Raw genomic sequence first — 57,671 nt, forward strand, 5'->3', positions numbered from 1 at the left:
AGTTATATAGGAGAATATTTATTTTCCTTTAATAGTACTATTATTTTTGCTGGTTCATTTGCTATATCTTTCATCGGTGTTTTCATAATGAAAATATTAATTTTAAAACCAATTGCTGAAGCAGAACAAAACACGGTGCAACGTATGGATGAATTCATTGGTTGCAAGGGAGAAGTCATTACGACAATTCCTACAGAAGGATTTGGTGAAGTATTAATCTCCTCTAAATTTGGAAGTAATGCAATACCAGCTAAAACAATTGGAAAGAAAGATATTTCACAAGGAACGGAAGTTATTATCGAGGGAGTTCAAGATGGTGTTTTGCTTGTACAAAACATCGCTTATTCTTTAAAAAAACCAAAATTATAAGGGGGAATTTACATGACGATTCCATTAATTATCGGTGGAGTTTTACTCGCAATTTTACTTCTACTCATTTTAGTATTCATTACGAAGTATCGTACAGTTGGTCCAGATGAAGCATTAATTGTAACAGGGAACTGGCTTGGTAGTGGAAAGAATGTTGTTACCACTGATGATGGAAAGAAGATTAAGATTATCCGCGGTGGTGGTACTTTCGTTGTGCCAATTATGCAACGAGCAGAACTTCTTAGCTTATTAAACTACAAATTAGAAGTTGGAACACGTGATACGTATACGAAACAAGGTGTACCGATTACAGTAAACGGTGTTTCTATTATTAAAGTAGGATCGACAATTGAAGAAGTTTCTACAGCAGCTGAACAATATTTAGGAAAAGAAACGGAAGAGTTAAAAGTAGAAGCAAAAGAAGTTTTAGAAGGGCATCTACGTGCTATTTTATCTTCTATGACAGTAGAAGATGCTTATAGTAATAGAGAGCAATTCGCACAAAAGGTGCATGAAGTAGCTTCGACTGATTTGAAGAAGATGGGACTTCGCATCGTTTCCTTTACAATTAAAGAAATAATGGATAAAAACGGTTACTTAGATGCACTTGGTCAGCCGCAAATTGCAATGGTTAAGCGTGATGCAACAGTTGCAAATGCAGAGCGTGAAAAAGAGGCGAGAATTGAAAAAGCTCGTGCTGAGAAAGAAGCAAAAGAAGCAGAATATCAACGTGATGCACAAATCGCTGAAGCTGAAAAACATAAAGAATTAAAAGTACAATCTTATAAGAGAGACCAAGAACAAGCTCGCGCAGATGCAGATCTTTCTTATGAATTACAACAAGCGAAAGCACAACAAGGTGTTACAGAAGAGCAAATGCGAGTTAAAATCATTGAGCGTGAAAAGCAAATTGAGTTAGAAGAAAAAGAGATTGCGCGTCGTGAAAAGCAATACGATGCAGAAGTAAAGAAAAAGGCAGATGCAGATCGCTATGCTGTTGAACAATCAGCTGAAGCGGAAAAAGTAAAACAAATGAAAAAAGCAGATGCGGATCAATATAAAATTGAAGCAGAAGCAAGAGCACGTGCAGAAGAAGTTCGTGTAGAAGGTTTAGCAAAAGCAGAAATTGAAAAAGCACAAGGTCAGGCAAAGGCAGAAGTACAAAAGGCACAAGGTACAGCGGAGGCAGATGTTATTAGGTTAAAAGGTTTAGCAGAAGCAGAAGCGAAACAAAAAATTGCAGAAGCATTTGAATTATATGGGCAAGCCGCGATTATGGATATGGTTCTTAAAATGCTTCCAAGTTATGCGAAAGAAATTGCGAGTCCACTTAGCAATATTGATAAAATTACAGTTGTCGATACAGGCGGCGGTGGAAAGAATAGCGGCGCCGGAAAAGTTGCAGGTTATGCGACAGATTTAATGGCAACAATGCAAGAAACTTTAAAAGCCTCTTCTGGTATTGATTTAAAAGAATTACTAGAAGGATTCGCTGGAAAAGGTGCCGTGCAGCAACTATCAAACGATAAACCTGTCGTATCTGTAGTAGAAGATGAGAAAAAAGAAGTAGAGAAAGATAAGGAATAGTAAGGTGAAAAGCCCCTCTAGTAAATAGATACTAGAGGGGCTTTTGTGTGTTTATAGGACTCTCTGCTAACACTAAGGCAGAGTAGTGAATAATGATATAAAAGTAAAGAAATAAATGTGGTATGATTAAGTCGAAAAGTCTGTATATTCTTTTAATTATATCTTCAGTAATGTTAGGGGAATGATTTTGAAATTGAAGAAATTGAAACTACAACCGAGAATTACATTAACTATTAGTACACTTATTCTTGTTGTACTGCTGTTAACGAGTTATTTATTTTACTATATATTATCTGAAACAGTAGAAGAGCAAATTGGAAAAAGGGCGTTGCATGTTGCGAAAACAGTTGCTGCTATACCGGAAATCGGGGAAGCTTTTCAAAAAGAAAATCCAGCTTCTATTATTCAGCCAATTGCAGAAAAAATTCGAATCGAAACAGATGCTGACTTTATTGTAGTTGGAAATAAAGATGGTATTCGTTATGCACATCCTAAGCGAGAGAAAATAGGAGAAGCTATGGTGGGCGGAGATAATAAAGGGGTCCTATTAGAAGGGAAATCTTACGTTTCGAAAGCAACAGGATCATTAGGGCCTTCATTACGCGGAAAAGTCCCAATTCGTAATCAGGATAATGAAATTATTGGTGTAGTATCTGTTGGTTTTTCAATGGATGATATTCATGGAGCGATAGACGTGTATGGAAAGCGTGTGTTTTGGATTACAATAACAGGTCTGTTAATTGGGATAATTGGCTCTGTATATTTAGCAAAAAGTATTAAGCGGATGATGTTTGGAATGGAGCCAGAAGAAATTTCATCTTTATACGAGGAGCATAGTACAGTTATTCAATCTGTACGTGAAGGGATTGTAGTAATCGATAAAAATGGAATGGTTAGTTTAGTAAATCAAGCGGCATACGATATCCTTTCTTTAGATAAACAACAAAATATAATGGGAGAATTTATTTTAGATGTTATTCCTAATTCATCGATACTGGATGTACTTCAAACCGGAGAAGAACAATTTGATCGCCAATTAAATATAAAGGGACAGGATGTTATTGCCAATCGTCTACCTATTAAAGTTAATCATAAAGTAACTGGTGTAGTATCCAGCTTACGCCTGAAATCTGAAATGGATCAATTAACAGCAGAATTGTCTCAAACGCGGCAATATACAGAGGCATTGCGGGCACAAACGCATGAATATAATAATTTATTATATACGCTTTCAGGTCTTATCCAATTAGAGTCGTATGAAGATGCTTTAGAGCTTATTCATAAGGAAACAGCAGTATATCAAGAATTCGTTCAATTTATTATGAAACGAATTCAAAATCCGTGGTTAGGCGGGATTTTAATTGGATTTTATAATAGGGCGCGAGAGTTGAAGATTGATTTTATGTTAGATCGGGAAAGTAGTTTAGAAAAGTTAAGTCCGCATATTGAGAGTAATTACGTTGTTTCTATTTTAGGGAATTTGATCACGAATGCATTTGAAGCAATTGAAAGAAATCACGAGCATGATAAGAAAGTAAGAATGTTTATAACAGACATTGGAGAAGAAATATTAATTGAAGTGGAAGATTCAGGACAAGGTGTTCATGATGAAATAATTACAAGCATATTCTATAAAGGTTTTTCGACGAAAGCGGGCGAAAAACGTGGATATGGGTTAGCAAAAGTGAAAGAGTTAGTGGAAGATTTAAATGGAAGTATTGCGATTGAAAAAGGGGATTTAGGTGGTGCTTTATTTATCATTGCATTACCGAAAGAGAGAGGCGAATTGTAATGAATGAGGGGATTGAAGTATTGATTGTAGAAGATGATATTCGGATTGCGGAAATTCATCGTCGTTTTACTGAAAAAATTGAGGGGTTTAAAGTAATTGGAACAGCAACGACTGGGGAACAGGCAAAGGAATGGTTAGAGTTTGTAAAGCCGCAACTCGTTTTATTAGATGTATATTTACCTGACATGCAAGGGACTGAACTCGTCACATATATTAGGCATAATTTGCATGATACAGATATTATTATGATTACAGCCGCATCAGAGACGGATGTAGTGCGGCATGCTTTACGAGGCGGAGTAACAGATTATATCGTAAAGCCACTTACATTTGATCGGTTTAAAACAAGTTTAGAAAGTTATCAAAAGAAGATTACGAAGTTAAAGAAAAATGCTCAATTATCTTCAGAACAGATTGAACATCTATGGTCCCAAAGAGGGGTGCAGGCAAATCAAATAGAATATGCACCAAAAGGAATCGATCCTTTAACGTTAGCAAAAATAAAAAAGCATATGTTAACTGTTAATGAGGAGGGAATTACTGCAGAGATGCTAAGTTCAATGGTAGGTGTAAGCCGATCGACTTCGAGGCGCTATTTAGAGTATTTGATCTCTGGAAAGAAAGTGCATGCGGAGCTTATATATGGAAGTGTGGGGAGGCCAGAAAGAAGGTATTTCCGCGTTTCTTCATAGGGGACTTTCACAACAATAAAAACAGTAGAGGATTACATTTCCTCTACTGTTTTTTCTAGTTTCATCTTATATTGGAATAATTCCAATTGCAATTCCAGTAATCAACATAACCATTGTCGTTCCAACAGCCCAAAGTAAAGTAAATCGTTGGTGTTCACCAAAATCAACCTTTGCCATACCGACTAATAAATAAGTGGAAGCAACGAGGGGACTCAGTAAGTGAACAGGTTGACCGAGTAACGAAGCACGTCCCATTTCTGCTGCACTAATTCCGTAAGCTGCAGCAGCTTTCGTTAAAATAGGTAATACACCGAAGTAAAAAGCATCATTAGACATAAAAAATGTGAACGGCATACTTAGTAAAGCTGTAATAATTGGAAGCTGGGGGCCAAGTGCATCTGGTATAAGAATAACAACACTTTGAGCCATCGCATCTACCATTTTTGTTCCAGATAGAATACCTGTGAAAATTCCAGCAGCAAAGACGAGAGAAACAACCGCTAATACGTTTCCAGCGTGAGACGCAATACGCTCTTTTTGTTGTTCTAAGTTAGGGTAGTTAATCATAACAGCAATAGCGAAAGCGACTGTAAATAAAACAGGTAACGGCATAACTTCTAGTATGAGACAAACGAGGAGGGAAGCAGTTAATAAAAAGTTAATCCATAGCAGTTTCGGGCGTTTATGTATTTCAGCTTCAACTGTCGCAGCTTGCTCATCCATTGTTTGCATGTGTTTTAAGTATTGCACATCCATAATTCCTAAACGTTTTCTTTCTTTTTTTCCAAGATAGTAGGCAACGAAAACTACCCAAATTGCACCAGCAATCATTCCTGGTATAAGTGGTGTGAAGAGTTCTGATGCATCAAGTCCAAGAGCACTCATAACCCGAGCTGTTGGTCCACCCCAAGGTGTAAGATTTGTCACACCTGCTCCTAACATAACAACCCCAGCTAATATAAGTGGATTCATCCCAAGACGTTTATATAGTGGATACATTGCGGAAACTGTAATCATATATGTTGTTGTTCCGTCCCCATCTAATGAAACGATAATAGTAAGGATAGCCGTACCAACAACAATTTTTAAAGGATCACCTTTTACAAATTTCAAAATTTTACTAATGACAGGATCAAATAAACCACTATCAATCATAATCCCAAAATATAAAATGGCGAACATAAGCATAATACCAGTAGGTGCTAACTTTTTAATACCGTCTAACATCATAGGACCCATATTTGCATAAAATCCACCAATTAATGCGAAAATAATTGGAATTAATATTAATGCTACTAATGCTGACATACGTTTAGTCATAATCAAAAACATAAAGACAAATACCATTGCAAATCCAAGTAATGCTAACATGTAATCTCCCCCTCAAAAAAATGATTGCGCTTTCAATATAAAACGAAAATTCAGATAAAAGGTTTTTTATTTATAATAAAAGGTTCAATTCGAATGGTAAATAATTAAAGAAATAACATCATTAGAAACATAATCTTTATTTTGATCATTTTGTTCACGAGGTAATTTTGAATTTTTAAAAAGATAAATGCTTTCGTACAAGAATGGTAGAATAAGGTGAAAAAGAGAAGCGCGTGAAGTAGGGAGTAGATTTTGAATGGAAACAAGAATAGAAGAAATTTATAGTTCATGTACAGGAATAGTAGAAGAGATTTTTATTAATGAATCCTCTTACGTATATGAATGGGAAAAATTAATGATGATCCGAAAGCATGATGGTGAGCTTGAAAAAATTGGGGTTGGGATCAGTGGAAATATAAGATTAGTAAATGTAGAAGTTGGACAGGAAATTAGTGCGGATACATTATTAGTTAAGATAGAAGATGATTTGTTAATTACTGGTTGTGAATGATGAGAGATGTGTAGAAATAACTGCACATCTCTTTTTTGTTCCATATATTACAAAAAGAACAATGTTTTTTCACAAATCTCACACAACTTTTTGATATTCTCCTAGTTGAGTACAATGAATAAATTTTTAGGAGTAATGTATTGTCATTAATGGGGAGGAAATAGGGATGAGAGTAAAGTATGCTGTGCTTGTTATATGTTTATGCTTCGTATTTACAATAGTAGGATGTGGGAAAAAGGACATAGAAGCTATTGCGGTTGATGAAAAAAATGATAAGTGTGATATTTGTCAAATAGGGGTAATGGATAATCAATTCGCAACAGAAATTATTTTAGATAATGGAAAAGCCTTAAAGTTTGATGATATTGGCTGTATGTATAAATGGATGGATAACAATAAAAATGAGAAGACGAAAGAAAAGTTTGTACGAGACTATAATACGAAAGATTGGGTTCCATTACAGGACGCAACTTATGTATATGATAAAACAATAACAACACCTATGGCTTATAACGTGATCTCGTTTAAAGATAAAAAAGATGCGGAAAGTTTTGTATCTAAATATAAGGGGAAGGTCCTTTCCGACAAAGAATTATCAGAGCATAAGTGGGAAATGAATAAAGAGATGATGGGGAAACCGAAAAATGGGAATAGCGGAGGACATTCTCATTAATACGAAAAAGTAGCTAGAGTAAGGACAACCACCCCAAGGTTGTCTTTTTCTATTGTTAGTGAGATGCAAATAGAAAGATAAAAGGTGTAAAATGGTTAGAAGAACAGTTACAATATAAAATAGTGACATCTTTAGGGGAATTAAGGGTAACAAAGATGTACAAGTATCGCTGAAACATGCTAAACTAATTGCTCCATAATATTAATGATGGAGCTGGGTGGCATATCATTCCAAACATGAATTATATGTTGAGAAAACATGAGCATAAGTATACTATGACAATTGAAGAAGGAATATAAGGTACTTATGGATAAATCTATTGAAGAAGAGTTATTGCATGTGATGGAGGAATGGTTAAGAAAACATTATCTTTCATAGGAGCTGTAGTTGTGAGAAAACAAAAAATTTTATTATGTACATTATTAGGACTTTTAATGATGGTAGTGGCTTGTGATAAGCAAGAAGAACCTGAATCGAAACCGGTTCACGTGAAAAACGAAAAAAACGAAAAAAAGCAAGAAAAGCATAAAGAAAAGGAAAAAGATAAAGAAGAGACTGGTATAAGTTTAATGGATAAGCAATTATTGCTTTCTGCGACCCTAGGTGATACAGAAACGACTATGAAATTAATAAAAGACGGGGCAAATATAAACGTAGAGGGCGATAATGGAGAAACACCTATCTTGGCAGCGGTGTATCAAAATCATATAGAGACAGTTAAAGCGTTAATTGATGCAGGAGCCGATATTGAAATCCAAGATGAAAAACAAAGCAATCCATTTCTTTATGCTAGCAGAGAGGGCTATACAGACATCGTAAAACTACTAATTAATGCAGGTGCTAATACGAAAGAAACTACTAGGTCGGGTGGAACAGCATTAATTTCTGCATCAGAGCGTGGTCATGTAGAGGTCGTAAAAGAATTATTAGAACATACGGATATTGATGTGAATTATAAAAATAATCGTGGTGGGACAGCATTATTAGAAACGATTGTGTTAGGAAATGGTAGTGACAGCCATAAAAGGGTAATTCAAATGCTTATTGAGCATGGAGCGGATGTAAATATGGCTAACAATGAAGGGAATACGCCATTGCAACATGCTGAAAAAAGAGGTTTTAAAGATATTGCGAATATGTTGAGGGTAGCTGGAGCGAATGAAGTTATGCAACAGCAACCTATAGGGTAACTGTAAGTAAATGAGTATTAGATAAAGCAACAAATAGAGCGAGTAGTATTTCAGCTCGTACGAGTCAAAAATAAAAGAAAGCCGTATCCATAAGAGGGATGCGGCTTTCTTTTATTAAGGCAAAGTTAAGAAATGGACTTTATAATAAATCTTCAAAAGTATATCCAATCTAAACTATTAGATGTAAATAATTAAAAAAGCCAATGTATAATGTGACTGCTTTCTGTCGCTATTATGAGAAGTGATGTAATAATAAGAGAAAAAGAGAATTGAAATATATTGTGGAAGGTGAGAAAGGCCGATGCGCTTACTTGTAGTAGAAGATAATGCTTCTTTATTGGAGTCCATAGTACAAATTTTACGTGATGAATTTGAAGTGGATACGGCAATGAATGGGGAAGATGGTTTATTTTTAGCATTACAAAATATATATGATGCGATATTACTTGATGTCATGATGCCAGAAATGGATGGGTTTGAAGTTATCCAAAAAATACGAGATGAAAAGATTGAAACGCCAGTTTTATTTTTAACAGCGAAAGATTCTTTGGAGGATCGAGTTAAAGGCTTAGATTTTGGCGGGGATGATTATCTCGTTAAGCCGTTTCAAGCACCGGAACTAAAAGCGAGAATTCGTGCTCTATTAAGACGAAGTGGTAGTTTAACAACAAAGCAGACAATTCGTTATAAAGGAATCGAATTGTTTGGAAAAGACAAAGGCGCGCAAGTCGATGGGCAAGCAATTAAGTTGACCTTAAAACAGTATGAACTTCTAGAGTACCTCATTCAAAATAGCGGTAAAATTTTAATGCGTGAACAAATTTTTGATCGTGTTTGGGGATTTGATTCAGATACAACAGTAGCTATCGTAGAAGTGTATGTTCATCACTTACGTAAAAAATTAGAGCCATTCGGTTATCAGAAAGATATTCAAACTGTTCGTGGTATTGGATATATATTAAAAGAACAATGAAAAAGGGAAGTATGTTTCAAAAAACACGTATTCGTCTGACTATAGTAAACTCATTAGTATTTATCCTATTAATAGGAGTATTAGGGAGTATTATTTATTCATACACATATAAGCGCATTTATAATGAAGTAGATACATCCATAGAAAAAATGGTTCAGCATAGAGAGATTTCAGATGATAAAAAACTACCTAAAAAAATAAGGGGATATTTTCCAATTGGGGATCCGAGGATAGTAGAGTTAACTTGGAGTGGAAACAGAGTGGAGATAGGTGGCGAAAACGGCAAACGCCGTTTTATCTTTGAAGACAATTTGGAAAAGTTTTCTCCAAAAAAATTAGGATCTTTGCAAGATATTGAAGTGCAAGGGCTATATTTTAGAACGTTCGCGTTTCAAAAAGATGGAAAAATAGTTCAAATCGTACGCGATATAACAGCTGAAGAAGAAATGCTAAATACTTTATTTTTAATTCTTGTTATAGGCTGTAGTGTAGGGAGTGTATGTGCAATAGGAATCGGCTTTTTCTTAGCTGGGAGGGCACTTGTACCCATTCAAAATTCATGGGAGAAACAGCAGCAGTTCGTTTCTGATGCATCACATGAATTAAGGACACCACTTGCGGTTATTCAATCAAAAACAGATATATTATTCCAGTCACCATCTGCGACGATAGAAGAAAAAGCGATGGATATTTCTACGATTTCAAAGGAGTGTAGACGGTTATCGAAGCTCGTAGCTAATTTATTATTGTTAGCACGTTCGGATTCTAATCAAATCGAGATGGATAAGAAAACATTTGAGATGGGTAAATTGTTAGAAGAAATAGTAGATCCATATAAAGAAATTGCTTCTTATCAAGAAAAAGCGATGATATTAAAAGTAGAACGTGACATATCGTTTATTGGCGATAGAGAGAGAATCCATCAATTGATGGTCATATTGCTAGATAATGCGATGAAGTATACGAATGAAGGTGGACATATTCAAATTAATTGTATGCAAACGAGTAGTTCAATTCGCATACAAGTGAAAGATAACGGGATAGGAGTTAAAGAAGGGGATATTCCAAAGTTATTTGATCGTTTTTATCAAGGAGATAAAGCGAGAAGTCCATCAGAAGGAGCGGGATTAGGTCTTTCAATCGCTAATTGGATTGTAGAAAAGCATTATGGGAAAATATCGGTAGAGAGCAAATGGGGAGAAGGAACTTGTTTTGAAGTGATTTTCCCAAAAAATCAAAGATTATAAGTGAGAAGACGACCTTGTTTTTACAAGGTCGTCTTTTTTAAGGGAAAGTTAAGGAATAACTTGTAGCATGTATTACATAATGGAAACTTGTGATAGAAAGAAAAGCTGTAAGGTTTTTTGAATGAACTGGATAAATCAAAAGGTTATTTCTAACAGAGAGGAAGTTTATGTATAGTATAAAAAAAATTATGGGAAAGCTGGAAAAAGAAAGCGTGCGAGGGAGGAAGAAGTCTTGAAAAAGAAAATGATGACGGTATTTACTATTGGAGTAATGAGTTTAAGTATATTAGGGGGTGCCTCTCCTTCTGGAATGACAAAAGGAAAGACAGATTACACGCAGCGTAGTAAAGAACAATTAAATGATGGAAAAATACATGCAATGCATACGGAAGAAAAAGCGGAAAAGTTAGGCATTGAAACGGATGGGAAAGAACAAATTACGTTAGAAAAAGAAATTCATGAGACGGAAGTAGGAAGAGAAGCTGATCAATTAGGTATCTCGGCAGAAGGAAAAGATGTTGGAATTCTTTCAGAAGAAATTTATGAAACAAAAGTGAGGCAAGAAGCGTTGAAACTAGGAATATCTATAGAGAATACGTCGATTGTAAGTTTAATTGATCAAATTAATAAGATTAAAATTAATAATGAAGCAGAAAAGCTTGGTGTTTCAACTGAAGGAAAGGAAATAGAAGAAATTGAGGAAGAAATCTACGGCACGAAAGTTAAAGAAGAGGCAGAAAAGCTAGATATTGCTCAACAAGGAAAAGAGATGGAAGAGTTAGCACAAGAAGTGTACGAACAAAAAGTACAGGAAGAAGCAAAAAAATATCATATTGATTTATATGGCAAAGATATATATCAAGTATTAAGAGAAATAAATGAGCAAAAGGTAATAGAGATAGCAGAGGAGCTTAATATGGATAGAACGACTATGGGCATTCAAGAGCTAGCGGAAAAAATAAAACGAGAACAACCTGAAAAAGGAAACGAACTAAAATTTATACCAATGATTCAAACAGATGCAGATGCGTTTTATTCGTATTTAACGAATTAAAAAGGGCGTGAGAGTGATACGGAAATGGAAGTGGTATATATGTATTACCGTACTATGTATAGGAATATGGTGGGCATATACAAATGGGATTACAACGTATGTGGAGAAAGTAAAGGGGTTACTATTATCAAGTATACAAAGTCAAAAACGAATAGAGTTTAGTAATAACGATGAAACAGTCATGTTATCAAATGTGCCCTTAATTCAGCAGTTACCAGAGCTAGAGAGAGGCTGCGAAGTAACAAGTTTAGCGATGATGTTACAATACGCGGGTGTTTCTGTAGATAAGATGAAATTGGCGAGTGAAATAAAAAAAGTTAATTTTTTAGACGATGGTGTAAGAGGAAATCCGAATGAAGGATTTGTTGGGAACATTTATACGTTTTCTGAATCGGGATACGGTGTATATCATGGACCACTTTTTCAATTAGCGAAAAAGTATTTACCGAATGAAGCTGTTGATTTAACAGGGAAGGGTATAGAAGAAATTTATAAGAGTGTAAATAATGGACAACCGGTAGTCATGATTACGAATGCAACATATGCACCGCTAGATGAGGATGAATTCACTATATGGGAAACAAACGGTGGAGATGTTTCTATTACTTATAATGAACATTGTGTTGTTCTTGTTGGATATGATAAGGAATATGTATATATTCGCGATCCTCTTAATGAGAGCTTGGATGTAAAGGTGCCAAGAGGAAGTTTTGAACAGGCATGGGTGCAGATGGGGAGTCAGGCAATTAGCTATATAAATAACTCCAAATAAATTAGGAAGGAGAGCATGAACTATATAACTATAAGGTGAAGGATAAAGATTTAAGGAATTGTAAGAGAAGTTTTGCAGGTTTTTTTTGAAGAGAAGCTGTTAAGAAATAAGAGAACTTTAGCTTATTATATATGCTAAAGTTCTCTTATTTTTTATGATTAAAATGTTTAGGAGAATTGGATATGTAAAAATGCATAATTGAAGAAAAAAATTACATGTTATCATTATATATTGTTTTATACATGTTGATTGTATAAAATTACACAAGTGTTCTATTACATAAAGGAGGCTTATTATGCAAAATATATTCAATTGGGTTAAAAGTATGAGTATCAAGAAAAAATTAATCATTTCATTTTTTATTATTTTAACTATACCGGGACTTATTATCGGTGGTGTTTCATATCAAACTGCCAAAACAAATTTTGAACAACAAATTACAGGTAAAGCAAAGGAAAACATTTCAGTTTTAAATACTGTTATTTCTCAAAATATAGAAGAGAAATTTGTTGATGCGACGTACTTTGCAGACATCTTAACAGAGGATACATATCCAAATGGACAAGAAGAGCTAGTAAGAACGAAGTTAGCGCAATATATAAAGCTTCATCCAGAAGTAGAAGGTATTTATATTGGAACGCAGACGGGAAAGTTTATAAGAGAACCATTTATTCAAATGTCTGATGGGTATAATCCAACAGATAGATCGTGGTATAAAGAAGCGCATGAAAATAAAGGAAAAGTAATTGTTACTACACCGTATCAATCAGCATCTACAAAAAATATGGTAGTGACAATTGCTAAAGAAGTAAAAGATGGTAAAGGTGTTATAGGCATTAACTTGAATTTGGATAACATCCTAAAGGTTTCAAAAATGATTAACATTGGTGAAAAAGGCTATGCGGTTATTTTAGATCAAAATAAGCAAATTGTTAGTCATCCATCTAGAAAACCAGGTTCAAAGGTTACTGAGCCTTGGATTAAACCAATTTATGAAGACAAACAAGGAAATGTATCTTATACAGAACAAGATGATAAAAAGAATTTAATCTTTGCAACAAATGAGAAAACGGGATGGAAAGTAGTTGGAGTTATGTTTGACGAAGAAATTATTCAAGCTGCGAATCCAGTTTTTTATAAGACTTTGGTTGTCATAGCCATCGCTATTGTATTTGGTAGTGTATTAATTTATTTCATTATAAATTCTATTACAAGACCATTACGAAAAATAGCTGACTCGGCATATAAGATTAGTAAGGGGGATTTAACAGAGGAAATTACTATTTATTCCAAGGATGACATAGGAAAATTAGGGAATTCATTTAATGAAATGTCTGCTTCTTTACAAGACGTGATTACCCAAATTAGCTTTTCAGCAGAACATGTCGCAGCATCGGCAGAAGAGTTAACAGCGAGCGTACAGCAAGCGAATGATGCGACAGATCAAATTACAATTGCAATGGAACAAGTATCAGGTGGGGCTGAATCACAAAGCCAAGGTGTTGAAGAAGGCGCGGCTACATTACAACAAGTAAATACAGCAATTCAAGATGTAACTGGAAGTGCGGAGGAAATTTCCATCTCCTCACTACATGCGAGAGGAAGAGCTGTAGAGGGAGAAGAATTGGTTGAACAAACCGCAAAACAAATGCAGTCTATTTCTAGGTCGGTATCCCAGTCAGACGCTATTATTAAACTTCTTGATGAGAAATCAAAGCAAGTAGGGGCTATTTCTGAAGCAATTCAAAACATTGCTACTCAAACGAACTTATTAGCTTTAAATGCAGCTATTGAAGCAGCAAGAGCAGGTGAACAGGGACGAGGATTTGCTATTGTAGCAGATGAAGTTAGAAAATTAGCAGAGCAATCAGGAGAATCATCTGGAGAGATTGCAAATTTAATTGCAGAAATTAAGGCTGATATTGAACATACTGTTAAGGCGATGGATAATGTGAGTGTGGAAGTTCAACAGGGCTTAGAAGTTGTAACCAAAACGAAAGTAAGTTTTGCAGAAATTTCAAGTTCTACTACTCATATTGTTTCTCAAGTTAATCAAATGGTAGAAACAACGAAGAAAATCGCTGGAGATGCAAATGAAGTGACAAATGCTATTGATGAAATTGCAGCGGCGGCAGAAGAAAATACAGCTAGTATGCAAAGTGTTGCGGCTTCAACAGAAGAACAAGTGAATTCGATGGAAGAAATTAGTTCGGCTTCGCAAAACTTAGCTGAGATGGCAGAAGAACTACAAGCAATGACTAGTAAATTTAAAGTATAATAACAGCAAATAAGTAAGGTGAAAATGATACCACCTTACTTATTTTTCTATTTAATAACTAGGGGAGCTATTGAAGGAATGAGAAAAAGAAAAAAACTATGGAATTTATGGAAAACGATTACATTATTAGTGTGTACAGTTGTAATTTTTTCTTTACTCGTAACAGATATTTTAATTAGCCATAATGTTGAACGAACGACAGAAGAAAGCCAAGCAGAGAAGGCAAAAACGATTGCACATATTGTAGCGAATGATTCGGTGGTAATCGATGGTTTAATTGGGAAAGCAGATACTTCCGCCATCCAAACGTATACAAATAGGATATTAAAAAATACAGGTGTTCAATTTATTGTCGTTATGGACATGGATGGAATAAGAAAATCTCATCCAAATCCCCAAAAAATAGGTCATCATTTCGTTGGAGGGGATGAAGGAACGGTATTGAAGGGAAAGGAACATGTATCTTTAGCAGAAGGAACTTTAGGGATTTCAATGCGAGTATTCGTTCCTGTTTTTGCTGACACAGGTGAACAGCTTGGTGCGGTTGCTGTTGGTATTTCAGCTGATAATGTAAAAGAGAGAGTTAAGGAAAGTAGACATATTATTTATATAGGTGTCGGAGTTGGATTGTTAGTTGGCATTATAGGAGCGATATTGCTAGCTAGGCATATAAAGAAAAGTTTATTTGGTCTTGAGCCGCATAGGATAGCGAAAATTCTTGAAGAAAGAAATACGATGTTACAATCGGTCAAAGAAGGTATTATTGCTGTGGATAAAGAAGCGAAAGTAACGTTAATTAATAATGAAGCAAAACGGCTATTTAAGAAAAGTGGACTTGAAGAAGACTTTATTGGTAAAGATGTTGAATTGTATATGCCGAATTCACGTATAAAAGAAGTGTTACAAACTGGAGAGGTACAATTAAATGAAGAACAAAATATTTATGGAATTACGATTGTTACGAATCGTGTTCCTTTATATGTAAAAGGTGAAATAGTTGGTGCGATTGCAACATTTCGTGATAAAACAGAAATCAGAAAATTGGCAGAAGAACTAACTGGTATTAGGCTATATGCGGAAGCATTACGGGCTCAATCTCATGAATTTATGAATAAAATGCATGTCGTATTAGGGCTAACACATATGAAACAGTATGAAGAATTGCAGAAATATGTAAGTAGTATGGTATCAGAGCATCAATATGAAATTGGGGGGATTATGAAAAAAATTCAAAGCCCAGTATTTGCTGGGTTTTTACTAGGTAAACTTAGTTATGCTAGAGAGAAAAATATAAAGTTAATTATAAAAGAAGATTCTTACTTACCAGAAATATATGATGAACGTATCATTCATGAACTGATCACCATTGTCGGAAATTTAATTAATAATGCATTAGACGCGGTGACGAATTGTGAGAAGAAGCAGGTTGAAGTTGGAATACAATATGGGGATACATTAATCATTACAGTACAAGATACGGGGAAAGGCATAAAAGAAGATGAAATTGATGCATTATTTATAAAAGGTTATTCCACAAAGGGTGATAATCGGGGGTATGGTTTGCATCTTGTAAAGGAAAGCATACAGCGAATAAATGGGAGAATTTATGTTCATTCATTGTTAGGAACGGGAACGACAATAACGATTGAAATACCTAAAAGTAGGGATGAGAGATAAGATGATCAAAGTTTTGATTGTAGAAGATGATCCGATGGTTGCGATGTTAAATACGCATTATTTAGAGCAAGTTGGAGGGTTTGAACTGGTCCATGCAGTTAACTCAGTTAAATCGGCGATAGAAGTGTTAGAGAAGTCACGAGTAGACTTCATATTACTTGATATTTTTATGCCTGAGGAGACTGGATTTGAGCTTTTAATGTATATTCGAAATCAAGAAAAAGAAATTGATATTATGATGATTTCAGCTGTACATGATATGGGAAGTATAAAAAAAGCATTACAATATGGAGTTGTAGACTATCTAATTAAACCATTTACATTTGAACGCTTTAAGGAAGCATTAACTGTGTATCGAGAAAAATTTACTTTCATGAAAGAACAACAAAAAATTAGTCAATCGGAATTAGATACGCTAATTTTACAAAAAGAAAAAAGAGAGTCCTTTGACTATAAAGAGCTTCCGAAAGGATTAACAAAGCAAACATTGCAACTAATTTGGCAGCAAATCAAATCGCTTCACGGACAAGCATTTACAACAGATGAAATGGCGAAATTAGTAGGGGTTTCAAGAGTTTCTATTCGAAAGTATGTAATGTTTTTGACTGAAATTGGAGTTTTAGAGAATGAAATGGTGTATCAACATGTGGGAAGGCCGGTAAGTAAATTAAGGTGTATTGACCAAAACAAAATAGACTTTTACGTATAAGCGACTTATTATAGGTCGCTTATACTTTTTTTAATTACAAAAGTAGTTACAAAACTTACAAAAACTATTTTTACTATTGAAAGCGTTTTAATATTGTTATTAAGAAAACAAGGGGGTGCCATATGGGAATTCAAAAGAATGTGGAAGCGGTATCATTTTCTGAGGGAAATGAGGTACAAAGAGAATCGTTCGCTTCTAAAATTATGAATGTAAAAATCGGTGTAATACCTTTACCGTTATATGTAGTATTGGCTGCTATTATTTATGGGGCATCTGTATATAATAAATTACCAGCAGATATGATTGGTGGATTTGCAGTTATTATGATTATGGGTATTTTCTTAGGTGACATTGGGATGAGAATTCCAATTCTAAAAAACATCGGTGGTCCAGCAATTCTTTCATTATTTATTCCATCGTTACTTGTATTTTTCAACTGGATGAATCCAGCTTCAATGGAAGCTGCGACTATGTTAATGAAAAAATCGAACTTTTTATATTTATATATTTCTTGTTTAGTAGTAGGAAGTATTTTGGGAATGAATCGTAAAGTGTTAGTACAAGGTTTCGTTCGCATGTTTATTCCTTTAGTAGTAGGAACGTTAGCTTCTATAGCAGTAGGCTTATTAGTAGGTTCACTATTTGGATTTGAAATGAAGCAGACATTCTTCTTTATCATCGTACCAATTGTGAGTGGTGGTATTGGGGAAGGGATTTTACCGCTATCACTAGCTTACGGTGATATTTTAAATGAATCATCAGCAACATTTGTATCACAGCTTATTCCTGCAGCTATTATCGGAAATATGTTTGCAATTGTGAGCGCAGGCTATATGAAGCGTTTAGGTGAGAAGAGACCTGAGCTTAGTGGGAATGGTGTATTAGTAAAAACAGATAATCAAGCAGAGTTATTAAAAGAGCAAAATACAGAAAAACCAATTGATTTCTCATTAATGGGAGCAGGGTTATTGATTGCATGTACATTCTTTATTTTCGGAGGATTCGCTTCTAAGTTTATCGGTATTCCTGGGGCAATCATTATGATTTTCTCAGCAGCACTTGTGAAATACTTTAAATTAATGCCAGCAAAAATGGAGCAAGGAGCATTCCATTTATATAAATTTATTTCAAAGAATTTAACTTGGCCGTTAATGGTCGGTTTAGGATTGCTATACATTCCGTTAAAAGACGTAGCAGCAGTTCTTTCTGTAGGATATGTTGTTGTTTGTGCATCAGTTGTTCTTACAATGGTAGCATCAGGTTTTCTTGTAGGGAAAGTGATGAAAATGTATCCAGTTGAATCAGCAATTGTAACTGGATGTCATAGTGGTTTAGGTGGAACTGGAGATGTTGCTATTCTATCAGCTTCAAATCGTATGGAATTAATGCCGTTTGCGCAAATTTCAACGCGTTTAGGCGGGGCTGCAGTGGTCGTAACAGCAACAATTTTATTGAAAATGTTTTCATGATCAAAACAAGCTAGCTATATTCGTATAGCTAGCTTGTCAAATTAAGGGGAGATTATAAGTATGTTAGAAAATCAAATTAATGAAAGATCATTGTTATTGCATAAAGAGTTAGTAGGGAAAATTGAAATTACAAGTAAAGTAGAAGTGAATACAGCGGATGATTTAAGTTTGACTTATACACCGGGGGTAGCAGAGTCTTGTAAAGCAATTGCAGCAGATGAGGAAACAGCGTATGACTATACAGCAAGAGGGAATATGGTTGCAGTTGTTTCAGATGGAACAGCAGTACTTGGTTTAGGGAATATTGGACCGAAAGCGGCTATGCCTGTTATGGAAGGGAAAAGTATTTTATTTAAGAAGTTCGCGAATGTAGATGCTTTCCCGCTATGTTTAGGGACGACTGATGTGGATGAAATCGTTACCCTTGTGAAAAATCTAGAGCCTACATTTGCAGGTATTAATTTAGAGGATATTGCAGCACCACGCTGTTTTGAAATTGAAAAACGATTAAAAGAAGAAACGAATATTCCTGTATTTCATGATGATCAGCATGGGACGGCTATTGTCGTTTTAGCAGCTGTTATTAATGCATTAAAAGTTGTAAGTAAACAAATGGATGATGTGAAAATTGTTATTAACGGTGCGGGTTCGGCAGGAATTGCAATTGGAAAATTATTATTAAAAGCTGGCGCAAAACACATTACGTTAGTTAGTTTAGAAGGTATTGTTTGTGAAGGTGAAACATGGATGAACGAAGCGCAAATCGAAGTTTCACAGAAGACAAATCGAGAATATGTACGTGGAACATTAAAGGAAGCGATTCATCAAGCTGATATTTTCATCGGTGTATCTGCTCCAAACGTATTAACGAAAGAACTTATACAGACGATGAACGAGAAACCAATTGTGTTTGCAATGGCGAATCCAATTCCAGAAATATTCCCAGAGGACGCATTAGAAGCTGGGGCAGCTGTAGTAGGAACTGGGCGTTCTGATTATTCGAATCAAGTAAATAATGTATTGGCGTTCCCTGGAATATTCCGCGGTGCGTTAGATGTACGTGCGACTGATATTACAGAAGAGATGAAATTAGCGGCAGCATATGGGATCGCTAACATAATTACAGACGAAGAGCGTAATGCGAATTATGTAATTCCAAATCCATTAGATAAAAGAGTTGTTCCAAGTGTTGCAGAAGTAGTAGCGAAAGCAGCCATTGATTCAGGGGTGGCGCAAATTACGAAAATGCCAAGTTATAGATAGTCAAAAGCAGTGCCTTAAAAAGGCACTGCTTTTTTTGAGATAAGAAATCAAAATAATGAAGAAGGGTAGAATTATTTATGTCCCTTCATTATTTATTTAATTCCATTGCAACTTGTTTACCATTTACTAAAACCTCAGTTACTGCTACGATCACTTCTATCATTTTTTTCATCTCTCATCTCTCCTCGCTTCATTTCTTACTTTAAGTATAAGAGAAGAGAGAGAATCCAACTATTGAAGTACGTGACGTAGAAATTACATTGTTGTAAGGAAGTGTTCCAGTTTTGTCACTTTATTCGGCAGTGATTACAAATTGATCATAATATCTTTCATTCACATATATGTTTAATACCCATAATCCAGATGAAGGTAGTGACATTACGAGAGGGAGTTCTTTTATTGTAGTATCGATTGTATTTGAAGTAGTCCAATTTGGTTCGGAAGTTTCTTTTGGAACGATTATTGGTGTTGGAAGGATAGAGCCTTGTTTTAAAGCAATAATAGATAGTTTTCCAGTTGGCATTTCAGGATCTAGGAAGAACCACATTATTTCATTTTGTTCATTTGCGATAATAGAGCTATCAGCCATGGCGATTTTTCCTTCGATGCCTTTTAACGGTATTTTTCCTTCTACGAATGATGGAGCTTCTTCCCAATTTACATCTTTTAAAACACTAAGATGAAAAAAAGAAGGTGCGTTAATTTGAGAAGATGACGTTTCTAGTACTTCTTTTTTAGGTACATTTGAATCTGGCTGCACTTGCGCGCAGCCAGTAATGAGGAAGGAGAAAAGTAGCATAGTTCCGATTTTTTTCATGGTGCCACACTCCTAATTTTTATTGTTAGTGTAATTGTATTTGCTAGCAGGCGGGACAATTCCTTTAAATCATAAAAAGAGGTCGTAAGTTTTGTACGACCTCTTTTGACATTTTCTATATTTGTTCAGTTGAAAAGGTTGGTTCTCTCTCTTTTTGAGGCATTGTTAAGAAAATAACAGAAAGAACGATACATACTCCGCCTAATAATTGATATGCTCCAAAAGATTCATTAAGCCAAGCAATTGAAACGATGGCAGCTACAAGTGGTTCAATGCTAGATAAAATACTTGTTTCTGTTGCTGCTAAATATTTAAGACTCCCGATATAAAGAAGGAAAGAAAGAGTGCCACTTGTAATGATAAGAATAAGCATAGAAAAAGTTTGAAGTGTGAACGTTTGCGAAATCTGATTCCATCCAAAAGAACGATTACAAATAAGCAGTGCAATCCCTCCAATTAACATCCCCCAGCCAATTACTATAGTTGTTCCACAGTCTTTAATAAGAGAAGCCGGATGAAGGGTATAAAAAGCAAAACCAATCGCTGTTAATAGGCCGAAAGTAATAGCTGCTTTAGATAAAACAATATTTTCAATTGAACCGTTTGTAATAATAAAGTATGTCCCTGTTAGAGCAGTTATAATTGCGAGTATTTGCATAGAAGCAGGGAATTTTTTTTGCTCAAACGCAACGTAAATGGTAATAAGAACAGGACCTAGAAATTGAAATAGTGTTGCCGTTACGGCATTACTAATATGAACTGTTTCGATAAAAGCGTACTGCGCACCAAGCATGCCAAGAATAGAGAAAATTATAAGTTGTATAAAGTGTTTAGGATGTTTCCAAATGTGAAATATGTTTTGTTTTTTAATAAGCAAGAAAGCCAAAATGAATATTCCTGCGAGTAACAGGCGAATTGTTAAAAAATCAATTGATGATACGTTCGTATGTTGAAATAGCCACTGAATCATGGGACCAGATAATCCCCACAGGGTAGCTCCTGTAATAATCATCATAAGTCCGATGCGTCTACCATTGTTCATTATCATGCATCTCCTCTCTAGTATTTGATTATTAATGTGTTACATGATAAAAGGAATTATATAGAACTTCTGGTACTGCAAAAAGTATCAGTTATGTATTTTTGGGAGGGGTCAGATGTTGTGTTAGAACTAACGCCTAATTTGAGTGCAAATAGTAAGACAGCATTGTATGTACAATTATATGAGTATATAAAAAAAGAGATTAAAGATGGAACGATTCCGGCCTTTACGAAATTACCGGCTAAGAGGAAGCTGGCGACATATTTACAAGTGAGTAAAAATACAGTTGAAGCTGCTTATGAGCAACTTCTTGCTGAAGGATATATTGAGTCGATTTCTAGAAAAGGTTATTTTGTATGTGAAATCGAGCAAATGATTCATGTGGAAGGCAGCGAAGAGGTAATAGGAGAAGCGCCTTTTCAAGATAAGGAGTATAAATTTGATTTCACTCAAACGGGTGTGGATACTAATACTTTTCCGTTTCATGTATATCGAAAAATTACGAACGAGGTATGGCAATTTGAAAATAAAGATTTACTTTTTATTGGACATCCGCAAGGGGAGGTAAGTTTACGAGAAGCAATCGCGAGCTATTTGTATGAATCTAGAGGTGTACGATGCGTAGCTAGTCAAATTGTAATAGGAGCGGGTACGCAAATATTAGTAAAAATGTTATTTCAGTTGTTAAAGGGAAGTCGTTATGCGGTTGAGAACCCTGGGTACCATCGGAAAATGGTTGTTTTCGAGCAAGGGGAACAAAATGTACAAATGTTATCTTTAGATAGAGATGGAATTCGTATGTCACAGTTAGCGGATAGCCATGCAAATGTTGTATTTGTTACACCTTCGCATCAGTTTCCTTGCGGGATGATTATGCCAATTACGAGAAGAATACAGCTTTTGCAATGGGCGAAAAAAGAAGAAGGAAGATATATTATTGAAGATGATTATGATAGTGAATTCCGCTATTCAGGAAAGCCAATTCCAGCGCTGCAAGGGTTAGATAGAGATGGGAAAGTAATTTATATGGGGACGCTGTCTAAAGCGCTATTGCCATCATTACGGATGAGTTATATGGTGTTGCCAAAACCCCTCATTAAGCAGTATCAGGAGCAATATTTATTTTACACACAAAGCGTTTCAAGAATAGATCAAGAGATCATTAAGAAATTTTTAAATGACGGGCATTGGGAAAAACATATTCATAAAATGCGTGTTGTGTACCGAAAGAAGAGAGACCGTCTTGTTTCGGTAATAGAAAAATATTTTTCTAATCGCATTGAAGTAATAGGGGAAGATTCCGGCCTACATATTTTATTAAAAGTGCATAACGGGATGGAAGAGAAAGAATTAATGGAAGCTGCAGCTGAAAGGAGTATTAAAGTGTACCCTGTTTCGATGTATTATAGGGAAGGGACTTCTCCCAAAAGTACAGTATTGCTTGGATTTGCGACTTTATTAGAGGAAGAAATTGAAGAGGCCATTCAATTATTATATACAGCATGGTTTACAAGAAAGTAAAAAACATCCTCATAAATGGAGGATGTTTTTTTATTATTTTTCTTCATCTAGGAAAAGAACCATATGCTCTTCATCCCAATATTGTCCGTTATATTTTAATGAGCGTTCTTGCACACCAAATGTTTTAAATCCTAATGACTCATAAAGTTTTTTTGCACCATCGTTTCCGACAACAACATCAAGCATAACTTGCTCTACTTCTAAAGATTTAGCAAGCTCAAGACATTCTTTAATAAGTGCTTTTCCCGCTCCAAGTCCGCGTGCTTTTGGAGACACGTATACTGAACCAATTTTCGCTTTATGTTCTTGTTTTACATATGGTTTCGTTTCCAGTGTTGCAACTCCGATTAATTCTCCATCTTTAAATGCACCTAGTGTATAGTTCTCATCTTGTGCTAATTTTTGGGCTTTATATTCAATAGCACACTCTTTATTAATAATATCTTCATAAGAAGAGCTGAAAGCTTCCGGGTTTTGTTTTAACCCTTCTACTCGAAGTTCTAAGTAAATTTCTGCTTCGTCTTTTGTTAATACATGGATATCCAATTATATCACCCTCCAAATCTTTGACAGTTATACCTATATTTTATATTGAAATAAGAATAATTTCAAAAGCTTAGCTTATATGAGCTGGTTTTATAAATAAAATAGCACCAGTAGTGTTCTGCTACTGGTGATTTCACGCATATATTATTCAAATGGTAATTCAATTATAAATTCTGTTCCGACTTCTAATTCGCTTTTAACTTCGATAGAACCATCATGAAGTTCTACAATTTCCTTTGCAACAGCTAGTCCGATACCTTTTCCTCCCGTAGCTCGTGTTCTAGATTTATCGACACGGTAAAAGCGATCGAAAATGTGTGGGATATCTTCTTTTGGAATACCTTCACCTTCATCTTGTATACTTATTGTAAAGGTATTTGCACTGGTTAGTACACGTATTGTTATAGAAGTGTTTTCTAGCGAATGTTGATAAGCATTATGCAATAAATTTAACATCACTTGTTCCATACGCCTTTCATCTATACAAACTTCTAAATCATTTTTACAGTATACATGAATTTCTATTTGTTTGTTGGTTAATGTTGTTTTTGTTTTTTCAACCATGCGTTCTAAAAATGGTCTCAGGAGCATTTTTTGTTTTTTAATAACGAATTGATGTTGCTCTAATTGTACGAGCATAAATAAATCTTGTACGAGATCAGTTACACTATCGGTTTCATCCTCGATGATTTGTAAATACTCTTCACGTTCTTCCTTCGTTAAAGAATTCCTCTTTGCCACTTTCGCATAACCTTTCATATAAGTTAGTGGAGTTAGTAACTCGTGCGCTACACTGGCAAGAAATTCGTTTCGCTCTTTTTTCATATACGTCAGTTCACTAGACAGTTCCTCAATGGTTGTGGCTAAACTTCCAAGTTCGTCATTTCGTTTAATCCCTAATTGAATTGGTTTGTTTAATTTTGACATTTTTTCTGTTGCTCTCTTCATCTTTATAAGAGGATCTGTAATAACTCGAGAAAAAACAAAGACAGAAATAGTTGTTAAAATAAGTGTCAAAATACTCACGATAATGAATTGATTCATGAGTCTAAGTAGCATATCTTCTAAGAAGGATGTTTTTAAGAACATGTGTAATTTACCTTGAAAGTCTTTTGTGTCAATTGGTGTTACTGTTGAGATGAATTTTGATTCTTTCCAATTCTTTTCTACTATTAATCCCCCCTTTTTAACTGGGGGGATTTTACAATGAAGTTGTTTTTGCATATCTTTTGTTACTGTTTCTGAGGCCGAAGTGATTTTTCCATTACTGTCAGTTATAACAATGGCTATATCAGAATTAGTAAGTGCTTCTGTTTCCATTAAGTCTTCAGCGGCATCTTCAATAGAGAAGCCAGAAGAGGCAGGGCGGTTGAGATGTTCAGCATGTTTTTTTTGCTCAGCGTATTTGCCGTATTTGCTCCATTTTGCACGTCGTTCAATCGTATCACGATAGCGGTTTCCCTTCTCTAAAAGAGCAATGGTTTCCTCTTCAACACGCATTTTTGAAAGACTTTTATAAAAAGATACGAAAGCGATTGTCTCAATACATAAAGCTAATATTAAAAAGTATGTCCCAACTTTAAGGGAAAGTCTGCTCATTTTCTCACCATACCTTATTTCATATAAAGGGTCAGTGGTCTACCATTGTCCACTGATCAAATTAATTATTCGCTTTTCCATTTATATCCAACTTTATAGACAGTTTCTAAGTAATCTTCAACTGGAAATCCTTTTTTGCGTAACTTATCCCGTATATTACGAATATGTGAATCGATAGTTCTGTATTCGATATCTGTTTGATAGCCCCAAATCTTCTCGATTAAATCGTCTCGGCTGTAGGCACGGTTTGTATTTTGTAAAAATAGTCCGAGTAACGAAAATTCAATAGGAGTTAGTGAGATTTTTTCATTATAAACTGTAACAGTATGTTTCGTTTTATCCCACTCAATACCATTGAAGCTAACAAAGCTATCTTTCTTTGTACGACGTAATATAGCCTCGATTCGCGCGACTAATACATGTTCATCGAATGGTTTTGTAATATAGTCATCTGCTCCCATGGTCAGGCCTTTGACCATATCATAATTTTGGTTGCGAGCTGTTAGCATAATAATTGGAACGTTGGAAATTTGACGGATTTGATAGCAAGTATCCCACCCATCCATATTTGGCATCATAACATCTAATAAAATAATATCGAAGTCCTTTTGTTCGATTAATTCTAGCGCTTCAAGGCCAGAGGTAGCTTTCATACAAAAATAGCCACGAGGGCTTAAGAACAGATCTAATAATCGTAACATACGTTCTTCATCGTCTACTAATAAAATTTTCACCATAATCTTGTGCACCCCAAACTCTTCATTCTACTTGTATAGTTTACATGAAAATAATAAAAAACTCTTTTTATGTGATTGAATGGATGGCTGATTTTTTCAATCAGGGCAATTGACATAAAAAATGCACTAGTTTTGCACAACTATTTTTTATAATAGAAAACGTAGCGACACAAATACCCTATGTTGCGACATAACGTCATGTCATTTTATTTATAAAATGACAATTCCATTCTATTGTGTATGTGAGATAGAGAGGGTTTTCGTATTCACCTCGCATCGGATAAGAAAAATTTCCTATCTCACACTTTTTTTAATATAAAGGGGATTGTACACATGAGTAAAAAAGTAGAACATTTACAAAAAGAAAAGCAAGATCGTAATGCGATTGTAATGTGTGTTGCGGTATCTATGCTTATTATGATAAGTTGTGTAAATAAATTTTTCGGGATTTTATAATATAAAAAAAGCTTATTGCTTCTTAAGAAGCAATAAGCTTTTTTAATGTTTTCTATATAATAAACCAAGGTAGAATTGCCAGTCCAGAAGTTACAATTGCTGTAGCAAATATTAAAAAGATAGCTTGTTTGTTTTGTTTCATGTTACATTCTCCTCTACATATCAATTGCATGCTATACGTTCATGAAATAATCAGCGGGAGATGGATCATCCCCACTGATTAAAGTCTCACTTTATATTTTTAGTATAACGAATGGAAAGGATTGGAACGATTGATAAAGGTGACATGAAGATTACATTGTTGTAATGAAAAAAGCATCTTAATTAATAAGAAGATGCTTTTGAAAAATTATATTAAAATGTTAATTATTTAAGAATAAAACCATATGCTCTTCGTCCCAATATTGGCCATTATGTTTTAAGGACCGTTCTTGCACACCGTAAGTTTGGAAGCCGAGGGACTCATATAATTTTTTTGCAGCAGTGTTATCAGCAACAACATCAAGCATGAGCTGTTCTACATGTAATTTATCGGCATTTTCAATAATCGCTTTAATTAAAGCTCGTCCTGCACCGAGACCACGCGCTTTTGGAGAAACAAAAACGGATCCGATTTTTGCTTTATGCTCTTGCTTAATAAATGGCTTTGTTTCTAGAGTAGCAATACCGACTAAATCATTATCTTTGAAGACACCTAGAGTATACTTATCCGGATTGCTTAATCGCTTTGCCATAGCAGCGACAGGGTTTTCATGTTTAAGAACATCTTCATAAGAAGAGCTAAAAGCCTCAGGGTTTTTCGTTAAACCTTCCATACAAACTTTCAAATAAATTTCTGCGTCCTCTGTTGTTAATAAGCGAATTTCCATAGTTGTAACCTCCTAGATTGATTCAAATTTAATTCATTAACTTTGTAAGATTAAGTTTAGTTAAATGTATTCTGTGACTATTCTTTCTTAATTTGTAAAAGAATGAAGAGATTATGCTACTATGTTTTTATTTTATTTATGTAATGAAATTATATATTAACTTCATTAACTATTCAAGGATTTAATATATTACATTTTTATAACTAAAATTTCCGCTTTGTAAAGGAGTCATTTTTATCCCACTATTCGTGGGAGTCGGGTTGCCCGTAAAAGCCCGATTGGTTTGGGCTAATAATCAGTGGGGAGGGAAAAACCCTCCACTGATTAAATTTTCACTTTCTTTTACATAGTCAATCGTTTATTTTGTAGCCATCGATTCGTTCTGGATGTGTATAAATATTGCAAGATCCATTTCGAATAAATCCTACTACGGTAATACCTAAATCATGGGCGAGTTGTAGAGCTAGTTTAGTTGGAGCTGATTTAGATAGAACAATTTCGCAACCTATTTTTGAAACCTTTAACAAAATTTCAGATGAGATGCGTCCGCTAAACGCAATGATTTTCCCTTGAACGGATATATTGTTTCGTAAACAATGACCGTATATTTTATCTAGCGCATTATGTCTTCCGATATCCATTCGTGCTAAAAGAATGTTTTTTCGATCACATAGAGCGGTATTATGCACACCACCCGTTTGGCGAAATGTAGTTGAAGATTGTTGTAAGGAAGTCATTAGGTGAAAACATTCTTCCGGAGTAATAGTTATATGTATATCATGTAACTTCTTTGCTTTTGCTGCATCGTTGACGAAAACAAAACCTTGTCTACTTTTTCCGCAACAAGAAGTTACGTACCGTTTATTATATAAAGTTTGATAGAGCGGATTAATTTTTGATGATTTTACATGAACAATACCGTTTTCTTTTTGGATCCATAATTCTTCAATATCTTTATAAGAAGAAATAATTCCTTCAGAAATTAAAAAACCGATTACCATATCTTCAATGTAATTAGGAGTGCATACAACTGTTACGTATTCTTCGCTATTTAATTTAATTGTAATAGGAGATTCCGTAACAACCTCATCGGTTTGTTTTGAAAATGTACCAGATTGATAGCGTACAATCGTATATGTTTCTTGAGTAGGCCCCATATTAAATTCCCCTTTATATATATTTTTCTCCATATTTATCATAAAACATCGAAAAAACAAAAGCATCTACTAGTAAGAAGATAGCAGATTATTTTGGTTATTATTGTATATGTACGATATAATAGATTTGTAGAATAGCGACATTTTCAAGCTTTCGTAGTTATACCTTATAACATCTAGAATCGACTTCCAAAGGAAAGTATTTCAACAGGGCGTTTCAAAAATATGTACAGCAACGCATTTTTGAAAACGGATTCAAAAATGTGTTGTACAGTTAGTTGTAAGGAGAGGGGAAACTATGACAGAACAGACAGTCCGTGTAACCGTTGATGGTAAAGAATTTTTCGCATCAGGTGAAAAGACGATACTCCAATTATTTAAAGAAAGTAATTTAGAACATCCTCAAATTTGTCATGTACCAGAGGTAGATCCTATTCAAACTTGTGATACATGTATTGTAGAAGTAGATGGAAAGTTAATGCGTGCTTGTTCAACAAAGTTGGAAGATGGCATGCATATTGAGAGGCAATCGGAACGTGCGAAGGAAGCACAAACTGAAGCGATGGATCGAATATTAGAGAATCATTTATTGTACTGTACGGTATGTGATAATAATAATGGTAACTGTAAAGTCCACAATACAGTAGATATGATGGGAATTGAAGAACAGAAATATCCATATGAACCGAAAGTAAGTGCATGCGAAGTGGATACGTCGCATCCATTCTATCGATACGACCCAAATCAATGTATTGCTTGTGGGCAGTGTGTAGAAGTATGCCAAAATTTACAAGTGAATGAAACTTTATCGATTGATTGGAGTTTAGACCGCCCACGTGTTATTTGGGACAATGGTGTGAATATAAATGACTCGTCTTGTGTTAGCTGTGGGCAATGTGTAACAGTTTGTCCTTGTAATGCATTAATGGAAAAAACGATGCTAGGAGAAGCTGGATTTATGACTGGTTTAAAACCAGATGTGCTAAATCCAATGATTGATTTTGTAAAAGATGTAGAGCCTGGATATAGCAGTATTTTAGCAGTTTCAGAAGTAGAGTCCGCGATGCGTAAGACGAAAATTAATAAGACAAAAACAGTGTGTACATTTTGTGGTGTAGGTTGTTCATTTGAAGTCTGGACGAAAGATCGTCAAATTTTAAAAGTGCAACCTGTTTCAGATGCACCGGTTAATGGTATTTCCACATGTGTAAAAGGCAAATTCGGATGGGACTTTGTGAACAGTGAAGAGCGTATTACAAAGCCGTTAATTCGCCAAGGAGATATGTTTGTTGAGGCTTCATGGGAAGAGGCTCTTGAAGTTGTTGCATCTAATATGCAACATATTAAATCAGAATATGGTAGCGATGCGTTTGGGTTTATTTCTTCTTCGAAAGTAACAAATGAAGAAAACTATCTTATGCAAAAACTAGCTCGTCAAATATATGGAACAAATAATGTAGATAACTGTTCCCGTTATTGCCAATCTCCAGCAACAGACGGTTTATTTAAAACTGTCGGTATGGGCGGAGATGCTGGAACAGTGAAAGATATTGCTGAGGCAGGTCTTGTTATTATTGTTGGTGCAAATCCAACAGAAGGACATCCTGTACTTGCAACTAGAGTGAAACGTGCTCATAAATTACATGAACAAAAACTAATTGTCGCAGACCTTCGTAAACATGAAATGGCGGAGCGTGCTGATATATTTGTTCACCCGAGTCAAGGGACGGATTATGTATGGCTTGCTGGGATAACGAAATACATTATCGATCAAGATTGGCACGATAAAAAGTTCATAGCTGAAAATGTAAAGAATTTTGATGAATATAGCAAAATACTAGAGAAATATACGCTTGATTATACTGAGAAAATTACAGGGATTTCTAAAGCTCAGTTAAAAGAAATGGCTCGTATGGTATATGAAGCAGATGGTACTTGTATACTTTGGGGAATGGGTGTAACTCAAAATACAGGAGGAAGTACAACGTCGGCAGCAATTTCAAATTTACTTCTCGTTACAGGTAACTACCGTCGTCCTGGTGCCGGTGCGTATCCGTTACGCGGGCATAATAACGTACAAGGTGCTTGTGATATGGCGACATTACCGAACTGGCTTCCGGGTTACCAAGCAGTTTCAGATGATGTGCATCGTGCGAAATTTGAAAAAGCATACGGTACTACCATTCCGAAAGAACCGGGATTAAATAATATCGCAATGTTACTTGCGGCCGAAGAAGGAAAACTGCGTGGTATGTATGTTATGGGAGAAGAAATGGCTTTAGTAGATTCAAATGCCAACCATGTACAACATATTTTAGCGAATTTAGACTTCCTTGTTGTTCAAGATATGTTCTTATCGAAAACAGCTCGTTTTGCCGATGTTATTTTACCGGCAGCACCAAGCTTAGAAAAGGAAGGAACATTTACAAATACAGAGCGCCGTATTCAAAGATTGTATGAAGTATTGAAGCCACTTGGTGATTCTAAACCAGATTGGTGGATTTTACAAAAAGTAGCTCGTGCACTGGGCGGAGACTGGAATTATGGAAGTCCAAGTGAAATTATGGATGAAATTGCATCGCTTGCCCCGTTATATTCACAAGCAACGTATGACCGTTTAGAAGGCTGGAATAGTTTATGTTGGGGTAGCCATGATGGTAGTGATACACCGTTATTATATGTAGATGGATTTAACTTCCCAGACAAACTAGCACGATTATCACTAGATGAATGGGTTCCGCCAGTTGTAGCACCAGATGAGTATGATTTACTATTAAATAATGGCCGTATACTAGAGCATTTCCATGAAGGAAATATGACGAATAAGTCGGCTGGAATTTTATCTAAAGTGTCTGAAGTATTTGTTGAAATTTCACCTGAACTTGCTAAAGAACGCAATGTGAAAGATGGTGGTCTTGTAGAGTTAGCATCACCATTTGGAAAGATTAAAGTACAAGCGCTTGTTACAGATCGTGTAACTGGAAATGAGTTATATTTGCCGATGCATGCGACAGTAAATGAAGAGGCAATCAATATTTTAACAGGAACAGCAACAGACATTTATACGTGTACACCAGCTTATAAACAAACAATGGTGAAACTGCGCGTATTACGTGAAAAAGGAAATCGTCCGTTACCATCTTCAAACCCGAGAGATAAAAAACGTCATCCGCAAAATGGTGTTGAAATCGAGAAAAAGTGGCAAAGAAAACAATACGGATCACTTGTGGACCAGAATTAGGGGGCGGAGATAGTGGCAAAAGAGATTACTTTAATTAAAAAGAAGATTGTAACAGAAGAAGAAAAAAAACAGCAAGTAACAGATGAGTTGTTAAATGATCTAGCTGAAAATAGAGAAGCAGTAGAAGAGACGATGCAGCTATTAGCGCAGTTGCACAAAGCTGGAATTTTAGATGCAGCAATTAGTTTACTTGTTGCAAAAGAAGATGTTTCCAAAATAGCTGTTGAACAATTGAATCGTGAACCAGTAAAAAACGCATTAAACAATATGATGGGGGCAGGAGAGGCATTATCTTCAGTGGACCCAGAAATAACGAAACAAATAACATCTAGTTTAGTCACTGGATTACAATTTGCAACGGATGAGCTGAAAAATGGAAAGAAAACAAAAGTGATGGATTTCTTTAAGGTATTAAAAGATCCAGATATCAACAGGGCGATTACATTCGGTTTTAGTTTCTTAAAAGCATTTGGACAAGGATTAGAGAAAAAATAGAGTGAGTGAAAAAAAGTGATGGGATTAGCCATCACTTTTTTCATTATATGTATAAGAGTGTTCATGTTAAGCGGAATATATTATTATTAAAAAGATGGATTGGAACTGGAAATGTGGAATCCATCTCAAATACCGTTTTAGAATTTGGAGGAATATATGCAACACCGTAAAAAACTATCTATACCAGGAGTAATGGGACATTCCTTTCAAACAGTTAGATTTGCTTTTTGGAATGTATTAACCTTTCAACTTGTTTATAAATTATTAGCAGCGATTGTATTTGTCCCGCTATTTGGGATCATTTTTAATAAGTTATTGTATTTTGGTGGTTATGCAAATGCAACGAACGATGAATTATTAGCGTTTTTAAAGACACCATACGGCATCTTGGCAATCGTAATTTTGTCATTGTTAGCACTGTTTCTTATTTTTACGGAATTTGCGGTACTTATTATTATTTCGTATTTTGCTCATAAAAGACAAAAGGTGAAATTACGTCCGATTTTATATAAAACGGTAACGTATTTACCTACTCTTTTCACATATTGCTTACCAGGATTTATTTTATATGCTGTCGTATTATTACCTCTTTTAAATATGGGATATGAAACGGCATTAATTCCGCAAATTCAAATTCCTAACTTTATTACAGGAGAACTCTTCAAGACAACGATGGGACAAGTTGGTTATTACACGTTCTTTGCTGTAGTCGCGTATTTGAACCTTCGCTGGATTTTTGTTCTACCTATTGTCGTTTTAGAGCAAAAAACATTTCGCGTGGCAGCACGCAAAAGTGCAGCTTTAGTAAAAGAAAGCTTTTTTAAAGTACTATTCTTTTTAGTAGGTTTTTTCATTTCAATAGGGATTGTGTATATTGTATTTTGGGGAATATATTTATTGTGCCTATGGGGTGTGTATGAATTTACAAACCCGAAAGGAACATTCGCATTGTTAGCTGAATCAACAATGTCTGTATTCCTAACAAGTACATTGTATTTATTTAGCTTTATCGTGACACCATTTTATATTATGGCGATTACGCGATTGTATTTGCAAAAGGTTCCGGTTGAAGATGTTTTACTAGAAGAAGGATTAGACTATTCAAAATCGAAAGCAGATAAATGTTTCTTCCAAAAACATCGTTGGAAATTTATTGGTGTATATATTGTGGGAATTATTACTGCTGGAATGGTCGTTGCCTTCATTGTGACCTTTATTTCAAACACATATAAAGAACCAATTATTATGGCGCACCGTGGATATATATCAAAAGGTGTAGAGAATACGAAAGAAGCAGTGCAAGGTGCCATTGATGCAAAAGCAGACTATGCTGAAATAGATGTCTTGCAAACAAAAGATGGCGAACTAGCAGTCATACATGATTTGAAGTTGAAACGTCTTGCGAATGCGAATGTGCATGTATCAGATTTGACGATGGATGAGCTAAGGGAGCTTACTCTTAGTCAAGATGGGCTCACAGGAGAAATTAGTACATTAGATGAGATTATTAAGCTTTCAAAAAATAAAATAAAACTCAATATAGAAGTGAAGCTTCACGGTAATGAGAAGGACTTCGTAAATAAAGTATTAAAAGCAATTAAAGATAATGACTTTGAGAAACAGTGCGTTATTCAAACGTTACATTATCCGCTCATTAAAGAGTTTAAGCGTGCAAATCCAGATATAAAAGTAGGATATATACTGTATGCAAGTAGAGCTAACTTAAAGAATGTGAAGGCTGATTTTTATGTAGCAGAAGAATACATGTTAAATAAAAAATTAGTAAAAGAAGCAAGGAAGTTAAATAAGCCAATTTACGTATGGACAGTAAATGATATGGAAAGTTTAAAGGCATATTATAAGTTAAACGTAGATGGTATCATTACCGATTATCCTGAAGACGCACGTGAAACAATTAAGATGTTAAAAGAACAAGAAGCTGAAGAAAGCGATATATTTGATAAAATTACAGAAACGACAGAAGACTTGTTTTCAAAATTATTTATAAGTTACCCAGCTGCTGGCTAAATGCTAGTAGCTGTTTTTTTATGAAAAGAATATATTTCTAAAGTATTGTACAAAGTAATAAGTGTATATGTATACGTAACTACTTAGTTTTTTTACATTGTTACGTTATTGTCAAATAATAAATAATAACTATGCATTTTGAATGGATATAATAGAAATAGAGTGATAGATGATGAAGTGGTACGCAGAACTCAATAGAATCAATGTTTTATATATTTACACTATTCTAAATATATAAACTTTAAAAAAATAGTATGTTAGCGTTTTCATAACTTTTAAGTTATGCTAGAATAAGGACATAAGTTATTAATTATTTAAAAAAGAAAAAAGAATTCCTTTTTTCTGTTAATTATAAGGGGGCATTTCATTATGCGTATTGGGGTACCAGCAGAAATTAAAAACAACGAAAACCGTGTGGCAATGACACCAGCAGGTGTTGTACATTTAGTTCGTAACAATCACGAAGTATTCATTCAAAAGGATGCAGGTGTAGGATCTGGTTTCACAGATGCTCAGTATGTTGAAGCGGGAGCAAAAATTGTTGATACAGCTGAAGAAGCTTGGAACATGGAAATGGTTATGAAAGTTAAGGAACCAGTTGAAAGCGAATACAAACACTTCAGTGAAGGTTTAATCTTATTCACATACTTACACTTAGCTCCAGAACCAGAATTAACAAAAGCGTTAATTGAAAAGAAAGTTGTTGCTATCGCATATGAAACAGTACAATTAGAAAACCGTTCATTACCATTACTTGCACCTATGAGTGAAGTAGCTGGTCGTATGGCTGCACAAATCGGTGCGCAATTCCTTGAGAAAAACAAAGGCGGTAAAGGTATCTTACTTGCAGGTGTTCCAGGAGTTAAACGCGGTAAAGTAACAATTATCGGTGGTGGACAAGCTGGTACAAATGCTGCTAAAATTGCAGTTGGACTAGGTGCGGATGTAACAATCATCGACTTAAGTGCAGAACGTCTTCGTCAATTAGATGACATTTTCGGAAACCAAGTAAAAACTTTAATGTCTAATCCTTACAATATTGCAGAAGCTGTAAAAGAATCTGATCTTGTAATCGGTGCAGTATTAATCCCAGGTGCAAAAGCGCCAAAACTTGTAACAGAAGAAATGATTCAATCAATGGAACAAGGTTCTGTTGTTGTAGATATCGCGATTGACCAAGGTGGTATTTTCGAAACAACTGACCGTATTACAACTCATGATAACCCAACTTATGAAAAACACGGCGTTGTTCACTATGCAGTTGCAAATATGCCAGGTGCAGTTCCACGTACATCAACTCTTGCATTAACAAACGTAACAGTACCATATGCAGTACAAATTGCTAACAAAGGCTACAAAGAAGCTTGCCTAGGCAACTCTGCATTATTAAAAGGTATTAACACATTAGAAGGCTACGTAACATTCGAAGCAGTTGCAGAAGCTCACGGTGTAGAGTACAAAGGTGCTAAAGAATTATTAGAAGCAGAAACAGTATCTTGCTAATAGAAGCATTATACAAAACAAAATCGAACAATATATAAAACAACATGATAAGAGCTAAGAGATAATACCTCTTAGCTCTTCTTGGTAAAAGGGGGCATTCATCGTGGCCAACCTATTCAAAAAGAAATCCGTTACGCAATTGTTAGGGGAAAGTAAAAGTAAAACTTTGACGAAAACGCTAGGGGCATTTGACCTAACAATGCTAGGGATTGGTGCGATAATTGGTACAGGAGTTCTAGTATTAACGGGATTAGTAGCAGCAAGAGATGCTGGTCCAGCAGTTATTTTTTCATTCATGATTGCAGCAATTGTTTGTGGATTTGCAGCTTTATGTTATGCAGAGGTTGCATCTGCACTTCCTGTTTCAGGTAGTGTGTACACATATTCATATGCAACAATTGGTGAGTTTGTTGCCCATTTAATGGGGTGGACATTGCTATCCGTATATGTCGTAACGACTGCCGCAGTAGCTGGTGGATGGACGGGTTATTTCAATAACTTAGTGAGTGGATTAGGAATTGAAATTCCAAAAGCATTGTTAACGATTCCATCGCAAGGTGGTATGGTGAACTTACCAGCAGTTATCGTTACGTTGGTGATAACTTGGTTATTATCACGAGGTACAAAGGAAAGTAAGCGTGTAAATAACATAATGGTATTAATTAAAATTGGTATTGTTGTTTTATTCATTGCAGTTGGTGTATTCTACGTGAAACCAGAAAACTGGATACCATTTGCACCGTACGGCTTAAGTGGAGTCTTCGCCGGAGGAGCAGCAGTATTCTTCGCTTTCTTAGGATTTGATGCATTAGCAACTTCTGCTGAAGAAGTGAAAAATCCACAACGTGATTTGCCGATTGGTATTATTGCTTCATTAGTCATTTGTACAATCATTTATGTTGTAGTGTGTCTCGTTATGACAGGTATGGTTTCTTACAAGGAATTAGATGTACCTGAAGCGATGGCCTATGTACTAGAAGTTGTAGGACAAGATAAAGTGGCTGGTGTAATTGCTATTGGAGCTGTAATTGGTATTATGGCTGTAATTTTCGCATACATCTACGCTACGACACGTGTATTCTTCGCGATGAGCCGTGACGGTTTATTGCCAAAATCTTTCGCGAAAATTAACAAGAAGACAGAAGCACCAACATTTTCAGTTTGGTTAACAGGAATTGGTAGTGCTGTAATTGCTGGATTTATCGATTTAAAAGAATTGTCGAATTTAGCGAATATTGGAGCGTTATTAACATTCGCGATGGTTGGTGTAACTGTCATCATTCTTCGTAAAACGCATCCGAAATTACAACGTGGATTTATGGTACCACTTGTACCAATCTTACCGATTATTTCAGTTGCATGCTGTCTATTCTTAATGGTAAATCTACCGTTAAAAACATGGATATACTTCGGTGTTTGGTTGGCAATTGGAGTAGTTGTATACTTTGTATATTCGAAAAAACATAGTCATCTAAAAGAAGATGAAAGTTCGCAGGATAATTTAGAAGAAGCTAATTAAAGGGATATAAAGTTAGTAAGCCTTGTGCGTCTAGGGAGCGCGCAAGGCTTTTTCTTTTGGGAAAATAAAGGAGACCAATGTTATGTTGTCGAATTTTTATGTCGGAATATAAGAAGGGGTGGAAAGATGGAGACGAAAGTTGTCGTTGGAGCAGAGGGATATAATAATAACCCAGGTTGGTTACATACGAATGAAGAAGAATTAAATTTATTAAAAAGAGAAACGTGGCTTAATAAATTTCAGCCTAATTCTTTATCAGTAATTTTGGCTGAACACGTATGGGAGCATTTATCGTATGAAGAAGGTATAGAAGCAGCTAAAATATGCTATGAATTTTTACAAGATGATGGTTACATTCGTTGTGCGGTACCAGATGCATTTTTTCCAAATGAAGAATATCAGCAAGGTGTGCAAGTAGGAGGGCCAGGTCCATTAGATCATCCGGCTGCAAGTCATAAAATTGTACATAACTATAAAACGATTGTATCTATGTTTGAAGTAGCGGGTTTTCAAGTAAAGTTGCTAGAGTATTGCGATGAAAATGGAGAATTTCAGTATAATGATTGGAATGAGCAAGGAGGTTTTATTTATCGATCGAAACGTTTTGATTATAGAAATCAGGATGGTAAATTAGGATTCGCTTCGTTAATTGTGGATGCAGTGAAAGTTAATAAATAAGAAAAGGATGTGCGATAGCTTTCGTGCATCCTTTTTGTATGAAGAGCATGATAGATGCGGAGAATATTTATGTGTTTATTTTGAAACGTGAACGAAATTGTCAAAAAAATCTTACGGATTTTATTGACACATATGAACAGACGCTCATATAATAAGAGTATAAGATATATGAATGATTGTTCATATGTTCAATTAAAGAGGTGAGCTATAATGGCTGGAAATAAAATAGAAACGCAACAGGAAGCATGTTCTCAAACGGTAATTCACGAGGAAATCGTGGATCAAGTAAAACAAACAATTCCGACTGATGAAAGTTTAAGTAAAGTAGCAGAATTATTTAAAGTATTAGGTGACCGTACACGTACGAGAATATTACATGCATTATTTGAAGCTGAAATGTGTGTTTGTGATTTAGCTTATTTATTAGGAATGACGCAATCTTCAATCTCACATCAGCTTCGTGTATTAAAGCAAGCAAAGCTTGTAAAGAACCGTAAAGAAGGAAAGGTAGTTTATTATTCATTAGCTGATCAACACGTAATTCATATCTTCGAGCAAGCGTTTGAACACGTAAACGAGGAAGAATAAAAACGCGAGGAGGGAGAACGATGGCAGAGGCATTAGTGAAAAAGAAACTTATGCTAGAAGGTTTAGATTGTGCAAATTGTGCAATGAAAATTGAAAAAGGTGTTGGGAATATAGAAGGAGTAACGTCTTGTTCAGTAAACTTTGCAACAAAAACGATGCTTTTAGAAACACCGCAAAATAAAGAAAATCAAGTTGTTACGGAAGCGAAGCAACTTGTTACAAAATTAGAGCCGCATATTAAAGTGCAAGAAGAGCAAAAAACAAAATTAATAAAAGAAGTGTTTGTATTAGAAGGCTTAGACTGTGCAAATTGTGCAATGAAGATTGAAAATAAGGTAAAGGAAATGCCAACAGTTTCAGAAGCGACTGTTGATTTCGTATCAAGGAAATTACGAGTAGAAGTTGCAAATAAACGAGAACTTGAATCGACTGTACAAAATATAAAAAATGTTGTTCAAAAGTTAGAGCCTGATGTAAAAGTTGTTCGTGAAGAGGAAAAAGGACACGACCACGGCCATGATCATGGTGATGGAAATGTGAAAAAGATGATAGGACGATTAGTAGTCGGCGGAATTTTGACAGGAATTGCTGCATTAGCTGGATTACCGCAAATGATAACAATTCCATTATTCGTCCTTGCGTATCTATTAATTGGTGGAGATATCGTTTGGAGAGCGGTAAGAAACATAACTCGCGGCCAAGTGTTCGATGAAAACTTTTTAATGGCAATTGCAACTTTAGGAGCTTTCGCGATTCAACAATATCCAGAAGCGGTAGCAGTTATGCTATTTTATCAAGTAGGGGAACTGTTCCAAAGTATTGCAGTAAATCGTTCTCGAAAATCAATTACGTCATTAATGGATATTCGTCCTGACTATGCGAATGTGAAAGTTGGAAACGAAACGAAACAAGTATCACCAGAAGATGTGCAAATTGGTGAGTATATTATCGTAAAACCAGGTGAAAAAGTACCGTTAGACGGGAAAGTAATTGAGGGAACATCAATGATGGATACTTCAGCGTTAACAGGTGAGTCTGTACCGCGAGAAGTGGAAGTTGGTAATGACGTATTAAGTGGTTTTGTAAACCAAAATGGTGTATTAACTGTTGAAGTTACAAAAGAGTTCGGTGAATCGACTGTATCGAAAATTTTAGACTTAGTACAAAATGCAAGTAGCAAAAAAGCGCCAACAGAAAACTTTATTACGAAGTTTGCACGTTATTATACTCCTGTTGTAGTTATAACAGCGGCAATAATGGCATTTATTCCACCACTTATTTTAGAGGGTGCTACATTCTCCGATTGGATTTACAGAGCTTTAGTGTTCTTAGTAATCTCTTGTCCATGTGCGCTCGTTGTATCGATTCCTCTTGGATTCTTTGGCGGTATTGGTGGGGCATCTAAAAGTGGTATTTTAGTAAAAGGAAGTAACTATTTAGAAGCATTGAATGATGTGAAATATATCGTTTTTGATAAAACAGGAACATTAACAAAAGGTGTCTTTAAAGTTACGAAGATGGATCCTAGTGAAGGTACTACAGCTGAAGAACTATTAGAATATGCAGCATTTGCAGAAGTATATTCAAATCATCCAATTGCACAATCTATTCGAAAAGCATATGGAAAATCAATCGATGAAAATGCTATTGAAGACTATAGTGAAATTTCTGGTCATGGTACGGTTGTAAAAGTACAAGGAAAAGAAATTTTCGCAGGTAATGCAAAGTTAATGAAGAAAGAAAATATTACATTTAAGCAGCCAGAAACAGTAGGTACACTCGTTCATGTTGCTGTAGATGGTAAATATGCGGGTTACATTGTTATCTCTGATGAGGTAAAAGAGGATTCAAAACAAGCAATTCAAAAGTTAAAAGAACTAGGTATTAAGAAGACAGTCATGTTAACTGGTGATGCAAAATCAGTTGGTGCAGCTGTTGGTAAAGAATTAGGTTTAGATGAAGTTCATGCCGAATTATTACCACACCAAAAAGTAGAAGAAATCGAAAAAATTGATGCAGCAAAACGTGGTAAAGAAAAGATTGCATTTGTTGGTGATGGTATTAATGATACACCAGTATTAGCACGAGCAGACGTTGGTATTGCGATGGGCGGTTTAGGGTCAGATGCAGCAATTGAAGCTGCTGACATCGTTATTATGACTGATGAGCCTTCAAAAATTGTGACAGCAGTAAAAATTGCAAAACGTACACGTAGCATCGTATGGCAAAATATTATATTTGCATTAGGGGTAAAAGGGTTAGTGTTATTACTCGGCGCCTTTGGTATTGCAACAATGTGGGAAGCAGTCTTCTCAGATGTTGGTGTGACGCTACTTGCAGTTTTAAATGCAATGCGTGTACTGAGAGTGAAAGATTTATAAAAATAAGAGAGGGCGCGATTACGCCCTCTCTTATTTTTATTATTTTACTGTGTTATTGAGGATGACTGTTGGTAACGTAATATTGAAAAAAACAGAGAAGGAGAAACTTCTCTGTTTATTTTTGTATATTTTTCGCAACCTTTTCTCGAACAGTTTGAATATAATTCATTTTATGATCCCAACATTCTTGGCTTAAATCGACAGGGTACTCTTCAGGGTTTAAAGTTCGCATATACTCTTCCCAAAATAGTGAGAGGCTGCGTTCGTTATATTTTTGGATATCTAATATATTGGGTAATTCATACGTTCTTTTACCGTTAACGAAAATATCTTGATGCAGTTCGCGTGCTTCAAAGTTTGTTACGAATTTACTTATATATGTGTGAACAGGATGGAACATTTTTAAACGTTCTTCTTTTCCAGGTTCTTCTGACTCTAACGCAATATAATCGCCTTCTGCATGATCGTTAACACGGTTAATAATACGATAAATTCGTTTAAGTCCTGGAGTGGTAATTTTTTCAGGGTTAGATGAAATTTTAATTGTATCATTTAATTTTCCGTCAGTATCTTCAATAGCGACTAGTTTGTAAACAGCCCCTAATGCTGGTTGCTCAAAGGCTGTAATCAGCTTTGTGCCAACACCCCATACATCAATCTTTGCCCCTTGAGATTTCAAATGCATAATCGTATATTCATCTAAGTCGCTAGAAGCGATAATTTTTGTGTTTGTAAATCCAGCTTCATCAAGTTGTTTTCTTGCTTCCTTTGATAAATATGCCATATCACCACTATCCAAGCGAATGCCATAAAAATTGATACGATCCCCGAATTCTTTTGCGACACGAATCGCATTTGGAACACCAGATTTCAAAGTGTCGTATGTATCGACGAGAAATACGCATTTTTTATGTGTTTCAGCATATTTTTTAAACGCAACATATTCATCACGATATGCTTGAACGAAAGAGTGGGCATGTGTGCCGGCTACAGGGATGCCAAAGCGTTTCCCTGCCCGAACGTTACTTGTAGAAGAGAAACCGCCAATGAAAGCAGCTCGTGTTCCCCAAAGGGCAGCATCAAACTCATGAGCACGTCTTGTACCAAACTCTAAAAGTTCATCATTATTTGCAGCGTGCTTCATACGTGCAGCTTTTGTAGCAATTAATGTTTGGTAATTTACAATATTTAAGAGGGCGGTTTCAATTATTTGTGCCTCGCCAAGTGGTGCATCGACACGTAATAAAGGCTCATTATTAAAAACAACTTCGCCTTCTTGCATACTACGAATTATTCCAGTGAACTTCATATTTTGTAAATAATGAAGGAAGTCTTCTTCAAATTGCAGCTCGGCTAAATAAGCGAGATCACTTTCGGTAAAGCTGAAATTTTCTATGTACTCTACAATTTTTTCAAGCCCAGCAAAAACAGCATAGCCGTTTTCAAACGGAAGCTTTCGAAAGTATAGATCAAAAACAGAACGGCGAGTATGAATACCATCTTTCCAATATGTATAAGCCATGTTGATTTGATATAAATCTGTATGTAAGGCGTAACTATCGTCTTTATAATGATTCATTGCGAAAACACCTCCGTAATTTGGTTATAGTATACCAATTTTTCCCCTTTCGTAGCAAAGAAGTAATAGGGGATTGAAGTCAAGAGAGAAAAAAATGAAATAATGCATATTTTTTAGAAAATTTACATTTATCAATTTATATTTCTTTAGATTTTATGTATTATTAGAGTAATGGGGGTAATGAGAATGGAGGAGGACAATGCAACAAACATTAGAAAAAATAGGCAAGCAAGTCTTTTATAAACGGCTACAGCAAAAAATGACACAAGAAGAATTATGTCAGGGCATTTGTTCTGTCTCATACTTAAGTAAGATCGAAAATGGAAAGATTGAAGCATCAGAAGAAATTCTACAATTGCTCTGCACAAGACTAGAAATTGCTGTGACGGATTTGAGAGATGTAGAAGAAGATGTGAAGGTGAAGTTGGACGAGTGGTTGAATGCATTAATCCGTTTGGACAAGGCACAGGTTGAACGTATATATAATGAATTACAAGAAGATATGCAACATGTTTTAGATTTTGAAATTATAAATTATTATAAACTACTTAATATACGTTATTTAATGATAAAAAGGGACTTGCTGACGATTGCAGAAGAGTTGGAGAAACTTAAGAAGGCATATAAGAAATTCTCACCTTTTCAGAAGTTGTTGTATACGTATAGTAAAGGATTATTATGCTGTTTACAATATAAGTGGAAAAAGGGATTAAGTTATTTGTTAGAGACAGAAATCATGGCAAAAGAGCTAGGATATCATGAGACAGGAATTTATTATAATATCGCTCTTACTTATAGTCATTTGGAAATCCAACATCTTACGTTGCATTTTGCAAATATTGCACTAGAGGCATTTAGAAATGAGTATAAATTTAGGAACGTGATAAACTGTCAAATTCTTATTGCATTAAGTTATGCGGAACAAGGGCAATATGAAGAAGCTTTAGAAATGTATGAGAGTATACTGAGGGAATCAGGGGCTTTTGCAGATAAAGACGTTCTAATGGATATTACTTTAAGTAATATTGGGAATATATACTATAAAAAGAAAACATATAATCAAGCGAAAGATTATTATTTAGAGAGTTTACAACTTCAAAAACAAATAGATTTAAATTATATAGACACATTATATGAAATGGCATTAGCGTGTATTAAATTAGAGCAGTTTGAAGAAGCAAGAGAATGGATTGAGAAAGGTATTGGCGCTGCTAAACGTGAAGAGAGATTTAATACAAAATTGTATTTACTGCTTATGCTTCGAAATAAGTATTTTGAAGAGGCGCGAGAGTATAAACAATTTCTAGAATTAGAAGCTATTCCGTTTTATAAATCAGCAGGTAATAAAATAGAACTGAAGAAAGTATATGTGGAGCTTGCGGAATATTTTTCGAAGTTACTAAACTTTGAGCAAAGTAATCACTATTATAAGCTAGTTATTGAAATGTTAGAAAAGCATAAGGAGGATGAAAAATGAAAAAAGCATTAGCTGGAATTTTAGCAGTTGTAGTAGTACTTACAATTGTCGGCGGAGTACAGTATACGAGTAAGCCGGATACTTATGGATTAGATGCTAGTGTATCACAAACTGTAAATGTATGATAATGAAAAACCCCTTTCCAAACGGAAAGGGGTTTCTCATTATTTGTTCCCTAAAATTCTACAAAACTTGAGAAAAAAGTTATTTGAATTTTTAGTATATTAATAGTGGAAACATAATGCTAATATGAAATTACTCTTTTTCAAAAATTTTTTATTAGGGGGAAGGTTATATGAAAAGGAAGAGTTTAGCGTTAGTGTTAGCGACAGGAATGGCAGTTACTACATTTGGAGGGACAGGCTCTGCATTTGCGGATTCTAAAAATGTGCTCTCTACAAAGAAGTACAATGAGACGGTACAGTCACCTGAGTTTATTTCTGGTGATCTAACTGGAGCGACTGGTAAGAAAGCGGAATCTGTTGTGTTTGATTACTTAAACGCGGCAAAAGGTGATTATAAGTTAGGAGAAAAGAGTGCCCAAGATTCTTTCAAAGTGAAACAAGTGAAAAAAGATGCTGTAACTGATTCAACAGTAGTACGTATGCAACAAGTTTACGAGGGAGTACCTGTATGGGGGTCTACTCAAGTAGCTCACGTAAGTAAAGATGGTTCTTTAAAAGTACTGTCTGGAACAGTTGCGCCTGATTTAGACAAGAAGGAAAAGTTGAAAAACAAAAATAAGATTGAAGGCGCAAAAGCAATTGAAATCGCGCAACAAGATTTAGGGGTAACACCTAAATATGAGGTGGATCCAAAAGCGGACTTATATGTATATCAAAATGGTGAAGAAACAACATATGCATATGTTGTGAATTTAAACTTCTTAGAGCCAAATCCAGGAAACTATTACTATTTCATTGAAGCGGAAAGCGGTAAAGTGTTAAATAAATATAATAAACTTGATCATGTAACGAATGATGATAAGTCACCAGTTAAGCAAGATGCTCCTAAACAGGAAGCGAAAGCGGTTGTAAAGCCTGTAACAGGAACGAATAAAGTGGGAACTGGTAAAGGTGTATTAGGAGATACGAAATCGCTTAATACAACGTTATCTGGATCATCTTACTACTTACAGGATAATACGCGCGGAGCAACGATTTTCACATATGATGCGAAAAATCGTTCGACGTTACCAGGAACATTATGGGCAGATGCAGATAATGTTTTCAATGCAGCATATGATGCAGCGGCAGTTGATGCTCATTACTATGCAGGCAGAACATATGATTACTATAAAGCTACATTTAACCGAAATTCTATTAATGATGCGGGAGCACCATTAAAATCAACAGTTCATTATGGAAGTAAATATAATAATGCGTTCTGGAACGGCTCACAAATGGTCTACGGAGATGGTGATGGTGTAACATTTACTTCGTTATCTGGTGGCATTGATGTAATTGGCCATGAATTAACACATGCTGTTACGGAAAACAGTTCAGATTTAATTTATCAAAATGAATCAGGAGCGTTAAATGAAGCAGTTTCTGATATTTTTGGTACGTTAGTAGAGTATTATGATAACCGTAACCCAGATTGGGAGATTGGTGAAGATATTTATACACCTGGTAAAGCGGGAGATGCACTTCGTTCTATGAGTGATCCTGCAAAGTATGGTGACCCAGACCATTATTCTAAGCGTTACACTGGTTCAAGTGATAACGGTGGAGTTCATACAAACAGTGGAATTATTAACAAACAAGCTTATTTATTAGCAAATGGCGGTACGCATTCTGGTGTAACTGTAAATGGTATCGGCAAAGATAAATTAGGTGCAATTTACTACCGTGCAAATACACAGTATTTCACGCAATCTACTACATTTAGCCAAGCGCGTGCTGGCTTAGTGCAAGCAGCAGCTGATTTATATAGTGCTAGCTCTGCAGAAGTAGCAGCAGTTAAGCAATCATTTAGTGCTGTTGGTGTAAACTAAGATATTTCTATTCGTAAGAGATATATATTAATAGAATATACTTCAAAAAATAAAGAAGGAGCCTATGCTCCTTCTTTATTTTTTTCTCCATTTTTTCCACAAATAAAATAATCCAACACAACCTGCGATTGTAATAATCCATTTCGCTTCATTTGTTCCGTTAATGACATGATATGCAGAATATACTTCAATCAATAAGGCTGGTACTTTCCCTATTGTACTGGCAATACTGAAAGAGAGTAATGACATTTTGCCGAGAGCTGCAAATAAAGTAACAATACTGGACGGAATGAAAGGAATAAAACGAAAAGATAGGACGAGTAGAAATGCCTCTCTGCCTTCTACGTAAAGAAGACGTTCTACCTTTGGATACTTATTTACTTTATCGTGAGTGAACTTTTGAAGGCCTATGCGATAAATATAAAACGAGATAATAGCCCCTAATGCCTCACCTGAGATCGAAATGATTGTGCCATTTGTTACACCGAAGAGCTGTATATTAATGGCGGTCAAAAAAATACTAGGGATAAAACCTAAAAGACTGATGATGATGTTGATTAAGATACTAAGTGGAATTGCGATTGAATAATAGTCTGTTAAGAAGTTTTGAATTGTTTCAGCCATTTTATAAAATCCTTTATCTTTTTTTGCATTACACCATATTTCCATTGTATAGGCAAGTGCAAATTTACATAATGTAGAAAACAGTTGATAGAAAGGGATTTATATACCTTATATAGGTATTGGGTATATAAAAGTAGGGGTATATTTTTTCTGTTTAAAAAACACTCCATAAATCCTATATTTAAAGGGTTTATGGAGTGTTGTGATTGGTGTTTTTATCTGGGAAATAATTAAAAAAACATGGGGGTATATTTTAAGGGGGGCGAAAAACAGTGATTTGATGAAAGGGGATTGGAAAATATAGTGAAATGAATGAGGGATTTTAAAATTGTATACATTTTTCTTTGTGAAATTGACTTTTAGTGGAGTTACGATAATAATCATGGAAGAGGTGATACGATGAAACGACTAAGTAGTCTTTTCCTAAGTAGTTTATTAGCACTAATGCTGATTTTAAGTGGATGTGCAGGAAAAGAACAAAAAACAGAAAAACCAAAAGAGGATCATTCTACATCAGTAGAAAAAATTAGTGATAATATTTTAGATGAAATGGAAGGGCCACCTAAAAATGGTCATACGATTGAAAGGCATGTAGGAAAATCAGAAGAGGATTTGAAGAATCGTTTGAAGACAGATAAAGTTTCAGCGGCAAGTACATACTATGATAAGGAAACAGCGACAAAGGCTGTGAAAGATAGTTTAAAACAACATGATAAAGAAATTCAGGATTGGTTGAAAAACTCTAAAGAGACTCGCCTTGTATTGAATACAACTCATTCATTCCCAGTTGGAAAAACAGTAATAAAGAAAAATATGAATGTAAAAGACAAACTAGTAAAGACTGTTACTGTTTTAGCGAGAGATAAATCAGGAGATCTAGGATTTAAGATTATTACTTCTTATCCATCAGATAAATAAAGGGGGGAGTATATATGTATCCAACATTACAATACTTTCTTAAATCATACTGTACGTTAAGTATTCATGAGGATGAAATAGTAAGCGTGATGGAAGAGTTCATAGAGCAAGAAGACGAAGAAATTGTTTTGAAATTACGCGATGAATTAGTAAATATGAAGAAAAAGAACGCGTGGGAAGAAGCGTGCGTATTAGCTGCGAAGCAAGGGAATCGTATGTGGTCTTTAGAAGAAACGAAAGACCATCTTGAAACTTTTTTACTATTATTGCAAAAGAAAAAGGCGTGAGTAGATCACGCCTTTTTCTTTTGCTTTTTGAAATTTGTCCGTTTGATATTATTTTATTGTTTTGGGGCACTTTTATATACGCTTTTTGAAATTTGTCCATTTGATATTACTTCACCGTTTTGTGTTACTTTTTTGTACGTAACCGCTGTTATTTTATCACCAGTATTACTAATTACTTGAGAAGAAACTTCAACATTTTTACCAGTATTTGTACCGAAAATACGTGTAGTAATACTGCCGCCATTTGAAAATGCTTGAATGTAAATATGCTTACCTGTATTGTTTTTAAATTTTAAATCCGGACCATAATCTGCCACTGCTGCATCTTGCCCAAGTGGTAAATAATTTACGGGCATAGAATGATTGCTTCGAGAAACAATTCCTAAATCTGCCCTTAAAGCTGCACTATATAAAGTACTACTTACTTGGCAAACACCTCCGCCTGCACTTTGTATAATTTTACCTTGTGAATATACTGCTGCGGATTTATAGCCATTTGCAGCATCAGTTACGCCAACACGGCCATTAAAACTAAACGTGTCATCAGGTGCAACAATAACTCCACTTAAAGTATTAGCTGACTTATTTACGTTATAGGACTGATTTCCATTACGGCCAGCCATTGGGGTAGAGTATTCAGCAATCACTTCTTTAATCCCCATCTGTTGTATATCTTCTGTAGAACGTTCAGGTTTTATTAGTGTAACTGGTAATGCAACATCGGATGTGCCAGAAGTAATAGCTGCGCTTGTTAAATCGGTTAATTTTCCTTTATTAATTTTTTCCCCATTTTGACTTTGGCTAATATTTACTGTAGAGCCTTCAACACTTAATTCGGCGTTGACAGGATTTTTTAATGTTTCATTATATTTATCCTTTATAAAGGTTTCATAAGTTGTTGTATTTAATTGTGGTGTTAATTTATAGTCACGTTTTACTTCACCGTTTTCAGCTTGCTTACGCATGTTGTAACGATTCATTACGTTCCCTTCTTGCTCTTTAAAGATATTGTCGACAATATCTTTCTCTTTATAATCTACTCCTAAATCTTTCCATGTGTAATTTTGTTTATCATTTTGGAATACGTAGTTAAGAGATTTTTGATTTAATTCATTCACCTTTTGATTAACAATAGCTTGAATATCTGCTTTATTTTTTCCATCAAGAGAAATACCTTCAAATGTAGTGTTTGGTAGTGCAGTTGTATTTAGTTGAGTATTTAATTTGGATACATATTGATATCCACCAACACCACCAACACAAAGTAATATGCCACCAGCAATAGCGGAACCAATCAGTATTTTGCTTAGCTTCATTTATTTCCCCCCAGAAAAATTTGTATAAATATATGTATTACATTTTTTGTATAAAAATGATGAAAATAACATTATGTACGTACTAGTATACTATTATTTTCACTACGCGTGTAATGTTTTTATAAAAAATGTTACACCGTTGTAATAATTGTCTCTTTTTGTCACAATATGCATGAGAAATATGTTGAAAATTATAATAAAAAGGCTGCTTAGAAAAATCTAGCAGCCTTTTTATTATAATTTTTTATGCTCATTTTTATTCGTAACACCGAGATGTTCTTGAAGTGTTGTCGATATATCATTAACACTTTTTTCGTTTGGAACGTAATAATAAATACCACCTATATATTTATCAGTACCTTCCACTTGCAATTTATCCATTTTTAAATTTGAATCCATTGAATTTTTTGCAATAGTCATCATATCATCAAAAGTTAAATTTGTTTTTAAGTCTGTATCGACAGCATCTAATAGGCTTCCGATTTTATTAATGGAATTGAGAGATAGTGCTTTTTCAGCAATAGCTTCTAAAACAAGTTGTTGTCGTTGACCGCGCATATAATCACTGTCAATATGGCGAGTTCTAGCTAGTGCAAGTGCTTCTTCTCCATTTAAATGTTGACGCCCTTTTTTTAGGTGAATTGCATCTGCTTCGTCGCTACTGTTTTGTTCTGTGAACTCAACTGGAACGTCGACAGTTATACCACCTAGAGAATCAACGATCTTGATAAAGGATTTGAAATTAAATTTTACGTAGTAATCAACTGGGACATCTAAAAATTTTTCTACTGTATCAATTGTGCTGTCTACACCACCGAATACGTGTGCATGTGTAATTTTATCATATTTATCACGTGATTTAATGTAGACGCGTGAATCACGTGGAATGCTGACTAGTTTAACAGATTTATCATTTTTATTAATTGTTGCAAGTAGTAATGCATCTGTACGAGTCGCTTTTCCGTAACCTTTTTCCCTAATATCACTTTCATCAACACCCATGATCAGGACAGAAATATTATCAGTCATAGGTTTAACAGCTTTTTCACGTTTGCTGGATTTATCTCCTCGGCCGAGTTCAGAATAGGCGTTGCTTAAGACGGATTTTGCTTTACTGTATATATGGAAGGAATAGCCTCCTGCTCCCATTGCTACAATAAGTAAGGGAATAAGAAGGAACCAAAGTAGGCGCTTTTTCTTTGAACGTCCTTTTTTGGCTCGAGTTTCGTTGTTAATGTCGGATTTCATCATTTTTTCTCCTTTAAAACAATCAAAGTGTATACATCTAAAAGTGTATTAAAACACATAAAAAATATTTTACGCTAAATAAAAGGTATTGTACATGTATAAAAAATAGATGTCTTGATTATTTATCCCGCATTAACGGGCAGTAAAACTCCCACCTCAAAGTCCAGCGAATGCAAGGAAGTTAGGTGGGAGATAACTGCCCGTAAATGCCCGATTGGTTCAACTAATAATCAGAGGGGGATAGCCCCCTCTGATTAAAGTTTCACTTTATAAGACATCTATTCGTTATTGTATACAAAAGACAGGGATAAGAAAATGATAAAATTTTACCTAATTAAAGCATAATACTTACAATAATCGCAGATAAAATACTAACAAGAGTAGCGCCATATAGTAATTTTAGGCCGAAGCGGGCAACAACATTTCCTTGTTCTTCGTTTAACCCTTTTACCGCACCGGAAATAATTCCAATGGAAGAAAAGTTGGCAAAAGAAACGAGGAAGACAGAAATAATACCAACTGTACGGATAGAGAGAGTGCTGGAAATTTTACTAAGATCCATCATTGCTACAAATTCATTTGTTACAAGCTTTGTTGCCATAATGCTACCAGCTGTGACAATTTCAGAACTTGGTACGCCAATAAGAAATGCAATAGGGGCGAATACATAGCCTATTAGTTGTTGGAAAGTAATGCCGAATATAATGAGGAATAGGTCATTAATGCAACTCATTAATGCGACGAATCCAATGAGCATAGCGCCGACGACAATAGCTACGCGAAAACCATCAAGAATGTATTCTCCAAGCATTTCAAAGAAACTTTGTTTTTCCCCTTTTATTACCAAAATGTCTTCATCATCGTTAACGTCGTAAGGGTTAATAATGAGTACGATAATAAAACCACTAAATAAATTGAGAACGAGTGCGGTTACTACATATTTTGGTTCAATCATTGTCATATAGGCACCGACAATGGACATAGATACTGTTGACATAGCAGAGGCGCAAAGTGTATATAGTCGATGTTTTGGAATTTGGGCTAATTGTTTTTTAACCGTAATAAAAACTTCTGATTGGCCGACAATAGCGGAAGCGATGGCGTTGTAAGATTCTAATTTCCCAAGACCGTTTATTTTACTAAGAAAGAAACCAATCCAACGAATAAAGAATGGTAGTATTTTGAAATGTTGTAATATACCAATTAAGACGGAGATAAAGACAATCGGTAATAATACGTTAAGGAAAAATGGCATTTCCCCTTTATTTGCAAGGCCACCAAATACAAAGTTTATACCACTGGCAGCATACTCAAGTAGCCTCGTAAACAGGCTGGAAATTATCGTAATAAGTATGAGACCAATTTCTGTATTTAATAATAAATAGGTTAAAATTACCTGTATAATAAGCATGATGAAAATTGGTTTAAATTTAATATGCTTTTTATTGTTGCTAGCAATGTAGGCAAGGAAAAAAACAACGATAAGTCCAACGAAAAAAGTGATAAATTTCATAATAAGCCCCCTAAAAGAGATATTCTGATATATGTTTTTCATTTAAAGTGAGAATATGCATGTTTGGTAAAGAGAGGAATAGAGGAATCATGAATATATGTAGAATACATCACGTTGCAATTATTTGTTCAAATTATGAAGTGTCAAAGGATTTTTATACACGAATATTAGGTTTCAAAGTGAAGAATGAAGTATATAGAAAGGAACGAAATTCGTATAAGTTAGATTTATGTGTAGGAGGAGAGTATCAAATTGAATTATTTTCATTTCCAAGTCCGCCTGACCGCGCAAGCTTTCCAGAGGCTGCTGGACTTAGACATTTAGCTTTTGCGGTTACTGATATAGAAGAAGCTGTTAAACATTTAAACCGATGCGATGTTGAGACGGAATTGATACGTGTTGATGAGATAACGGGAAAAAAATTCGTCTTTTTCCAAGATCCTGACGGTTTGCCATTAGAATTGTATGAAGGCTGAAAATTGGTGAATTTTATATAGGGTTGCTTTCAAGTAAATGAAGAAACTAAAGTGAAACTTCTTTATTTAAAGGAGGTGTAACTTTAGCTAAGAAAAGCTAAAGGACATATGTGGATATTTTAAAATTATTGATGGTAGCTGTTCTTATTGCGCTAACAGGTTTCTTTGTAGCTGTAGAGTTTGCAATTATAAAGGTGCGTAGCAGTCGTATCGATCAACTTGTTAGTGAAAAAAGACGAGGCGCATTGGCAGCTAAAAAAGTAACTTCAAATTTAGATGAGTATTTATCGGCATGTCAGTTAGGAATTACGATTACTGCTTTAGGGCTCGGGTGGTTAGGAGAACCGACGATTAAACATTTACTCGAACCGCTGTTTTTAAAATTGGATTTATCTCCTGCAATTGCAAGTACAGTTTCATTTATTATTGCATTTGCAGTTATTACGTTTTTACATGTTGTAATTGGTGAACTTGCTCCAAAGACTTTTGCAATCCAAAAAGCAGAGCAAGTTAGCTTATTATTATCAAAGCCCATTATTTATTTTTACCGAGTTATGTATCCATTTATTTGGGCTTTAAATGGCTCTGCGCGATTTGTGACAGGCTTATTTGGTTTACATCCGGCTTCTGAACATGAAGTTGCGCATTCTGAGGAGGAACTAAGATTAATCTTGTCTGAGAGTTATGAAAGTGGCGAGATTAATCAAACTGAATTTAAATATGTAAATAACATCTTTGAATTTGATAACAGGGTAGCAAAGGAAATCATGGTACCTCGTACTGAAGTTGTTGGTTTATATGAAGATGAGCCTTTTGAGACACATATTAAAGTAATCGCACAAGAAAAATATACGAGATATCCAGTATTTGGTGAAGATAAAGATGAAATTATTGGGATGGTTAATGTAAAGGACTTATTTATTCGTTATATGGATGGTAATCGAGATGAAGAGTGTTCGATTACACCATATACACGTCCAGTTATTGAAGTGTTAGAAAATATCCCAATCCATGATTTACTATTGCAAATGCAAAGAAGGCGCATTCCATTAGCTGTATTATATGATGAATATGGTGGCACAGCAGGGATTGTTACATTGGAAGATATTTTAGAAGAAATTGTTGGAGAAATCCGAGATGAATACGATGAAGATGAGCATCCACCTATAGAACATATAAGTGAAGTGTGTAAAATTGTAGAGGGGAAAGTGCTTATTAGCGAAGTAAATGATTTATTTGGCATACATTTGGTCGCTGATGATGTTGATACAATTGGTGGTTGGATTATGGTACAAAAGCAAATCGTTGCTGAGGGGGATATTATTGAGAAACACGGCTTTTCTTTTAAAGTTCTTGAAAAGGATATGCATCAAATTAAGCGAGTTGAAATAAAGAAAGTAGAAGAATGAATGGATTTTCTATTATATAAACTTTAATAAAAAGTATATATAGAAAAATAAATGTTTGCGCTTTCAAAAAGGGTGCTATATAGTGAAGGTGGATACTGAAGAATTCTTTTAATGATACTCGTATTTTATAGGGCGAATTCTTTAGATAAGGATTTAGAATGAAAAGTATAGGTGATGAAAAATGATAGCAACGAAGGATATACGTATAGAAAAAGATTTTTTAGGTGAAAAGGAAGTACCGAGTTTAGCTTATTATGGTGTACAAACATTACGTGCCGTAGAAAACTTTCCTATTACAGGATACCGCATTCATCCGTCACTCATTACGGCAATGGCAATTGTAAAGAAAGCGGCAGCGCTTGCGAATATAGATACAGGTTACTTAGCTAAAGATATCGGGCAAGAAATTGCAGAAGCTGCACAAGAGATTATGGATGGAAAGTTCCATGATCAATTTATTGTAGACCCAATTCAGGGTGGAGCAGGTACTTCAATTAATATGAATACTAATGAAGTAATTGCTAATAGAGCGTTAGAACGTATGGGATACGAAAAAGGTGAATATGCGAAAATTAGCCCAAATACTCATGTGAACATGGCCCAATCAACAAATGATGCGTTCCCAACTGGGATTCATATTGCAACTCTTATGATGCTAGAAGAACTTCTTGTTACAATGGAAGAACTTCACTCTGCTTTTCATGATAAAGCAAAAGAGTTTGATCACGTCATTAAAATGGGGCGTACACATTTGCAAGATGCAGTTCCAATTCGCCTTGGGCAAGAATTCGAAGCATATAGCAGAGTGCTAGAGCGTGATATAAAAAGAATTAAACAGTCTCGTCAACATTTATACGAAGTTAATATGGGTGCGACAGCTGTCGGTACGGGATTAAATGCAAACCCTACTTATATAGAACAAGTTGTGAAGCATTTACGAACTTTTAGTGGTTTCCCTCTTGTTGGTGCAGAGCACTTAGTTGATGCGACGCAAAACACAGATGCGTATACAGAAGTATCTGCATCACTAAAAGTATGTATGATGAATATGTCTAAAATTGCAAATGACCTTCGTATTATGGCGTCTGGTCCACGTGTTGGATTGGCGGAAATCCAATTACCAGCTCGTCAACCAGGTTCATCTATTATGCCGGGTAAAGTAAATCCAGTTATGGCAGAAGTAATTAACCAAGTTGCTTTCCAAGTAATTGGAAATGACCATACCATTTGCTTAGCGTCAGAAGCTGGACAATTAGAGTTAAATGTAATGGAGCCGGTATTAGTATTTAATTTAATTCAATCCATCAGTATTATGAACAATGGATTCCGTGTATTCCGTGAATATTGTATTAAAGGAATTACAGCGAATGAAGAGTTGCTTAAGCAATATGTTGAAAAAAGTGTTGGAGTTATTACAGCAGTGAACCCTCATATTGGTTATGAAGCAGCTTCTCGCATTGCACGTGAAGCAATTGCGACAGGAAAGTCTGTTAGGGAGCTATGCTTAGAACATGGTGTACTTACAGCAGAAGAGCTTGATATTATTTTGGATCCATACGAAATGACGCATCCTGAAATTGCTGGTGCATCTTTATTAAAAAATAAAAAAGTATAAAATAAAACACCAATCCCCCTTATATAGGGATCGGTGTTTTATTTTAAAAGATATTAAATACAGAGTTAAGTTGAAGTAAGCTAATAATAGCTAAGAAGATTAAACTATATTTCATCACTGTTTTAAATAAGGCAGATTCTTGACCAACTAGTCCAACTGCTGCACAAGCAACTGCTACAGATTGTGGTGAAACCATTTTTGCGATTGTACCACCAACTACGTTTAATGAAACGAGAGTAGATGGAACGAGGTTTAACTGATCGGCAGTTACTGCTTGAAGTGGTGCGAATAATGAACCACTTGATACGACTGAACCTGTAATGAATACGCCAATCCATCCTAAAATTGGAGAAAGAACTGGGAATGCATTTCCTGTAGAAGAGAATGCAAGTCCAAGTGTAGATGACATACCAGAGTAGTTCTCTACGTAAGCTAAAGCGATAACACTACAAATTGTATATACTGGAACTTTTAATTCTTTTATTGTTTCGATCATTAATTCTTTAATCATTTTGCCGTTTACGCGGTAGACGATAAGTGAAACGATAATTGCTAATACAATCGCAGTAGTTGTAGAAGAGAATACATCTAGTTTGAAAATAGCTGCGAAAGGTGTATCAGCCTTTGTAATTGGTGCAGTTTTCATAACCGCATTATGAAGACCAGGGAATTGAATGTTAAATACTAAGTTTGCCAATGGACCATCCGGAGCAAATAAAGCTTTAATCGGTTTTAAATTAAAGATTGTTACGAATGCAGTTAAGAATACGAATGGAGACCAAGCATATAAAATTTGATTGAATGTATGAGATTCTTTTTCTTCTTGTTTTTCTTCTTTAGCAGAAGATTTTGGTTGCCACACACGTAAGAATAATGCAAGAGAGACCATACTTACAACGGCTGCGAAAATATTAGTAAGTTCTGCACCTAAGAAATAAGTTACAAGGAATTGAGTAATTGCGAAAGAAACACCACTTACAAGAATACCTTGCCAAGTTTCTTTAATACCTTTAATTCCATCTACCATTGAAACAAGTAAGAAAGGTAAAATAATGCTAATGAATGGTAAAATGTAAACAGTTTGACGACCGACAGTTAATGCATCAATTTGAGTTAATTGTGCAGGTACTGTAACTGGAATACCCATAGCACCCATAGCGCCACCAGCGATATTAGCTACTAAGCAAATACCTGCTGCTTTTAATGGATTAAAGCCCATACCTACAAGTAATGCTGCTGTAATAGCAACTGGAACACCGAAACCAGCTGCGCCTTCTAAGAAAGCACCGAAAGAATAAGCAATTAATAATACTTGTAAACGTTGATCATTTGTAATGCTTGAAATACTATCACGAATGACATTGAATTGTTCTGTTTTAACAGTTAATTTGTAAAGGAAAATAGCTGCGATAACGATAGTACAAATTGGATAAAATCCAGATAAAACACCAAATCCGGCAGATGCTACGGCCATAGTTGCTGGCATTTTATAAACAAATATTGCAAGAATAATAGCTACAATTACACTATAGAGACCAGCGATATAACCTTTCATTTTGAATCCCACTAAACAAATAATGAAGCAAAAAATTGGGAGTGCAGCGATTAGTGCAGATAACCAAATGTTGTTTAACGGGTCATAAATTTGTGTCCAAGTACTCATAATGATGACAACTCCTATCTATTTATATGTGAAGAAATTCACATTATTTGTGAAACTATTCACAATCAACTTACATGCTTAGTATATTCTCCTTCAACACTATTGTCAACGTGAAAAAGTATAATTATTCCATAATAGTGTTAAAAGTAACATTTTGTTCATAAAGTGGACAAAAAGCGTAATCAAATTGATTTGAATACGCTTTTATAAATTATTTACATATTCTTTCATTTTTTCATATGTCATTGGTCCTACATGCTTATATTGAATGACACCGTTTGTATCGATGACAAAAGATGTTGGAATGCTGATGATTTGATATGCGGCACTTGCCTGTCCTTTCTGATCTAATAGGACGGGGAAGGTATATTTGTTTTCTTCAAGAAATTGTTTTACATTGTTCGGGTCTTTTTCAGTAGCTGTCGCATTTACAGCGACAATTTCAATCCCCATATCTTTAGTATCATGATAAAACTTTTCCATATCAGGCATTTCTATTTTGCATGGACCACACCAGCTTGCCCAAAAATTCAATATTACTTTTTTTCCTTTATAGTCTGTAAGGCGAACTTCTTGACCAGTGGTTGTTTCCAGAAGGAAATTGAGGGCAACATTGCCAACTTCAGTTCCAACTGGGGTGTTTGATTTTGAAGCTATATCTTCTTTGTTGTCTAATAGGAAGTGATCGATAATAGTCCAGCTAACCGCAATGCTAATTAACGCAATAATAAACCATTTTTTAATAT

The 57,671-nt window shown here is 35.1% G+C and carries 50 protein-coding genes (1 of these 50 only partly in view); 35 read left to right on the forward strand and 15 right to left on the reverse strand.

The window, feature by feature from the left end; translation table 11 throughout:
- From MHI07_RS02730 to MHI07_RS02745, 4 genes are all read left to right on the forward strand, one after another.
- On the forward strand, positions 1-369 hold the 3' portion of the coding sequence (locus MHI07_RS02730) for an NfeD family protein (protein WP_340821801.1). Its footprint begins 180 nt before the window's first position; only the last 369 of its 549 coding nucleotides appear in the window; its start codon lies off the left edge, out of view; its stop codon occupies positions 367-369.
- A gap of 12 nt (positions 370-381) precedes the next feature.
- Positions 382-1,956, forward strand: a complete 1,575-nt coding sequence (locus MHI07_RS02735; protein ID WP_016103481.1) for a flotillin family protein — start codon at positions 382-384, stop codon at positions 1,954-1,956.
- 181 nt (positions 1,957-2,137) lie between these two features.
- Positions 2,138-3,748 (forward strand): sensor histidine kinase, encoded by a 1,611-nt coding sequence (locus MHI07_RS02740; RefSeq protein ID WP_340821804.1) that lies wholly within the window; start codon positions 2,138-2,140, stop codon positions 3,746-3,748.
- The gene (locus MHI07_RS02745; protein WP_002113922.1) at positions 3,748-4,440 is read left to right on the forward strand and encodes a response regulator; all 693 of its coding nucleotides are present in this window, start codon (positions 3,748-3,750) and stop codon (positions 4,438-4,440) included. The genes MHI07_RS02740 and MHI07_RS02745 overlap by 1 nt, the downstream gene beginning before the upstream one ends.
- A gap of 66 nt (positions 4,441-4,506) precedes the next feature.
- Here MHI07_RS02745 and MHI07_RS02750 read toward each other — a convergent pair whose 3' ends face one another.
- A complete protein-coding gene (locus MHI07_RS02750) occupies positions 4,507-5,811 on the reverse strand; it encodes a CitMHS family transporter (RefSeq protein WP_340821806.1) in 1,305 nt (434 codons plus the stop codon).
- A gap of 256 nt (positions 5,812-6,067) precedes the next feature.
- Between MHI07_RS02750 and MHI07_RS02755 the strand changes: the two genes are divergently transcribed.
- The 12 genes from MHI07_RS02755 to MHI07_RS02810 all read left to right on the forward strand — a co-directional run bounded on the left by MHI07_RS02755 (position 6,068) and on the right by MHI07_RS02810 (position 19,627).
- Positions 6,068-6,322, forward strand: a complete 255-nt coding sequence (locus MHI07_RS02755; RefSeq protein WP_002159358.1) for a hypothetical protein — start codon at positions 6,068-6,070, stop codon at positions 6,320-6,322.
- Between the two features lie 166 nt (positions 6,323-6,488).
- Positions 6,489-6,995 (forward strand): nitrous oxide reductase accessory protein NosL, encoded by a 507-nt coding sequence (locus tag MHI07_RS02760; protein WP_002159357.1) that lies wholly within the window; start codon positions 6,489-6,491, stop codon positions 6,993-6,995.
- A 350-nt stretch (positions 6,996-7,345) separates the two neighbouring features.
- Entirely contained in the window at positions 7,346-8,185 is an 840-nt protein-coding gene (locus tag MHI07_RS02765) for an ankyrin repeat domain-containing protein (protein ID WP_235713226.1), read from the forward strand.
- A gap of 301 nt (positions 8,186-8,486) precedes the next feature.
- A complete protein-coding gene (locus MHI07_RS02770; RefSeq protein WP_070146177.1) occupies positions 8,487-9,158 on the forward strand; it encodes a response regulator transcription factor in 672 nt (223 codons plus the stop codon).
- Positions 9,159-9,169: 11 nt separating this feature from the next.
- On the forward strand, positions 9,170-10,405 hold the full coding sequence (locus MHI07_RS02775; RefSeq protein ID WP_016103487.1) for a sensor histidine kinase: 1,236 nt from the start codon (positions 9,170-9,172) through the stop codon (positions 10,403-10,405).
- Between the two features lie 232 nt (positions 10,406-10,637).
- Positions 10,638-11,459, forward strand: a complete 822-nt coding sequence (locus MHI07_RS02780) for a transporter (RefSeq protein WP_340821811.1) — start codon at positions 10,638-10,640, stop codon at positions 11,457-11,459.
- Positions 11,460-11,502: 43 nt separating this feature from the next.
- Positions 11,503-12,231, forward strand: a complete 729-nt coding sequence (locus tag MHI07_RS02785; RefSeq protein WP_340826863.1) for a C39 family peptidase — start codon at positions 11,503-11,505, stop codon at positions 12,229-12,231.
- 295 nt (positions 12,232-12,526) lie between these two features.
- A complete protein-coding gene (locus tag MHI07_RS02790) occupies positions 12,527-14,509 on the forward strand; it encodes a methyl-accepting chemotaxis protein (protein ID WP_002159351.1) in 1,983 nt (660 codons plus the stop codon).
- 78 nt (positions 14,510-14,587) lie between these two features.
- Positions 14,588-16,186, forward strand: coding sequence for a sensor histidine kinase (locus MHI07_RS02795; protein WP_340821815.1), 1,599 nt, complete (start codon positions 14,588-14,590; stop codon positions 16,184-16,186).
- A 1-nt stretch (position 16,187) separates the two neighbouring features.
- The gene (locus MHI07_RS02800) at positions 16,188-16,895 is read left to right on the forward strand and encodes a response regulator (RefSeq protein WP_340821817.1); all 708 of its coding nucleotides are present in this window, start codon (positions 16,188-16,190) and stop codon (positions 16,893-16,895) included.
- A 122-nt stretch (positions 16,896-17,017) separates the two neighbouring features.
- The gene (locus MHI07_RS02805) at positions 17,018-18,364 is read left to right on the forward strand and encodes a 2-hydroxycarboxylate transporter family protein (RefSeq protein WP_002113946.1); all 1,347 of its coding nucleotides are present in this window, start codon (positions 17,018-17,020) and stop codon (positions 18,362-18,364) included.
- Between the two features lie 60 nt (positions 18,365-18,424).
- Entirely contained in the window at positions 18,425-19,627 is a 1,203-nt protein-coding gene (locus tag MHI07_RS02810) for an NAD(P)-dependent malic enzyme (RefSeq protein ID WP_016103493.1), read from the forward strand.
- Positions 19,628-19,919: 292 nt separating this feature from the next.
- Here MHI07_RS02810 and MHI07_RS02815 read toward each other — a convergent pair whose 3' ends face one another.
- Both MHI07_RS02815 and MHI07_RS02820 read right to left on the reverse strand, forming a co-directional pair.
- Positions 19,920-20,444, reverse strand: coding sequence for a DUF4871 domain-containing protein (locus tag MHI07_RS02815; protein ID WP_002159347.1), 525 nt, complete (start codon positions 20,442-20,444; stop codon positions 19,920-19,922).
- Positions 20,445-20,559: 115 nt separating this feature from the next.
- A complete protein-coding gene (locus tag MHI07_RS02820; RefSeq protein ID WP_340821822.1) occupies positions 20,560-21,486 on the reverse strand; it encodes a DMT family transporter in 927 nt (308 codons plus the stop codon).
- A gap of 120 nt (positions 21,487-21,606) precedes the next feature.
- On the opposite strand from MHI07_RS02820, the gene pdxR reads away from it, so the two are divergent.
- Positions 21,607-23,007 carry a MocR-like pyridoxine biosynthesis transcription factor PdxR gene (pdxR, locus tag MHI07_RS02825; protein ID WP_340821823.1) on the forward strand — a complete coding sequence of 467 codons (1,401 nt, stop codon included), beginning with the start codon at positions 21,607-21,609 and terminating at the stop codon, positions 23,005-23,007.
- Between the two features lie 33 nt (positions 23,008-23,040).
- Here pdxR and MHI07_RS02830 read toward each other — a convergent pair whose 3' ends face one another.
- The 3 genes from MHI07_RS02830 to MHI07_RS02840 all read right to left on the reverse strand — a co-directional run bounded on the left by MHI07_RS02830 (position 23,041) and on the right by MHI07_RS02840 (position 25,889).
- Positions 23,041-23,553: a GNAT family N-acetyltransferase gene (locus MHI07_RS02830; RefSeq protein ID WP_000351210.1), complete on the reverse strand. Its 513-nt coding sequence runs from the start codon at positions 23,551-23,553 to the stop codon at positions 23,041-23,043.
- 144 nt (positions 23,554-23,697) lie between these two features.
- Positions 23,698-25,152, reverse strand: a complete 1,455-nt coding sequence (locus MHI07_RS02835; protein ID WP_340821825.1) for a sensor histidine kinase — start codon at positions 25,150-25,152, stop codon at positions 23,698-23,700.
- Positions 25,153-25,217: 65 nt separating this feature from the next.
- Positions 25,218-25,889, reverse strand: a complete 672-nt coding sequence (locus MHI07_RS02840; RefSeq protein ID WP_033710483.1) for a response regulator transcription factor — start codon at positions 25,887-25,889, stop codon at positions 25,218-25,220.
- A gap of 333 nt (positions 25,890-26,222) precedes the next feature.
- Between MHI07_RS02840 and MHI07_RS02845 the strand changes: the two genes are divergently transcribed.
- The gene (locus tag MHI07_RS02845; protein ID WP_002113959.1) at positions 26,223-26,345 is read left to right on the forward strand and encodes a hypothetical protein; all 123 of its coding nucleotides are present in this window, start codon (positions 26,223-26,225) and stop codon (positions 26,343-26,345) included.
- A 362-nt stretch (positions 26,346-26,707) separates the two neighbouring features.
- On the opposite strand, the gene MHI07_RS02850 is transcribed toward MHI07_RS02845, so the two are convergent.
- Together MHI07_RS02850 and fdhD are read right to left on the reverse strand one after the other, a co-directional pair.
- The gene (locus tag MHI07_RS02850; protein WP_000405886.1) at positions 26,708-27,214 is read right to left on the reverse strand and encodes a GNAT family N-acetyltransferase; all 507 of its coding nucleotides are present in this window, start codon (positions 27,212-27,214) and stop codon (positions 26,708-26,710) included.
- A gap of 350 nt (positions 27,215-27,564) precedes the next feature.
- Positions 27,565-28,371: a formate dehydrogenase accessory sulfurtransferase FdhD gene (gene fdhD, locus MHI07_RS02855; protein ID WP_002113960.1), complete on the reverse strand. Its 807-nt coding sequence runs from the start codon at positions 28,369-28,371 to the stop codon at positions 27,565-27,567.
- A gap of 298 nt (positions 28,372-28,669) precedes the next feature.
- On the opposite strand from fdhD, the gene fdhF reads away from it, so the two are divergent.
- From fdhF to MHI07_RS02900, 9 genes are all read left to right on the forward strand, one after another.
- Positions 28,670-31,612 (forward strand): formate dehydrogenase subunit alpha, encoded by a 2,943-nt coding sequence (gene fdhF, locus MHI07_RS02860; protein ID WP_340821830.1) that lies wholly within the window; start codon positions 28,670-28,672, stop codon positions 31,610-31,612.
- Positions 31,613-31,624: 12 nt separating this feature from the next.
- Positions 31,625-32,107: a DUF1641 domain-containing protein gene (locus MHI07_RS02865; RefSeq protein WP_340821832.1), complete on the forward strand. Its 483-nt coding sequence runs from the start codon at positions 31,625-31,627 to the stop codon at positions 32,105-32,107.
- Between the two features lie 5 nt (positions 32,108-32,112).
- Positions 32,113-32,277, forward strand: coding sequence for a hypothetical protein (locus MHI07_RS02870; RefSeq protein WP_171902543.1), 165 nt, complete (start codon positions 32,113-32,115; stop codon positions 32,275-32,277).
- A complete protein-coding gene (locus tag MHI07_RS02875; protein ID WP_016103501.1) occupies positions 32,264-34,135 on the forward strand; it encodes a glycerophosphoryl diester phosphodiesterase membrane domain-containing protein in 1,872 nt (623 codons plus the stop codon). The genes MHI07_RS02870 and MHI07_RS02875 overlap by 14 nt, the downstream gene beginning before the upstream one ends.
- A 369-nt stretch (positions 34,136-34,504) precedes the next feature.
- Positions 34,505-35,638, forward strand: coding sequence for an alanine dehydrogenase (gene ald / locus MHI07_RS02880; protein ID WP_002159339.1), 1,134 nt, complete (start codon positions 34,505-34,507; stop codon positions 35,636-35,638).
- Positions 35,639-35,741: 103 nt separating this feature from the next.
- Entirely contained in the window at positions 35,742-37,157 is a 1,416-nt protein-coding gene (locus tag MHI07_RS02885; protein ID WP_002159338.1) for an amino acid permease, read from the forward strand.
- A 126-nt stretch (positions 37,158-37,283) separates the two neighbouring features.
- Positions 37,284-37,835 carry a class I SAM-dependent methyltransferase gene (locus tag MHI07_RS02890; RefSeq protein WP_002159337.1) on the forward strand — a complete coding sequence of 184 codons (552 nt, stop codon included), beginning with the start codon at positions 37,284-37,286 and terminating at the stop codon, positions 37,833-37,835.
- Positions 37,836-38,045: 210 nt separating this feature from the next.
- Positions 38,046-38,423 carry an ArsR/SmtB family transcription factor gene (locus MHI07_RS02895; RefSeq protein WP_002113975.1) on the forward strand — a complete coding sequence of 126 codons (378 nt, stop codon included), beginning with the start codon at positions 38,046-38,048 and terminating at the stop codon, positions 38,421-38,423.
- Between the two features lie 20 nt (positions 38,424-38,443).
- Positions 38,444-40,804 (forward strand): heavy metal translocating P-type ATPase, encoded by a 2,361-nt coding sequence (locus MHI07_RS02900; RefSeq protein ID WP_078180307.1) that lies wholly within the window; start codon positions 38,444-38,446, stop codon positions 40,802-40,804.
- Positions 40,805-40,919: 115 nt separating this feature from the next.
- Here MHI07_RS02900 and MHI07_RS02905 read toward each other — a convergent pair whose 3' ends face one another.
- Entirely contained in the window at positions 40,920-42,383 is a 1,464-nt protein-coding gene (locus MHI07_RS02905; protein WP_002159335.1) for a nicotinate phosphoribosyltransferase, read from the reverse strand.
- 199 nt (positions 42,384-42,582) lie between these two features.
- On the opposite strand from MHI07_RS02905, the gene MHI07_RS02910 reads away from it, so the two are divergent.
- The 3 genes from MHI07_RS02910 to MHI07_RS02920 all read left to right on the forward strand — a co-directional run bounded on the left by MHI07_RS02910 (position 42,583) and on the right by MHI07_RS02920 (position 45,856).
- Positions 42,583-43,860 carry a tetratricopeptide repeat protein gene (locus tag MHI07_RS02910; RefSeq protein ID WP_340821843.1) on the forward strand — a complete coding sequence of 426 codons (1,278 nt, stop codon included), beginning with the start codon at positions 42,583-42,585 and terminating at the stop codon, positions 43,858-43,860.
- Positions 43,857-43,985: an NprX family peptide pheromone gene (locus MHI07_RS02915; protein WP_002159333.1), complete on the forward strand. Its 129-nt coding sequence runs from the start codon at positions 43,857-43,859 to the stop codon at positions 43,983-43,985. The genes MHI07_RS02910 and MHI07_RS02915 overlap by 4 nt, the downstream gene beginning before the upstream one ends.
- 170 nt (positions 43,986-44,155) lie before the next feature.
- Entirely contained in the window at positions 44,156-45,856 is a 1,701-nt protein-coding gene (locus MHI07_RS02920; RefSeq protein WP_340821846.1) for a M4 family metallopeptidase, read from the forward strand.
- Positions 45,857-45,931: 75 nt separating this feature from the next.
- On the opposite strand, the gene MHI07_RS02925 is transcribed toward MHI07_RS02920, so the two are convergent.
- Entirely contained in the window at positions 45,932-46,480 is a 549-nt protein-coding gene (locus tag MHI07_RS02925; RefSeq protein ID WP_002159331.1) for a TVP38/TMEM64 family protein, read from the reverse strand.
- 399 nt (positions 46,481-46,879) lie between these two features.
- On the opposite strand from MHI07_RS02925, the gene MHI07_RS02930 reads away from it, so the two are divergent.
- A complete protein-coding gene (locus tag MHI07_RS02930) occupies positions 46,880-47,398 on the forward strand; it encodes an RNase A-like domain-containing lipoprotein (protein ID WP_340821848.1) in 519 nt (172 codons plus the stop codon).
- Positions 47,399-47,412: 14 nt separating this feature from the next.
- Positions 47,413-47,685, forward strand: coding sequence for a hypothetical protein (locus MHI07_RS02935; protein WP_002113995.1), 273 nt, complete (start codon positions 47,413-47,415; stop codon positions 47,683-47,685).
- Between the two features lie 53 nt (positions 47,686-47,738).
- Here the strand turns inward: MHI07_RS02935 and MHI07_RS02940 are convergent, their stop codons facing one another.
- From MHI07_RS02940 to MHI07_RS02950, 3 genes are all read right to left on the reverse strand, one after another.
- On the reverse strand, positions 47,739-49,001 hold the full coding sequence (locus MHI07_RS02940) for a VanW family protein (RefSeq protein WP_340821851.1): 1,263 nt from the start codon (positions 48,999-49,001) through the stop codon (positions 47,739-47,741).
- A gap of 234 nt (positions 49,002-49,235) precedes the next feature.
- Complete coding sequence (locus MHI07_RS02945) at positions 49,236-50,252, reverse strand: LCP family protein (RefSeq protein WP_016103505.1); 1,017 nt, start codon at positions 50,250-50,252, stop codon at positions 49,236-49,238.
- Between the two features lie 331 nt (positions 50,253-50,583).
- Positions 50,584-51,762, reverse strand: coding sequence for a NupC/NupG family nucleoside CNT transporter (locus MHI07_RS02950; RefSeq protein WP_078173857.1), 1,179 nt, complete (start codon positions 51,760-51,762; stop codon positions 50,584-50,586).
- An 89-nt stretch (positions 51,763-51,851) separates the two neighbouring features.
- On the opposite strand from MHI07_RS02950, the gene gloA2 reads away from it, so the two are divergent.
- From gloA2 to aspA, 3 genes are all read left to right on the forward strand, one after another.
- Entirely contained in the window at positions 51,852-52,238 is a 387-nt protein-coding gene (gene gloA2 / locus MHI07_RS02955; protein WP_088098695.1) for an SMU1112c/YaeR family gloxylase I-like metalloprotein, read from the forward strand.
- A gap of 110 nt (positions 52,239-52,348) precedes the next feature.
- Entirely contained in the window at positions 52,349-53,647 is a 1,299-nt protein-coding gene (locus MHI07_RS02960; RefSeq protein ID WP_002159325.1) for a hemolysin family protein, read from the forward strand.
- A 181-nt stretch (positions 53,648-53,828) separates the two neighbouring features.
- Positions 53,829-55,262: an aspartate ammonia-lyase gene (gene aspA, locus MHI07_RS02965; protein WP_078173856.1), complete on the forward strand. Its 1,434-nt coding sequence runs from the start codon at positions 53,829-53,831 to the stop codon at positions 55,260-55,262.
- 43 nt (positions 55,263-55,305) lie between these two features.
- Here the strand turns inward: aspA and MHI07_RS02970 are convergent, their stop codons facing one another.
- Both MHI07_RS02970 and MHI07_RS02975 read right to left on the reverse strand, forming a co-directional pair.
- The gene (locus MHI07_RS02970) at positions 55,306-56,925 is read right to left on the reverse strand and encodes an L-lactate permease (protein ID WP_340821858.1); all 1,620 of its coding nucleotides are present in this window, start codon (positions 56,923-56,925) and stop codon (positions 55,306-55,308) included.
- Positions 56,926-57,129: 204 nt separating this feature from the next.
- Complete coding sequence (locus MHI07_RS02975; protein ID WP_307839164.1) at positions 57,130-57,669, reverse strand: redoxin domain-containing protein; 540 nt, start codon at positions 57,667-57,669, stop codon at positions 57,130-57,132.
- Positions 57,670-57,671 lie beyond the last annotated feature (2 nt).

The sequence above is a fragment of the Bacillus sp. FSL H8-0545 genome (assembly GCF_038006105.1).
GTDB classification, from domain to species: Bacteria; Bacillota; Bacilli; order Bacillales; family Bacillaceae_G; genus Bacillus_A; species Bacillus_A cereus_U.

Coding starts and splice junctions, on each gene's coding strand:
- MHI07_RS02895 (WP_002113975.1), top strand. CDS start 38,046: ATGGCTGGAAATAAAATAGAAACGCAACAGGAAGCATGTTCTCAAACG.
- MHI07_RS02775 (WP_016103487.1), top strand. CDS start 9,170: ATGTTTCAAAAAACACGTATTCGTCTGACTATAGTAAACTCATTAGTA.
- MHI07_RS02910 (WP_340821843.1), top strand. CDS start 42,583: ATGCAACAAACATTAGAAAAAATAGGCAAGCAAGTCTTTTATAAACGG.
- MHI07_RS02795 (WP_340821815.1), top strand. CDS start 14,588: ATGAGAAAAAGAAAAAAACTATGGAATTTATGGAAAACGATTACATTA.
- MHI07_RS02925 (WP_002159331.1), bottom strand. CDS start 46,480: ATGGCTGAAACAATTCAAAACTTCTTAACAGACTATTATTCAATCGCA.
- MHI07_RS02970 (WP_340821858.1), bottom strand. CDS start 56,925: ATGAGTACTTGGACACAAATTTATGACCCGTTAAACAACATTTGGTTA.
- MHI07_RS02930 (WP_340821848.1), top strand. CDS start 46,880: ATGAAACGACTAAGTAGTCTTTTCCTAAGTAGTTTATTAGCACTAATG.
- MHI07_RS02790 (WP_002159351.1), top strand. CDS start 12,527: ATGCAAAATATATTCAATTGGGTTAAAAGTATGAGTATCAAGAAAAAA.
- fdhD (WP_002113960.1), bottom strand. CDS start 28,371: ATGGGGCCTACTCAAGAAACATATACGATTGTACGCTATCAATCTGGT.
- MHI07_RS02810 (WP_016103493.1), top strand. CDS start 18,425: ATGTTAGAAAATCAAATTAATGAAAGATCATTGTTATTGCATAAAGAG.
- MHI07_RS02750 (WP_340821806.1), bottom strand. CDS start 5,811: ATGTTAGCATTACTTGGATTTGCAATGGTATTTGTCTTTATGTTTTTG.
- MHI07_RS02945 (WP_016103505.1), bottom strand. CDS start 50,252: ATGATGAAATCCGACATTAACAACGAAACTCGAGCCAAAAAAGGACGT.
- MHI07_RS02735 (WP_016103481.1), top strand. CDS start 382: ATGACGATTCCATTAATTATCGGTGGAGTTTTACTCGCAATTTTACTT.
- MHI07_RS02805 (WP_002113946.1), top strand. CDS start 17,018: ATGGGAATTCAAAAGAATGTGGAAGCGGTATCATTTTCTGAGGGAAAT.
- MHI07_RS02820 (WP_340821822.1), bottom strand. CDS start 21,486: ATGAACAATGGTAGACGCATCGGACTTATGATGATTATTACAGGAGCT.
- MHI07_RS02845 (WP_002113959.1), top strand. CDS start 26,223: ATGAGTAAAAAAGTAGAACATTTACAAAAAGAAAAGCAAGATCGTAAT.
- MHI07_RS02840 (WP_033710483.1), bottom strand. CDS start 25,889: ATGGTGAAAATTTTATTAGTAGACGATGAAGAACGTATGTTACGATTA.
- MHI07_RS02740 (WP_340821804.1), top strand. CDS start 2,138: ATGATTTTGAAATTGAAGAAATTGAAACTACAACCGAGAATTACATTA.
- MHI07_RS02765 (WP_235713226.1), top strand. CDS start 7,346: ATGGTTAAGAAAACATTATCTTTCATAGGAGCTGTAGTTGTGAGAAAA.
- MHI07_RS02920 (WP_340821846.1), top strand. CDS start 44,156: ATGAAAAGGAAGAGTTTAGCGTTAGTGTTAGCGACAGGAATGGCAGTT.
- MHI07_RS02940 (WP_340821851.1), bottom strand. CDS start 49,001: ATGAAGCTAAGCAAAATACTGATTGGTTCCGCTATTGCTGGTGGCATA.
- gloA2 (WP_088098695.1), top strand. CDS start 51,852: ATGAATATATGTAGAATACATCACGTTGCAATTATTTGTTCAAATTAT.
- MHI07_RS02935 (WP_002113995.1), top strand. CDS start 47,413: ATGTATCCAACATTACAATACTTTCTTAAATCATACTGTACGTTAAGT.
- MHI07_RS02950 (WP_078173857.1), bottom strand. CDS start 51,762: ATGAAATTTATCACTTTTTTCGTTGGACTTATCGTTGTTTTTTTCCTT.
- fdhF (WP_340821830.1), top strand. CDS start 28,670: ATGACAGAACAGACAGTCCGTGTAACCGTTGATGGTAAAGAATTTTTC.
- MHI07_RS02800 (WP_340821817.1), top strand. CDS start 16,188: ATGATCAAAGTTTTGATTGTAGAAGATGATCCGATGGTTGCGATGTTA.
- MHI07_RS02760 (WP_002159357.1), top strand. CDS start 6,489: ATGAGAGTAAAGTATGCTGTGCTTGTTATATGTTTATGCTTCGTATTT.
- MHI07_RS02755 (WP_002159358.1), top strand. CDS start 6,068: ATGGAAACAAGAATAGAAGAAATTTATAGTTCATGTACAGGAATAGTA.
- MHI07_RS02900 (WP_078180307.1), top strand. CDS start 38,444: ATGGCAGAGGCATTAGTGAAAAAGAAACTTATGCTAGAAGGTTTAGAT.
- MHI07_RS02770 (WP_070146177.1), top strand. CDS start 8,487: ATGCGCTTACTTGTAGTAGAAGATAATGCTTCTTTATTGGAGTCCATA.
- aspA (WP_078173856.1), top strand. CDS start 53,829: ATGATAGCAACGAAGGATATACGTATAGAAAAAGATTTTTTAGGTGAA.
- MHI07_RS02745 (WP_002113922.1), top strand. CDS start 3,748: ATGAATGAGGGGATTGAAGTATTGATTGTAGAAGATGATATTCGGATT.
- MHI07_RS02850 (WP_000405886.1), bottom strand. CDS start 27,214: ATGGAAATTCGCTTATTAACAACAGAGGACGCAGAAATTTATTTGAAA.
- MHI07_RS02875 (WP_016103501.1), top strand. CDS start 32,264: ATGCAACACCGTAAAAAACTATCTATACCAGGAGTAATGGGACATTCC.
- MHI07_RS02890 (WP_002159337.1), top strand. CDS start 37,284: ATGGAGACGAAAGTTGTCGTTGGAGCAGAGGGATATAATAATAACCCA.
- MHI07_RS02815 (WP_002159347.1), bottom strand. CDS start 20,444: ATGAAAAAAATCGGAACTATGCTACTTTTCTCCTTCCTCATTACTGGC.
- MHI07_RS02915 (WP_002159333.1), top strand. CDS start 43,857: ATGAAAAAAGCATTAGCTGGAATTTTAGCAGTTGTAGTAGTACTTACA.
- MHI07_RS02835 (WP_340821825.1), bottom strand. CDS start 25,152: ATGAGCAGACTTTCCCTTAAAGTTGGGACATACTTTTTAATATTAGCT.
- MHI07_RS02905 (WP_002159335.1), bottom strand. CDS start 42,383: ATGAATCATTATAAAGACGATAGTTACGCCTTACATACAGATTTATAT.
- ald (WP_002159339.1), top strand. CDS start 34,505: ATGCGTATTGGGGTACCAGCAGAAATTAAAAACAACGAAAACCGTGTG.